The following is a 44,597-nucleotide window of genomic DNA, read 5'->3' as shown; positions in this document are numbered from 1 at the left end:
CGATGACCTTTGCGTGAGGGTATGATTAACCTCTTTGCTTCCCCCCACTTGGACGATGACCTTTGTCTGAGGGTACGATTATCCTCTTTGCTTACCCTCACTTGGACGATGATCTTTGCGTGAGGGTACGATTATCCTCTTTGCGTACCCTCACTCGGTCGCGAACCTTTGCCTGAGGGTACGATTATCCTCTTTGCGTACCCTCACTTGGACGATGACCTCTGCCAGAGGGTATGATTAACCTCTAATATTTTTTGTTCCCGAAACTACCTTCAATATCTTCACATTAAAATAAAATCCAGTACATCTCCTTATTTTTATGAAACAAAAAAAGCCCCATCCGGGACTTTTTTCTCTACTCCTACAATTTCACCGATTTCACATTATACACTGGTTCTTCAAACCAGTTGCTGGCGATTTGTTGGAAGATTTCTTTTTCCCCTGTTGTGAGGAACAGGTGGCCATTTTTTGACGTTTTTTTGTTCAGTAGTCCACTATAGAATAGCACGGTACTCACTTCACGGGCTGTCTCTGCGCCTGAATCAATTAGTTTGATTCCATTTCCCAAATAGTTCTGAATGGTTTTATGAAGTAATGGATAATGGGTACAACCAAGAATCAAGGTGTCGATTTCTTTCCCCCTTAAGACCTCTAGGGATTCGGCCACAATTTGTTCGGCATGGGGACCAGCGAATTCTCCTGCTTCGACGATTGGAACAAATCGTGGGCACGCGAGACTTTCGACATTGATTTGATTGTTGATTGATTTTAGAGCGTCAACATAGGCACCACTTTCGATCGTGTTGACAGTGCCGATAACTCCTACATAATTATTTTTTGTAACCTTTAGGGCGGTTCTTGCTCCTGGGTAAACGACACCGATTACTGGAATTGAAAGTTCAGCTTGAATTTCATCCAACACGAGCGCAGTCGCCGTATTGCATGCTATGACAAGCATTTTAATTTTATGTGACAATAAATAGTTCGTCAGCTCCCATGTAAACTGACGAACTTCGTCTATAGGTCTTGGTCCATATGGACACCTGGCATTATCACCTAAATATATAATTTCTTCATTTGGTAATTGTCTAATTATTTCCCGAGCAACGGTTAAACCGCCAACCCCTGAATCGATAACTCCGATTGGTCTGTTCAAAAGATTCGCCTCATTCTACTCGCATTTCTTGATGTAATTTTCTAAGACTCTTTTCGAGTTGGGTAACTTCTTCAGCAGAGAAGTTTTCCATGATTTCATGTAGGTAATCTTGTCTTTTCTTGATTACCTCTTCGATAATACGTTCACCTTCTTCAAGTAAATGAATTCGAACGACACGACGATCTTTTGGATCTTTTACGCGCATTACTAGCGAATTTTTTTCCATGCGATCTACAAGATCTGTCGTCGTGCTGCATGCTAAGTACATTTTATTTGATAATTCACCAATTGTCATGTCTCCAAGTTCAAGTAACCATTGAAGAGCTATAAATTGGGGTGTTGTAATTGTAAAGTTACTTAGGATTTCTCGGCCCTTTTGTTTAAGTAAGCCCGAGATAAAACGAAGTGATTTTTCGATATCTGCGATTACTTGGTAGTCTTTTGTTTCATTGCTCTCCTTAACAGTCATTACATCCTCTCCTAGTAAAATGTTAGTGGTAAAATCCAACCGATTTTTCTTCTATTACAGTTGCTTCATTGTATGCAAAATGTAAAGACGTATCGCTTAAGAAAAAAATCTATATTATTCTTATTTTCTACTTTTTTCGCGTAAAAAGCAAGTTGAAGTTATTTAGGAAATATGTAAAATGCACTAAATAAGTAACCGGCTACCTTACAAGAGTAAAGGGTAGCCGGTCATACTTAAAGTTCAAGTTCTCCCATACGAAGGAGCTCTACAACTGCTTGAGAACGCCCCTTTACTCCCAGCTTCTGCATCGCATTCGATATGTGGTTACGAACTGTTTTTTCGCTTATGAATAGTTCACTTGCGATATCTTTCGTTGTTTTGTCTTGAACTAGTAATTCAAAAACTTCTCTCTCTCTTTTTGTTAGTAGCGGTTTTGGTTGAAACTCTTTCTCCTTCAAGTATTGTAACCCTCCTTGCTAAGGTTCGAGCTGAACTACTGGATGGGTATATATTTAGTCACCATATAATATGAGAAGGAGAGTGTTGCTGTGACTGTTAAAAGGCCGATATGTAGACTTTTTTGCGTCTATTTTTAGATGTATTGGTATTTTTGATTAATTTGACTCATATATTATAGGTTAATTGGATTTAACATTTGTTTCATCTCTTCAGACCAAGGCTCTCCTTTTCCCGTTTGCTTTGACATTTGAACAAGCGTACTTCTGCCGACAAAACAAACGGCTCCTTCCTTATCTTTAGCCATATAATGGATATCCATTGAGGAATTGCCTAATTGATTTATTTTTACATAAAGTTTAAGCTGTTCTCCGAAATAGACTTGTTTCAAATAATCACATTGTTGGTTTGCAACTACCGGGATTGTGTCGCTGGATTTGTCAGTCCACCTTTGCATAAACCCTACATGGTTAAAATATTGAATTCTTGCTTCCTCAAAGTAAGCAAAGGGGACTGTGTTGTTTAAATGTCCAAACATATCTGTTTCGGAAAAGCGTACCTGAATTGGTTGAAAAAATTCAAATGTATTCTCCCAAGACTCAAATTCATCGATATACGTAATATGCTTCATTCCAATAGCTCCCTTACATAAGATTATTCAAATTGCAGTTAAGTGGTGCGTTATTCTAATGGGGAAATTTTATGCCTGATTAAGAGGTATACTTCTAAAAACTCTTCGTAAAAAAAGCACCCCTCCATATGACATGAGGGAGTGCTTTCAATATTTCTATTAGACTTGGTCACTACCAAACATATTTCTGAATGCTTGGATAGATGTATCTCTGTTTAGTGCTGCAATTGAAGTAGTGAGTGGAATACCTTTTGGACAAGACTGTACACAGTTTTGTGAGTTACCGCAGTTTGCAAGGCCTCCATCTCCCATAATTGTTTCTAAACGTTCAGCTTTATTCATTTCACCAGTTGGATGTGCGTTGAATAAACGTACTTGTGATAATGGTGCTGGACCAATGAAATCAGATTTGCTGTTAACATTTGGACATGCTTCAAGACAAACACCACATGTCATGCATTTTGATAATTCATATGCCCATTGACGCTTTTTCTCTGGCATACGAGGTCCAGGGCCCAAGTCGTATGTTCCATCGATTGGAATCCAAGCTTTTACTTTTTTCAATGAATCAAACATTCTACTACGGTCAATTTGTAGGTCACGAACGATAGGGAATGTCTTCATTGGTTCAAGTTTAATTGGTTGTTCAAGCTGGTCAATAAGTGCTGAACATGATTGGCGAGGTTTACCGTTGATAACCATTGAACATGCACCACAAACCTCTTCCAAACAGTTCATATCCCAAGTAATTGGAGCAACTTGATTTCCATTTATATCTACCGGATTACGACGGAATTCCATTAATGCAGAAATTACGTTCATATTTTTACGGTAAGGAACCTTGAATTTAATTACATATGGTTCAGAATCTGGAGTATCCTGACGAGTTACATGAAATTCAACTGTTTTTTCACTCATCTTACTTTGCCTCCTTATTCTTAGTATAGTCACGTTTACGAGGTGCGATTAATGAAGTATCTACGTCTTCATAATGGAATGCAGGCGCAGTATCCTTCCCAGTAAATTTAGCCATCGTAGTTTTTAAGAAGTCCTCATCATTACGATCAGGGAAATCAGGTTTATAGTGTGCTCCACGGCTCTCGTTACGGTTATATGCACCAATTGTAATTACACGTGCTAGTTGTAGCATATTTTGTAATTGACGAGTAAATGTAGCACCTTGGTTGCTCCATTTAGATGTGTCATTGATGTTGATGTTTTTGTAACGTTCCATAAGCTCTTGAATCTTTTCATCAGTCTTTAATAGCTTGTCATTGTAACGAACAACTGTTACGTTATCTGTCATCCACTCACCAAGTTCTTTGTGAAGGATGTATGCATTTTCAGTACCATCCATTGACATGATGTTATCCCATTTTTCTTGCTCTTGTTTTACATGGTTATCGAAAACAGTTGAAGAAATGGAATCTGTACCTTTTTTAAGTCCCTTGATGTAATTAACTGCGTTTGGACCAGCAACCATACCACCGTAAATAGCTGATAATAGGGAGTTAGCACCTAAGCGGTTTGCTCCGTGCTGTGAAAAATCACACTCTCCTGCAGCAAATAATCCAGGGATATTCGTTTGTTGATGATCATCAACCCATAATCCACCCATTGAGTAGTGAACTGCAGGGAAGATTTTCATTGGAACTTTACGTGGATCATCACCCATGAATTTTTCATAGATCTCAATAATTCCACCTAATTTAATATCAAGTTCTTTTGGATCTTTATGAGAAAGATCTAGATAAACCATGTTTTCACCATTGATACCTAGTTTCATATCTACACATACATGGAAAATTTCACGTGTTGCAATATCACGAGGAACTAAGTTTCCGTATGCAGGATATTTCTCTTCTAAGAAGTACCAAGGCTTTCCATCTTTATATGTCCATACTCGTCCACCTTCACCACGAGCGGATTCACTCATTAGACGAAGTTTGTCGTCTCCAGGAATTGCTGTTGGGTGGATTTGGATAAATTCACCGTTCGCATAATATGCACCTTGTTGGTACACGATTGATGCAGCAGATCCAGTGTTGATAACTGAGTTTGTAGTTTTACCAAAAATAATTCCAGGGCCTCCAGATGCCATAATAACAGCATCAGCAGGGAATGATTTAATTTCCATTGATTGAAGATTTTGCGCTACGACACCACGACAAATTCCTTCGTCATCTTGGATAATTCCTAAGAATTCCCAACCTTCGTATTTTGTAACTAATCCTGCTACTTCGTGACGTCGAACTTGCTCATCTAATGCATAAAGCAATTGTTGACCAGTTGTTGCACCAGCGAATGCAGTACGATGGTGTTGAGTTCCCCCGAAACGACGGAAATCAAGTAAACCTTCTGGTGTACGGTTAAACATAACACCCATACGGTCCATTAAGTGAATAATTCCAGGTGCTGCTTCACACATCGCCTTAACTGGCTTTTGGTTAGCTAAGAAGTCTCCACCATATACTGTATCATCAAAGTGGATCCACGGAGAATCCCCTTCACCTTTTGTATTAACTGCACCGTTTATCCCACCTTGTGCACAAACAGAGTGAGATCGTTTTACAGGTACGAGTGAAAATAAATCAACTTGTGTTCCTTCTTCAGCAGCCTTGATGGTAGCCATTAACCCAGCTAGTCCACCACCAACTACGATAACTTTTCCTTTACTCAAAGTTACTCACTCCCCAATAAAGAGATCGTTCAAATGTCATACTAGTGAACGGTCAAATTTTAAAAGATCAATTACGCATTGACATATTTGCGCCCGATTTTATCGAGCTTACTTGAAAATTTTCTTTGAAAAATTAAACGAATGCAAGGATTGTAGACACACCTACGTATGTTAACGCTATAAAAATAATCATTGTTACATATGTTGCAATTTTTTGAGAACGAGGAGTTACCGTTAATCCCCAACTTACTGCAAATGACCAAAGACCATTAGCAAAGTGGAAGATGGTAGAGATTATCCCAACTAGGTAGAATGTAATCATCCAAGGTGAACTCAAGATATTCTCCATCATATTAAAATTAACTTCCGCACCAAGAGCTGCGGCAATTCTTGTTTCCCATACATGCCATGCAACAAAAATTAGAGTAATTATACCGGACACACGTTGTAGTGCGAACATCCAGTTACGGAAAAAGCTATAATTGCTCACATTGTTTTTTGCTGTAAAGGCAATATAGAGACCGTAAATTGCATGAAATAATAATGGTAAATAAATAACAAAAATTTCTAAGAAAAGTTTAAACGGAAGACTTTCCATAAAGTGAGTAGCACCGTTATAAACCTCTTCTCCTCTTGTCGCAAAATTATTCACAACTAAATGCATCACTAAAAATAAACCTACAGGAATTACACCTAATAATGAATGAAGTCTGCGATTTAAAAATTCACGATTACCAGCCATACTTTAACCCCCCTTAGTAATTAAACGTGCCCACATGGCACTCCGTTATAATGTTTCATCCTGTATAATTATGTAAAAGGACGATATAAAAACTGACAACTGAAAACCTTTGCAGGAATCTACAAATTTATTTATTGTAGATAAATAGACAAATACTGCAACTGATTTTCTTTTATCAGTATAATGTAACAAATTCATTTTACTCCCATAAAGCAAGAGCGTCAAGGAAACAAGTCCACAATTTATTCATAAAAATAATAATAATTGTACACATATGATTGTAGTCATACGAAATAAAAATCAATTCTCCCTGACAAAAAGAAACAAAAAAATTCATGTTTTTCTTATACCCTCATGTTATATAATAAAGAATGGAGAAAGAGGGGAATGCAGTGAAGAACGTTAACATCAATGAACAAAATGTAAATACAAGTGAACAGTCTGTTCCCGTATTTGGGTACGAACTATTACGAGAAATTTTAATTCCTGATATTCTCGGGAAAGAAACGCCACAGATATTATATTGGGCTGGAAAAAATCTTGCCCGAAAATTCCCCTTACCTACGACGGAAGAAATCATTTCATTCTTTCACGATGCTGGATGGGGAGACCTTAAGGTAGAACGTTTGGATAAAAACTCCATTGAATTTCATTTGGAGGGTTCGATCGTAACTACTCGCTTTAAACGGAAAGATATTTGTACATTCCAGCTTGAATCTGGCTTTCTTGCCCAACAAATTCAACAACAGAAAAATCGAATCACCGAAAGCTTTGAACAACAAAAAAGAAGAGCACAAAAAATAATATTCACGGTAAAATGGGACCCAAAAGACATCACCGAAGAATAAAAGCCTGCACATTTCGTGCAGTTTTTTTATTAGGCTGTTTTCGCAAACTTTGTTGTTTTTATATCGTTGACTTCCGCTTCAGGTGGACGCTTTTCGCGGGCGTGGCTTGAGCCTCCTCAACGAAATGTGGAGGCGGCTTGCACAGAAACGAGAAAATTGGCCGACTAAAGCGCCACGTCCTGTGCGTCGGAGACTCCGACAAAGAGGCGTATTTTGCCTCTGAGGGAGGAGTTGAAATTTCTCAGTTTCTAGCCGCTGAAACTGGACACGTCGCTACCGCTCCTGCGGGGTCTCAAGTCTCACGCTTTTCCCGCTGGACATTGAATTTGCTTCTTTGAAATAACCCACGCACGAAGAAATTGTGAATACATTTTCAAGGAGTCCCCACCTTACGCTCTAATCAACTAGTTTTGCCTTTATTATCAGAAAGCAATAATCTTTTTTAGAAAAGAGCCTTCTATTTTAAAAAAAGGGTGTCCAAATTCCTTTGAACCACCCATTTAACTAAAATTATAGTTTTACTTTCGCTCTTTCTTCTTCAACAGCAGCTAAATTAAATGAGTCATGCAAAGATTCAACTGCTCGAACCATATTGCCTTGTTCAAGAACTGTAGATACTTTAATTTCAGATGTACTTACCATTTTCACTTCAATATTTTCATTTGCAAGCACTTGGAACATATCAGCGGCTACACCTGGGTTTGAAACCATTCCAGAACCTACAATTGAAACCTTTGCTAATCCATCCTCATGTTCGATACTTTCATATTTCAATAAATCCTTGTTATTTTCTAAAACAGCAAGTGTGTCACGTAAATCAGGTGTTTTTACAGAGAATGAAATATTTGTATGATTATGATCTGTCATATTTTGAATAATGATATCTACATTTAAACCATTTTTTGCTAGTGTGCCAAATATAGTTGATAGTGTATGCAATTCATTTGGTAAACCTGATACTGTTACCCTTGTAATTTGGTCTTCAAAAGCAATTCCCCTAACAACAAGATTCTTTTCCATTGAAACTTCCTCCTCAATAATGGTTCCATTTTCTAGCTCTAAGCTTGAACGAACTTCAAGCGGCAATTCGAAGTTTTTCGCAAATTCCACTGCACGTGGGTGAAGTACTCCAGCACCAAGATTTGCAAGCTCCAGCATTTCATCATAAGAAATGGAATGAAGTTTTCGTGCAGTTGGAACTACGCGAGGATCAGTTGTGTATACACCTGTTACATCTGTGTAGATGTCACATTTATCCGCCTTTAACGCCGCTGCAAGTGCGACAGCAGTTGTATCGGAACCTCCACGACCAAGAGTAGTAATGTCTCCTGAACTGCTGACTCCTTGGAATCCAGCAACGACAACGATTTTTCCTTCTTTTAAGCTTTTATATACTCTTGATACCTCAATGTTTTCAATTCGGGCATTGCTATGTATTGCCTCTGTTTCAATACCAGCCTGCCAGCCTGTATACGAAACGGATTCATACCCTTTTTCTTGTAAAGCCATAGATAATAATGCAATTGTTACTTGTTCACCTGTACTTAACAACATATCCATCTCGCGCTTACTTGGCGCGCTTGTAATTTCATTAGCTAAGCTTACTAGCTGATCGGTTGTCTTCCCCATTGCCGAAACAACAACGACAACTTGATTTCCCGCTTGCACCTCTTGAATAACTCGACTTGCAACATTTTTAATTCTATCTGGTGACCCAACAGAGGTGCCTCCAAACTTTTGAACGATGATCCCCATGCCCTCAACCCTCTCTTAGAATAATAAAAAACAGCAATGAGAGATTCTCATTGCTGTGATATACGTAAACGTACTACGTGTCACTTCGTGAGATAGCCCTCCAAGATTCATCCATCTTGACAATCCTATGTCTCTTAAACATAAGACCAGCATAAAAAAGTATGAGCCTTTTTACACTTCGGCGAACTTTCCTTTTTGCAATGATCATTAGGGCTCATACCCCTCCAATTGCATACTGATAAAGATCGCACCTCTATCTTCACTTCAACGTATTGAAGTGTAATATTATATTATTAAGCATTATATCAGACTATTTTTATAATAGCAACGACTATTCTTTTAATTTTTCGTAAATTGCTTCAGCTGTTGGTCTAGGAATATTAGCTTTTAGGATATCCTCAACACTTGCTTCTCTCAACTTCTTGATAGAACCAAAGTGCTTTAATAGTGCTTTTTTACGTTTTTCCCCAACTCCAGGAATATCGTCGAGCACAGATTGAAATGCGTTTTTTCCACGGATTTGACGATGGAAGGTAATCGCAAAACGGTGAACCTCATCTTGAATTCGTTGTAGAAGATAAAATTCCTGACTATTTCTAGGTAGTTCTACAATCTCAGGTGGGTCTCCAATTAAGAGCTCGGACGTTCTGTGTTTATCATCCTTTGCAAGTCCTGCTAGTGGAATTTCTAAACCTAATTCATTTTCAAGAATATCCCTTACTGCAGCAAGATGACCTTTACCTCCGTCAATAATGATTAAATCTGGCAATGGAAGGTTCTCTTTTAATGCACGGCTATATCTCCTCCGAACAACCTCCCTCATCGATTCATAATCATCCGGACCTTGAACTGACTTAATTTTGTACTTTCGATATTCTTTTTTGTCAGGTTTTCCATCAGTAAACACAATCATGGCAGAAACAGGATCTGTTCCTTGAATATTTGAATTATCAAATGCTTCGATTCGATGAGGTGTATAAATCCCTAACTTCTGTCCTAAATTTTCAACAGCCTTAATTGTACGTTCTTCATCTCGTTCAATTAAAGCGAATTTTTCCTTTAGCGCAATTTTTGCATTTTTAGTAGCTAGGTCAATTAATTGTTTTTTCTTCCCTCTACTAGGCTGTTGAACAGCTACTTCTAATAATTGCTCAACAATGTGACGGTCTATCGAACTAGGAAGCAACACTTCCTTTGGTTTAAAATGATTATCTTTTAAATAAAATTGACCAAGGTAGGTTAAGAAGTCTTGTTCAGGCTCGTTATAAAAAGGAAATAAAGAAACATCCCGCTCTATTAATTTTCCTTGACGGATAAAAAAGACTTGAACACACATCCACCCCTTATCATAGGAATAACCAAATACATCACGATCAATAAAGTCTGTCATTGTCATCTTTTGCTTTTCCATTGTCGTTTCAATATTTGAGATTTGGTCACGGTATTCTTTTGCTCTCTCAAAATCGAGTTCTTCAGAGGCCTTTAACATTTTTTCAGTCAACTCGCCTTTGATTTCTTTATATCCACCATTTAAAAAGCGGATAATATCGTCTACCATTTTTTTATTGGTTTCATCGGTAACATCATTGACACAAGGGGCTAGACATTGACCGATATGATAATATAAACAAACCTTATCTGGTAATGTTGAACATTTTCTTAAAGGATATATCCGGTCTAATAGTTTTTTTGTTTCAGTTGCTGCTTGTACATTAGGATATGGTCCAAAATATTTTCCCTTATCCTTTTTTACTTTTCGAGTAATCAATAAGCGTGGATGTTTTTCAGCAGTAATTTTGATAAAAGGATACGTCTTGTCATCCTTTAACATGATATTGTATTTTGGATCATATTTTTTAATAAGATTGATCTCAAGAAGAAGTGCTTCAATATTTGAAGAAGTTACAATATATTCAAAGTCCTCAATCTCATTGACAAGCCTTAAGGTTTTACCATCGTGTGACCCTGTAAAATAAGATCGAACACGGTTTTTCAACACTTTCGCTTTACCCACATATATTACAGTACCTTGCCTGTCTTTCATTAAGTAACAACCAGGCTGGTCTGGTAAAATCGATAATTTTTCCTTAAGATGATCGTGCATAGTAATCACTCCATCTACTATAAAATCAATTCGTCTAAGTAATCTTTTCTTTTATTTTGACGTATCTTATATTGTAACATTTTTACGAAGAAGTTGTACGAGTAAAAATAGGAAGTCACTTAGAAATGAGTTCAAACAAAAAAAACAGCCTATTAAGGCTGTTTAAAATTTGGATTAATAGTGGTTTGCAAGTCTGTCAGCAAGAGCTTCTTTTGGTTGGTAACCGACTACTTTATCTACAACTTCACCGTTTTTAATTACAAGTAAAGTTGGGATGCTCATTACGCCAAACTTCGCTGCAGTTTCTTGGTTTTCATCTACATCGAGTTTCACGATTTTCACTTTGTCACCAATCTCAGTGTCTAATTCTTCTAGTACTGGAGCAATCATTTTACATGGTCCGCACCAAGGTGCCCAGAAGTCTGCAAGTACTAATCCATCTTTTGTTTCTGAATCGAAATTTTGGTCTGTTACATTTGTAATAGCCATTTTAACCCCTCCTAATAAGTAACAACATTGAAATTCTACCAAGAGTATACCATCTGAGATGTCATTTTACGAATGTTTTGCTTCAAAAAAAACAGTTAACTAATTTAGAAATGATAAGATTAAACACTGTACTTCATACATAGTCATCTTCCCCAACTTTTTAAGCTGTTATGTATGTAAATTAATAGAGGTTATAGACATTAATTTTAAATGTAGCATATAAAAAAAGACGTCCAGAAGGACGTCTTTTTGCGTATTGCGGCGAGGACAGCACTCCACATAGTGCCTTGCCAAAAGGCGTGTCAACTCGACTTATGCAATTCAGCTCATCGCTTGATTAGTATACCATAAATTTTTCAAAGGTAAAATGGAAAAATCTCTATAAATTAATTTGACAACCTATTATGCATTTACTTTTAGTTTTTTGAACTCTTCAGTAAGCATTGGAACTACATCAAATAAGTCACCAACGATTCCATAGTCTGCAACCTTGAAGATGTTTGCTTCAGGGTCTTTGTTGATGGCTACGATTACTTTCGAGTTAGACATTCCTGCTAAGTGCTGGATTGCTCCTGAGATCCCACAAGCAATATATAGGTCTGGCGTAACAACCTTACCTGTTTGACCAATTTGTAGAGAGTAGTCACAATAATCAGCATCACATGCTCCACGCGATGCACCTACAGCACCACCAAGAACATTCGCTAATTCTTTTAATGGTTCAAAACCATCTGCACTCTTTACCCCACGGCCACCTGCAATTACAACTTTCGCTTCGGATAAATCTACACCTTCAGTTGCCTTACGCACAACTTCTTTTACAATTGTTCGTAAATCTTTAATTTCAACAGATAGTGATGAAACTTCACCAGTTCGTGATTCGTCTTTTTCAAGTGGTGTAATATTGTTAGGACGTACGGTTGCAAAGATTAAACCATCTGTCACAATTTTCTTTTCAAATGCTTTTCCTGAATAGATTGGACGAGTAAAGACAATATTTCCACCTGCAGCCTCAATTGCTGTTACGTCTGAGATTAGACCAGAATTCAATTTACTCGCAATTTTAGGTGAAAGGTCTTTACCTAATGATGTGTGACCAAAAACTAAAGCTTCTGGTGACTCAGCATCAATTGCTGCAAGAATGGCTTGCGAGAAGCCGTCTGGTGTATATGATGCTAATTTTGCATCTTCAACCGTTACAACTCGGTCTGCTCCGTAATGAATTAAATCATTTGTTAGCGCACCTACAGATTCACCAACTAACACGGCTACAACCTCGCCGCCTTCTGCTACAATTTTACCCGCTGCAATTGCTTCAAAAGATACGTTTCGTAAAGCACCATCACGTGTTTCTCCTAGAACTACTACTTTTCTTGACATTATGCGTAACCCCCTAGATTCGCCTTAGTAAAATTTTGAAATCGCATACAAGATTACCCGAAAACTTATACCACCTTAGCTTCGTTATGAAGGAGTGAAACTAACTCTTTTACCTGATCTTCTAAATCGCCTTCAAGTACACGTCCAGCCTCTTTTTTTGGTGGAAGATAGATTTCAATTGTTTTTGTTTTTGCTTGTACATCATCTTCTTCCAAATCTAGATCATCTAACTCAAGCTCATCAAGCGGCTTTTTCTTCGCTTTCATAATTCCAGGTAAAGATGGATAGCGTGGTTCATTCAACCCTTGTTGACATGTAACAAGTAATGGTAAAGTCGTTTCAATAACTTCAGAGTCACCCTCAACGTCTCTTACTACTGTTACTGTAGAACCATCGATATCAAGTTTTGTAATTGTCGTTACATAAGGAATATCTAGAATTTCTGCTACACGCGGGCCAACTTGACCTGAACCACCATCAATTGCAACATTTCCGCCTAAAATAATATCGGCTTCTTTATCTTTTAGGTATTCAGCCAAAATTTTTGCAGTTGTGAACTGGTCTCCTTCTTCTAGGTCATCTTCTGTATTAATCAAAACTGCTTTATCAGCACCCATTGCTAAAGCGGTGCGTAACTCTTTATCAGCTTCATCAGTTGTGGCAACTGTGACAACAGTTACTTCGCCACCATGCGCATCACGGAGTTGGATTGCTTCTTCAACCGCATATTCATCATAAGGGTTAATAATAAATTCAGCCCCATCTTCACTGATTTGTCCATTGCTTACTACAATTTTTTCTTCAGTATCAAATGTCCTTTTCAAAATAACAAAGATGTTCATGAGTTTCCCTCCTAAAGGTATTGTGCAATTTCTTGTAAACTATTAATTTTCTTCAAATCTAGTATTATTTCCCTTTAAATGTCGGCGAACGTTTTTCTATGAAGGCTGATATTCCTTCTTGTCCATCCTCTGAAATGAACATTTCTCCAAATAAAACCGCTTCTCTTTTGACAGTTTCTATATATTGTTCATTTTTCATTGAATTTAATAATTCAATGGTCGCTTGTATAGATAAAGGGCTTTTTTGAGCGATCTTCCTAGCAATTGTCATTGTTTCTTCGTGAAGATTTTCTTCCGGGAAAGCTTGATTTGCTAATCCGTACTGTACAGCCTCATCACCGCTAATTGGGTCACTTGTCCAAAGCATTTGAGCAGCTTTAGCAACACCAACATAGCGAGGCAAGCGTGCTGTCCCAGCAAATCCAGGGATTAGTCCAAGCTGTAGCTCAGGTAACCCGAGTTTTGCCTTATTGCTAACGAGGCGGAAATGGCAAGCCATTGCCAGTTCAAGACCGCCACCTAAGGCAGCACCGTGAATACTAGCTATAATAGGTTTTGGGAATCGTTCCATTCTTTCGAATAGAGATTGCCCTTGTCTTGCAAGATTTGAAAATTCTTCACCAGAGTTTATGGTTGTAAACTCTTTTATATCAGCCCCTGCAGAGAAAAAGCGACCTTCCCCATGGATTACTAAAACTCTTACATTATCATCCTTCTCAATGTCATCTAGTAAACTTGTAAGCTCTTTCAAAACAGCAGTTGATAATGCGTTCGCTGGAGGTCGATTAATGCTAATAGTAGCAATGTACTCAGCAATCTTTACTTTAAAAAACTCCATCTGCATCCCTCCTAATTAAGAATATGTATGTAACACACCTCAATCAAATGCGCCTCGGCGTATTTGAGCCCGATTTTTAGGTCCACAGGAAGTGGGTCATTAAGACGTTGCCACAGGATGTGGCGTTGTTCTTAGTCTTTAAACTTATTTTATTGCTCGAAAAGTTTCGTTTGAAAAATCGTGGCATCCGCCGGAGGCTTTAACTTTATTCAGCCAAGGTTTGACTCCTCAATTAGATTGTTTACCCTTTTACACTATGCTACCACTTAAAATGTTATGAGAAACCCGCTGAATAAAGTTAAAAATTACTAGATGTGTGTCAATCCACAACCATTTACTAATAGAGCATGGACTTCTTTTGCCAAGGATGGCAAGTCATATTTTTGTTCGTTCATGACCCAAGTGGTTGCAGTTTCATCGATTGAGCCGAATATCATCTGTCTTGCTAAACGGACATCCAGGGCTGGATTAAACTCACCATTTTCTTTCCCAAATTGAATGATGGAATCGATGGTTCCTAAATACCCTTTAAGTACCTCATTAATCCGGTGACGTAATTCTTTATTTGATTGTCTTAATTCAAGCTGAGTTACGGTTGCAAGATGATGATCAGCTGCTAAAAGTTCGAAATGTTTTTCTACCAATGTTAATAACTTCTCTGCCGCACTCGATTTTCCTGCTATTTCAGCTTCAATTTTTTCAATAAATTCGCCCATTTTTTCGTGGAATAAAGATACAAGAATATCTTCTTTGTTTTTAAAATATAGATATATTGTTCCGTCTGCCACGCCTGCTTGCTTAGCAATTCTTGAGACTTGAGATTGATGATACCCATTCTCCGCGATAACAACTACCGCTGCGTCTATGATTTGCTTATATTTTGGTTTTGTATTTTTCAAGTTCTTACGTCCTTTCAGAAAAATGAATGAATAGTCATTCATATTTCTATAATAAAACCTAATCAATATACTGTCAAGATTATCTTCTTAATTTCTCATTTGCTCTATTAAGGGAAAGAAAAAGAGCCACAGGCTCATATCATGGCTCCTCACTGATGTTAACGCTAATGATGTATTTAGAGCTGATCGATCCTACTTTGCTTAATTAATTTTTGTTAGTTTTTCCTTTTCCTCTTCAACTAATACCCTGCGCAAAACTTTGCCTACAATGGTCTTAGGTAATTCTTTTCTAAATTCATATACTCTTGGAACTTTATATGCTGCTAAATGTTTTCGACAATGTTTATCAAGCTCTTCCTCTGTGAGTTGTTGGCCATCTTTTAAGACGACATAAGCCTTAACCGTTTCCCCACGATACGGATCTGGAATCCCTGCGACGACAGCCTCTTGTACTTTTTCGTGTTCAAACAATACTTCCTCAATTTCTCTGGGATAAACATTAAATCCGCCAGCAATTATCATATCTTTTTTGCGGTCCACCACATAGAAATATCCATCTTCATCCATGTAGCCTAAGTCTCCTGTTAATAACCAACCATCACGTAATGTATTTTCAGTTTCTTCAGGCTTATTCCAATATCCTTTCATAACTTGAGGACCTTTTACGACGATTTCTCCAATTTCCCCTATATCTGCAGGTTCACCTGTTTCCATTGAAAGCACCGTAGCATCTGTATCCGGCCATGGTAATCCAATACTTCCATTCACGCGATGTCCCCAAATTAAATTAGCATGTGTTACAGGGGAAGCTTCCGATAAACCATATCCTTCTACAAGCTTTCCACCAGTCACTTTTTCAAATTGTTCTTGTACTTCAAGTGGCAAAGCCGCCGAACCACTTATACAAGACTCAATCGAAGATAAATCATATTTCATTAGGTCAGGATGATTCAACAGACCAATGTACATAGTTGGTGCACCTGGAAACAGGGTTGGCTTCTGTTTATGAATCGTTTTTAGTGTATCTCCTGCGTTGAATTTCGGCATAAGGATCATTTTTGCAGCCATCATAATAGATAAGTTTAATACGGTTGTCATTCCGTACACATGGAAAAATGGCAGAATGGCTAAAATGGATTCTTCTCCTTTATTACATTTATACATCCATTTTGAACACATTATCGTATTAGCAACTAAATTTCGATGTGTTAGCATTACTCCTTTTGGAAATCCTGTTGTTCCACCTGTATATTGTAACAAGGCAAGGTCTTCTACTGGGTCAATGTCAATATCGATTTCTTTAGCTTCAGATGTGTTTATGATTTCCCTTAGTAAATGATTTGTTCCTTCATGTTCCACTTTGACTACAATACCATATTGTTTCTTTTGGATAAAAGGATAAATCAAATTTTTTGGGAATGGGAGATAGTCTTTAATTTCGGTTACAATTACATGTTCAAGTTCTGTTAGCGCTTTCACTTTTGAGACACGTGGAAAAAGAATATCTAATGTAATAATCGCTTTTGAACCTGAATCCTTTAAATGATATTCTAGTTCTCTTTCTGTATACAATGGATTTGTTTGTACCACGATTGCACCTGAAAACAGGACACCATAATAAGCAATTACACCTTGTGGGCAGTTTGGCAACATAATGGCAACTCGTTCACCTTTTTTGATGCCTTGAGACACTAAATAGTTTGCAAGTTTTAAAGCTTCTTCATACACTTGTGAAAAAGTTAATTCTTTTCCTTGAAAATGAACAGCGATTTTTTGAGGAAATTCACTAGCAGTTCTTTTCAAATATGCTTGAATCGGGATGTTTTCATACTCGAGCTGATGCGGAATTTCCTCAGGATAATTTGCTAACCACGGCCTTTCTAACTCCATCTAATAACCTCCCTTTAAATCATTCTAAAGAATACGAAGACGTATCCAAAGACCAGTTTGAATTTTCAAACCATTTATATTCATTATATTATATAGAATATTCGGTGACAATTAGATTCATGAATTGTTGCGGAAGTTTATGTCGTTTTACGACAAATTACCAAATGACAAATAAAAAAGGCTGTTGGTTAATTCCCAACAGCTCATTATCTTATAACACTAAATAAAGGATCCCAACAATAACAAATACTCCACTTACAACTAACAGTATTTTAGCTAGCTTTTCCATATTAAAAACCACCATTTCCAATCCCTGCGCCGATTACATAAGAGAGTCCCACCGATATAATCATGGATATAAATCCTACTGCGCGATTATCTTGTTGTATTTCAACATCTATGTCGAATTTCGGGGTTAAGAATTCAAAAATAAAATAGCCAATTAGAAGAAGGAAGAATCCAAATACTCCCCAGCCAATCATGACAAATAATGTATCGTGGTTTTGGATGGAATAGCGGAATATATTTGCAATCCCGAAAATTTTCCCTCCGGTTGCCATTGCGACTGAGAGATTTCCTTTTTGGATTTCTTCCCAATTTTTGTATTTGGTGACCAATTCAAATATGGCCATAAACAGAACTAAACACAGAATAACAACACTGTAATTAGCAGCCGTTAACACAAATTCATTATCCCAAAATTGATCCATTATCTTCTCTCCCTGTTAGAGATTACATTTCTTTGCAAATTTATTTTAATTCTACTACTGTAACGCCTGTTCCACCTTCTCCGGCTTCCCCAAATCTTGTAGATTTTACGGAGCGGTGATTTTTCAAGTATTCTTGAACTCCTTGACGCAAAGCACCTGTTCCTTTTCCATGGATAATAGATACACGTGGATAACCTGCAAGTAAAGCATCATCGATGTATTTTTCCACTCGAACCAAAGCGTTTTCGTATCGTTCACCTCGTAAGTCTAATTCTAGACTTACGTGATAATCTCTACCCCTTACTGTCGCTAGTGGCTTAGTTTCTACTGGTTTCGGACTGCTAACAAACTCGAGGTCTTTTTCTTTAACCTTCATTTTTAAGATCCCAATTTGAACCTGCCATTCGTTATTACCTGCCTTATCGATTAAATGGCCCTTTTGGTTTAAGCTAATTACCTTTACTTCATCACCAGGTACGAAATTTCTTTTTGCTTTGGTTGAAACAGATTGTTTATTCGTCTTGTTCGAAAGTTGAGGTACTGCATTTTCCAAACGCTTTTTCGCATCTATCAATTGATGTTCCTTAACAAGGGTTTGTTGTTCAAGCTTCATTTTACGTAAATCTCGAATGACTTCTTCTGCTTCGCTCGTTGCACTTTTGATTGTTTCAGCTGCTTTTTGTTCCGCTTTTTCATATAGTTTGTTACGTTGTTCATTAAATTCAATGATTTGCTCTTGAAGTTGTTTATGAAGTTTCTCTGCCTGTCTTCGGATATCTTCAGCTTCCTCAAGCTCCTGTTCAGCATCCTTTTTACTTTTCTCCAAGGAGGCGATCATATTTTCGACCGTATTCGTTTCAGAACTAATATGATTTTTGGCAGTGTGAATAATGCTATCAGATAACCCCAATCGTTTTGAAATTTCAAATGCATTACTTCGTCCAGGAACTCCGATTAAAAGCTTATATGTTGGACTTAAGGTTTCGATATCAAATTCGACACTTGCATTGATTACTCCTTCTCTGTTGTATCCATACGCTTTTAACTCTGGGTAATGGGTTGTAGCAATAACTCTTGCACCTCTACTATACACTTCATCAAGAATTGAAATAGCAAGGGCAGCCCCTTCTTGAGGGTCAGTTCCTGCTCCTAGTTCATCGAAAAGAACTAAACTGTTTTCGTCAACTTGTTTTAAAATATCTACAATGTTAACCATGTGGGAAGAAAACGTACTTAAGCTTTGTTCAATAGATTGCTCATCACCTATATCAGCGTATACCGATTCAAATACAGCAATCTCTGACTCTTCTTGTGCCGGTATTTGTAGGCCCGCTTGAGCCATAATCGTTAATAACCCGATTGTTTTTAATGTGACTGTTTTTCCCCCTGTATTTGGACCAGTGATCACAATAGAAGTGTAGTCTTTGCCAAGCTCAATATCATTTGGCACTACTTCTTGTGGGTCAATTAGAGGATGACGACCTTTTTTAATAAACACATAGCCATTCCCGTTGATTTTCGGCTTTGTCCCCTTTACCTTTTTACTGTAGCTCGCTTTTGTGAACATAAAATCAAGTTCCCCAAGCGTGTCTACATTTTGATAGAGTGGCTCATATTCTTCTGCTACTGCATTTGAAAGTTCTAGTAAAATACGGTCAATTTCTTGTTTTTCTCTAACCCTAGCTTCCTGTAATACATTGTTAAGGTCAACTACTGATTGTGGTTCAATAAACAATGTAGCCCCTGAAGAGGATTGGTCATGAACGATTCCACCGTAAGTCCCACGGTATTCCTGTTTAACGGGAATTACGTAACGATCATTACGAATTGTAATGATTGCATCTGAAAGTGTTTTTTGAGCGGAAGAAGAACGAATAATATGTTCTAGCTTCTCCCTAATTCTCGCTTCACTGCTACGAAGTTGGGTGCGAATTCCACGCAATTTGTCACTCGCTCCATCCATGACAACTCCATTATCATCAATACAGTTTTTTATTTTTTGTTCTAGTTCAAATAAGGGGGTAATACGTTCAACTAATTCACCGAGGATTGCAACTTCGATCGCGTCCTCAATCATACCTTCAACAAACTTCTTCATTTGTCTACCAGCATAGATAGTGCCTGCAATGTCTAAGAGCTCCATTGTATTTAAGCCACCGCCAATGCTTGCGCGCTTAACCGCAGCTCGGATATCCGTTAATCCCCCAAGAGGAACATTTCCTTTTAACCGTAATACCTTAGATGCTTCATCGGTTTGCTCTTGTAGAAAAACAACCTCCTCTACATTCGTAGAAGGAATCATTTGATCAACTTTTTCTCTTCCTAATGAGGATGAGACGTGCTGTTTTAGCAGTTCTTTCACTTTACCAAATTCTAAAACCTTTAAAACTCGTGGCTGCATGCTGTTACTCCCTTCTTGCTACCCACTACTTTAATATGGATGTATCTCCCTACAGGAGGAGAATAAATAGAATTATAAATTTCTTTTTAAATAAGCCAATAGTTCATCCTTTTCCCAGGTGTTAATAACACTTTCTTTTTTGATCCAACCTTTTGTTGCAGCAGAAATGCCATAACCCATATCTTCTAACATGTCTATATTATGTGCATCTGTGTTAATCACTAGTTTGACACCTGCATCTTGTGCCTTTCTAATATAATCTGAAGAAAGGTCCAATCTATTCAAGTTCGCATTTAATTCCAAGGCTGTATTCGTTTCTTTGGCTAGCTCAATTAGCATATCAACGTCTACGTCATATCCTTTTCTGCGCCCAAGTATTCTTCCAGTAGGGTGTGCGATGATATCAACATGAAGGTTTTCTAATGCTGTTTTTAAGCGTTGCATGATTTTCTCCCTTGGTTGTGAAAAGCTTGAATGAATGGATGCAATTACAACATCTACTTCTCGAATAAGTTCATCATCATAATCTAGTCTACCATCAGGAAGGATGTCCATTTCAACACCTGTAAAAATCATAAAATCATCATATTTTTCATTTAATCGTTTTATTTCTTTGTGTTGTTCTATTAATCGCTCGGGGGTAAGCCCGTTTGCAACACGAAGATATTGTGAATGGTCTGTTATAGCCATATAGCGGTAGCCTTTTTTCCTGCATGCTTCGACCATTTCTTCAATCGTGAAAGCCCCGTCACTCCATGATGTGTGCATATGGAGGTCGCCTTTTATATCTTCAAGTCGTATGTGTTCAACTTTCTGTTGAAAGGCTTCTACCTCTGAGCCATCTTCTCTTAGCTCTGGCGGGATAAAGGTGAGTCCGAAATATTGATAAAACTCTTCTTCCGTATCAAAAGTTTTCATTTCACCTGTTTCACTATTTTCAACGCCATATTCACTTATTTTTTCACCACGGTCTTTTGCCAATTGCCGCATCCTCACATTATGATCTTTACTGCCTGTAAAATGATGAAGGGTAGTTGCAAATTCATGTGGTTTCACAAGACGAAAATCAACCGAAATATCATAACTATACGAAATTTGAACGGAAACCTTTGTATCTCCGCTTGCAATGACACCACTTATGCCATTAAGACTTAATAGTTGTTCCCGTACTTTTTCAGGTTCATTTGTTGCAATAATGAAATCAAGGTCCTTTATCGTTTCTCTCATTCTGCGCAGACTACCTGCTCGAGAGAAAGTTGAGATTCCATCCATCTTACTTAATTGTTCCTCGATTTCTTCAGCGAGCGCTAGCATGAGAGCAATTGGCAAGCGCTCTGGTCGTTTGCCATATTCCTCGATGGAAGCGAGTATTTTTTCTTCTGTTTTCTTACCAAAACCTGCAAGATTTTGAATTTTTTCGTTTAAGCATGCTTGTTTTAACATTTCCATATCTTCAATAGCCAGTTCTTGATAAAGCTTAGCTATTTTTTTGCCGCCAAGACCTGGCAGGTCTAACAAAGGGATGAGTCCTTCTGGCACTTTTTCTTTTAATTCAGTTAGTACGTTTGAGCTGCCAGTTTCTATGTACTCTGTAATCACAGCTGCGGTTCCTTTTCCTATACCAGGGAGTGTTGTGAAGTCTTCAATGGTAGATAAACTTCGATCATCATTTTCCAATGCAGCTGCTGCTTTACGAAAAGCTGAAATTTTAAATGGGTTGTCCCCTTTTAGCTCCATATATATTGCAATTGTCTCTAATAGACGGATTACATCTTTTTTATTAATAGTCACTGTTAGCACCTACCTATCATTCCATACGATTAACTATCCAAAATGATACAGATTTTTTGCGAAAAAGTCACTTAATGTATCAGCTTTTTCATTTTTGACAAAAAAAACTCCTCTAACTAAATAGAGGAGTCAGTTACTAATTACTTGTCAAATCCACATGTCCTTAATTTTTCCAGTGAAGAATGGTGTGTGTTGTACGATCATTTTCGCCATAAATGAATCATTGAGATTAGACTGAACCATTTCAACTGGTAGTAAAGCTCCGATATAAAGCACAATAAAAACAATGAGGTATACCTCAACAAATCCTAGTAGGCCGCCAGCCCACCCGTTAATTTGTTTTAAAATTGGTAGATTTGCAAGGAAATCTAACATCGATCCTATAATCTGCCATAGGAACTTTGTAACAAAGAAAATAATTGCAAAAGCAATAGCACGATAATAAGACGTTTCTAAATTTGTACTTTCAAATAAAAATTTCATTGTCTCGGCGTCGCCGAATGATGGATATGGAATCCATAATACTAATTTTGGCATAAGTTCATCATAATAGAGATATGCGACGATAAATGCAACAATAAAGCCAGTAAGATGAACGATTTGAAGGATAAACCCTCTTCTTAAACCAACTAAGAATCCCATTAAGAGGATAATAATCAAAACTAAATCGAACATATCACTTCAATCCTTTTCATTTTTTGCTTGTTCTAAGAGTTTTTCAAGGTTTTCATAGTCTTCTTTTAACTTTAGATGTTCATGAACAATATTAACTGCTGTTAATACTGCTAGTTTATTAATATCAAGTGTCGGGTTTTTTCCGCTAATTTCTCTCATTTTATCATCGACAATTGAGGCCACAAGGCGAATATGACTTGTGCTCTCAGACCCGATAATTGAGTATTGCTGTCCATATATATCTACAGTGGTTCTTGTTTTTTGTGGCTGTGACAAGTATTTGGCCTCCATTCTAGTCAATCCTACAGATAATAATACCATGAACGTGATATTTATGGAAAGAAATCTCAACAAACGTTATGATAGAACATGTAGAATTTTATCCAAAAATAGTAGGAGATGTTATTTTTGTCTAATACTGTATTAAAATGTACCCTCGAAACGATAGAAAAAATGAAGACGGATTATAAAAGTCAATTGCAAGATAAGGTCCCACAGGGAGGATTATTTGTCGCCAAACTCCCTAGCTGTACAATTACAGCTTATAAATCTGGGAAAGTATTGTTTCAAGGAAATAGTGCTTTAAGTGAAGCTGCAAAATGGGACAGCTCTGTTACGTCCAGTAAAACGACCACAACTAACAAACCAGTTCCAAAGAATAGTGGCTTGCCAGCAAATATCGGAACATTATCAATGGTTGGTTCGGATGAAGTTGGGACAGGTGACTACTTTGGACCGATGACAGTCGTTGCTGCATTTGTTTCCAATGATAAGTTCGAGCTATTGAAGGAACTTGGGGTTAAAGATTCAAAGGATTTAAACGACAAACAAATTTGTGAGATTGCCGAATCGATTATTCATGTCATCCCTTATAGTCTGTTAATTTTACATAATGAAAAATACAATGAACTTCAAGCTAAAGGGATGACTCAAGGAAAGATGAAGGCCTTATTACATAACCAAGCAATCGCACATGTCTTGAAAAAAATTGCACCCTCCACACCCGATGGTATTCTAATCGATCAGTTCGCTGTTCCAGACGTGTATTTTAGACATCTTTCTGGTCAAAAGGAAATAATTAAGGATAAGGTTTATTTCAGCACAAAGGCTGAGGGCGTACACCTATCAGTCGCTGCTGCTTCAATTATCGCTCGTTATGCATTCATAAAAGAATTTGATAAATTAAGTGAGAAGTGCGGTTTGGAGTTAAAAAAAGGGGCCGGTGCTCAGGTTGATGTTGTTGCAGCTAAGCTAATAAAAAAGCATGGTGTTGGTGCACTGCGCACGTATACCAAACTACATTTTGCAAACACAGGAAAAGCGAAGAAAATAGCTGGGATATAAGATAAGAAAGGAGGGCAACTTTGGTCGACAAGCATAAGATGCCCCCAACCTTCCGAAATATTAGGCTTAGATCATAGAACCGACGACGTCTGAAGCTAGACAAATTAAAAATGGAGTGGGATAAAATACCCACTCCATTTTTTTATGAACGCAATGTTGCATCAAATTTCTCTGCAACTGCCTTTAGTACTTTTTCATGTGCTTTTGTTACTTCTTCCTCTGTTAGAGTACGTTCTGGATCAAAGTATTTGATCGAGTATGCAACTGATTTTTTACCAGGCTCCATACGCTCTCCTTCATATAGGTCAAAGATCGTAACATCGCGGAGTAACTTTCCACCCGCTTCAATAATGACCTGCTTCATATCACCTGCAGCAACTGAATTGTCCACGACAAGTGCGATGTCACGAGTCATTGATGGGTATCTTGGAATTGGCTGGTAGAGTATTTCTTCTACATCTGCTTCCAAGACATCCTTTAATGATAATTCAACCACATAAGTCGGTGTTAAATCTAAGTCTTTTTGGACATTTGGATGAATTTGACCAATAAATCCGATTTCCTTATTGTCTAATAATACAGTAGCTGTACGACCAGGATGCATATCTTCCACTCTTGCTTGAAGGAATGATGTTCTATTTCCAAGACCTAACTTTTCAAATAGACCTTCTACAATACCTTTAACCACATAGAAGTCCACTGCTTTTTTCTCACCCTGCCATGTTGGTGATAACCACGAACCTGTAAGAGCTATCGCAAGATGTTCTCTCTCTTCAGGTAGTTCCTGGCCAGGTCTAGTAATGAATACCGCACCAGTTTCATAAGTAGCTACACTGTCAATCTGGCGAGCGAGGTTATGTGAAACAACTTCTAATAAATGAGGAAGAAGACTAAGTCTTAAAAGACTACGTTCCTCGCTCATTGGCATTGCTAAACGTATAGGTTCGCTTTTTTCAAGTGCGTATTTAGTAACTTTTTCAGCACTAGTAAGTGAATATGTGGTGCTTTGATATAAGCCTACACCTTCTAGATATCTTCTAACTAAACGACGCTTAGCTTGGTAATCCGTTAATCTGCCAGGATTTGATTCGCCAACTGGGAGTGTTGTTGGTAGCTCATCATAACCGAATAACCGCGCAACTTCTTCGATTAAATCCTCTTCAATCGTAATGTCAGGTCTGCGAGTTGGTGCAGTAACATGGAACGTATTGTTATCCACAGTAAATGGGAATTGTAGGTTTGTAAAAATCTCTTCTACTTTTTCTTTTGTTATCTCAGTTCCTAACACTTTATTAATTCTCTCTAGTGAAACCGATACTTCTACAGGTTGAATATCAAGAGTATCCACTGCTACAACACCATCAAGAACCACACCGCCAGCAAGCTCTGCCATTAGCTCAGCAGCACGGTCAGCTGCTTCACGAGTACGATTTGCATCAATTCCTTTTTCAAAGCGAGCACTTGCCTCACTGCGTAATCCGTGATCCTTAGAAGACTTACGGATTGTACTTCCTGTAAAATAAGCAGACTCTATTAATACTGTTGTTGTGTCATTTTTTACTTCAGAATTTGCTCCACCCATTACACCTGCAAGGGCAACTGGCACCGTTCCATTTGTAATAACAAGGTGTTCGTTCGTTAATGTACGCTCTACATCGTCTAATGTTGTAATCTTTTCTCCGTTATTTGCACGTCTTACAAGAATTTCATTAGAGCCTAGTCGATCATAATCAAAGGCATGTAAAGGTTGGCCATATTCTAATAAAATATAATTTGTAATATCAACTACATTATTGTGTGGTCGAATTCCTTCTGCCATCAGGCGTGCTTGAAGCCACAATGGTGATGGACCGATTTTAACGTTCTTTATAACTCGCGCCACATATAATGGATTATCTTCCTTTGCATCAACAGCAATTGAAATATAATCCTCCGCTTTTTCCTCTGAGGTTATTACTTTTGGTTGTGGAAGTTTAACTTCTCTGCCTAGAATAGCTGCAACTTCATAAGCAACCCCCAACATGCTCATAGCATCAGAACGATTAGGTGTTAGTCCTAACTCAAGAACTTTGTCATCAAGATTTAGTTGGGCAATCGCGTCCGCTCCTGGCTCAACATCATGTGGAAATACAAAGATACCTTCTGAATATTCTTTTGAAACAAGTTTTGATTCAATGCCAAGCTCTTGTAGGGAACAAATCATACCATTTGATTCTTCACCTCGAAGCTTCGCCTTTTTGATTTTGAAGTTACCTGGAAGTACAGCTCCTACCTTTGCCACGACCACCTTTTGGCCTTTTGCAACATTTGGTGCACCACAAATAATTTGAACAGGTTCACCTTCACCTAAATCGACTTGACATTTATTTAATTTATCAGCATTGGGATGTTGCTCACATTCTAATACATGACCGACAACAATTCCGCTAATGCCTTCCCCTAAATGATCGACACCTTCAACTTCAATTCCACTTCTAGTGATTTTCTCTGCTAATTCTTCAGCAGTTACACCTGATAAATCAACGTATTCTTGTAACCATTTATATGAAACAAACATGTTTTTTCCCTCCTTAAGCCCGATTAAATTGTTTGATGAAACGATTATCATTTGTGTATAAATGACGAATATCATCAATTCCGTATTTTAACATTGCAATACGCTCTGGGCCCATTCCGAACGCGAAGCCTGTATATTTCTTTGAATCAAATCCAGACATTTCAAGTACATTTGGATGAACCATACCAGCACCTAAAATTTCAATCCAGCCTGTTTTCTTACAAACATTACAGCCATCTCCACCACATTTAAAGCATGAGATGTCCATCTCTACTGAAGGCTCAGTGAATGGGAAGAAGCTTGGACGTAGACGGATTTCACGATCTTCACCAAACATTTTCTTTGCAAACGTATTTAAAGTACCTTTAAGGTCACTCATACGAATGTTTTCATCCACAACCAATCCTTCAATTTGAGTGAATTGATGGGAATGTGTCGCATCATCGTTGTCTCGGCGGTATACTTTACCAGGACAGATGATTTTTACAGGTCCTTTTCCTTTATGCTTTTCCATTGTTCTTGCTTGAACAGGAGACGTTTGGGTACGAAGTAAAATATCCTCAGTGATGTAAAATGAATCCTGCATGTCCCTTGCTGGGTGGTCCTTCGGTAAATTTAAGGCCTCAAAATTGTAATAATCTTTCTCGACTTCTGGCCCCTCAGCGATTGAATAACCCATACCAAGGAAAAGATCTTCAATTTCTTCAATTACCTTAGTAAGTGGATGAGGTCCACCTACCTTAATCGGTCTTCCAGGTAAGGTCACATCGATTGTTTCAGAAGCAAGTCTTTTTTCAACTTCTTCTTTTTCAAGTAACTCCTGCTTTGCAGTTAATTTTTCAGTAATTTGCTCTCTTACTTCATTCACAAGCGCACCCATTTTAGGACGCTCTTCGGCAGAAAGCTTGCCCATCCCTCTTAGTACTTCAGTGATAGGTCCTTTTTTTCCTAAATACGCAACACGAATATCGTTTAATTCTTTAAGATTCGTTGAAGCTTCGACTTTTGCCAGAGCTTCTTCTTTCAGCTCAAGTAATCTTTCTTGCATTCATAATTCCTCCTTTTTTCTTAGAAAAGCACAAGGCGCCCCAATTCCAGCTAAAAGTATACACGTCCTGTGCATAGCACTGGAATCCTAGCCATCCTGGCATGGGCTTGTGACCTCGAGCCGATGGCGCCTGGAGCTAGACATCAAGACAAAATAAAAAACCTCAATCCCAAAAAAGGGACGAGGTTTAGATTCGTGGTACCACCCTTGTTAACAATTATCAAATACTAATTGTTCACTTCGTTTCGATAACGGCAAATGCCGGTACACCTTTACGTTTTGAATGACAAAACGGTCCCAGTGCCAACTCAAGAGGTGAATTCACTTTCTTCTTCTATAAAAATGCTTGCAGTCTCGGCATTTTCTCCCTAGATAGTGAGTGGAAAGTTACTGGTCTCTATCACTGTTTTTACGATATAAGGATGTTTAAAAAGTCACCAAATGATAAGCATCGACTTTTTAAAACACAGATTTTATGTAAGCATATAAATTATATTATACGTATCTTTGTTGTACAAATCAAACCCATTTTAATTCTTTTTTCGTATAAATGGGAGATAGAGAATAAAAAACATAAACAATGCGACTATTTCCAAGGATAAAATATACCAAGGGTACGGACCCAAAAAATCGATTAGGCTTGGATTTATTGGCTTTCGTGCGAGAAACATATAATTTCCACCTGTTGCTTTGTTAATAAAAAAGACAACTATTGCAATAACATTTAAAGCAGCAAATGCCTTCCAAATAGATGTGAAAGCCGGCCTACAATTCTCATACCAAATCATGTACAAGCTCGCTAGTATGATGGCGATATGTGCTAGAAAAAAATGAAAATAGCGATAATGTGGAAAATCATAAGCAAGCTCTGGTGTAAGCATTGCTTGTAGAGCACCACCAATGCCTAGGAAATACGTAATTTCAAATAAAAAAAACTTTCGTGTTAACAACATGATGATACTTAAAAACAATGAGATTGAGCATAGCTGAAATGGCAATGAATCTACTGGATCCCATACTCCCGTTTTCAAATACCATATGTAAAGAGATAGTTCGCTTGCTAATAAAAAGAAAGCTAAGGAATAACGGATTGCTGATTTTCTCTTTGTGAGTGTTGCTCGAAAAATAAATAAAACTATCCCTGAAGCAAACAATAAGCCTAACATCACAACATGTGAAAGAGCTAACCACCGAAACGGGTCTCCGATAACGGAACTTCCGAAAAAGTCGTTTATTATACTCCCCCCTCTTTATCGTAAATGATACAGTAAAATCCCTGCTGCTACTGCAACGTTTAATGATTCACTTCTACCGAAGATTGGGATATAAAGGTTTTGATCTGTTTTATCTAGTAATTCTGGCTCGACTCCATTTCCTTCATTTCCAACAATCAATGCAAATGACTCTCCAACAGACGCTTGTTTATAATCAACTGCATCTTTTAAAGATGTTCCATATACTTTAATCCCATTTTGTTTAAGTTTTAAGATAGTGTCGTGAAGATTTTCTTTTATAATAGGTATATGAAATATGGAGCCTTGTGTAGAACGAATGACCTTTGAGTTATAGACATCAACGCTTCCTTCACCAATAATGACTGCATCAATTCCTGCTGCATCTGCCGTTCGAATCATCGTCCCTAGATTACCGGGATCCTGTACAGCATCTATTAATAAGAGCCTAGAGATCTTTCCACCTTCTTTTACCGAGTATTGCTCACAAACTGCAGCAACTCCTTGAGAAGTATCAGTATCACTTATTTCCTGCATGATTTTTTCCGTCACAATCGTGATTGATAAATCATCTACAATCCACTCTGATGGGATGTCTGTTGTTTCACTTATAATCAATTCTTGGATGACTACATCACTTTTTAATGCCTCTTCTACTAAATGAAATCCTTCTATCATAAAAGTTCTTGATTTGTCACGTTCCTTTTTTGTATGTAGTTTTTTCCATTGTTTTATTTGAGGATTTTTATTTGATTCGATTCGTTTCAACTTGTCAATTGCTCCTTTTTGCTAATTCTTTTTCCATTATATCCTAACAAAGATACATAATAAAACGGTATAACGTAAATCATAGTAAAGAAAAAGTTACATATGAAAGGTGTGCATGTGAATGAACTTAAACTTAAGACATGCTGTAAAGCACAATGTCACAGGAAATTCTCAGGCTGAATTAGAAGATACAATAGTAGATGCTATCCAAAGTGGCGAAGAAAAAATGCTTCCTGGTTTAGGTGTTTTGTTTGAAGTCATTTGGCAAAATGCAAGCCAAGAGGATAAGCAAGAAATGCTTGCAACATTAGAGCAAGGATTAAAGCAGTAGTTAGAAAAAGCCGATGATAAACTCATCGGCTTTACTTGTTCTTATTCAAATTTAATTTTGTTGACAGTCTCTTGATCAAGACGTTTGATTACTTCTGCAATTAACTTAACAGCATTTTCATAATCATCACGGTGAAGAATTCCTGCGTGTGAATGAATGTAACGGGTTGCGATTGTAATCGCTAATGATGGAACGCCTTCTAATGTAATGTGGATTGCTCCAGCATCTGTTCCACCACCTGCAATCGCATCAAATTGGTATGGAATACTTAGCTCATCAGCCACTCCAACAACAAAATCACGCAATCCCTTGTGAGAAACCATAGAAGCATCGTATAAAATGATTTGTGGACCTTCTCCCATTTTACTCATTGCTTCTTTTTCAGAAATCCCAGGAGTATCGCCTGCAATACCTACATCAACTGCAATCGCAATATCAGGTTTAATCATCGTTGCAGCTGTTTTTGCACCACGAAGACCGACTTCTTCTTGTACACAACCAACACCATAAACAACGTTAGGATGTTCTTCATTCTTCAGATATTTTAGAACGTCAATTGCAATTGCACAGCCGATTCGGTTATCCCAAGCTTTTGCTAGTAGCATTTTTTCATTATTCATAACTGTGAATTCAAAATATGGCACCACCTGATCACCAGGTTTCACACCAAATTCAAGAGCTTGTTCACGACTTGATGCACCAATATCAATAAACATATCTTTAATTTCTACAGGCTTTTTACGTGCTTCAGCAGATAATATATGTGGTGGTTTTGAGCCAATAACGCCCGTAATATCACCTTTACTCGTGACAACGGTTACACGTTGTGCAAGCATAACCTGTGACCACCAGCCTCCAACGGTTTGGAAACGCAAAAATCCTTTATCATCTATTTGTGTTACCATGAAACCTACTTCATCTAAATGTCCTGCAATCATTACTTTTGGACCCTCTGCATTACCCGCCTTTTTTGCAATAATGCTTCCAATCCCATCGTACGAAATTTCATCAGAATATGGTGTTATGTATTTTTTCATGATTTCACGCGGCTCTCGTTCATTACCAGGAATTCCTTTTGCATCGGTAAGATCTTTAAGCATCGTTAATGTTTCATCAAGCTTTGTCATTAATAAATCACCTAACTTTCCTAAGTTTGATCACCATTTCATTATACAGAAAATGGTGGCAATTGAGCAATCAGGGACTTTTTATTTCGTCCCACTAGACCCAAAACCACCTTCACCTCTTTCAGAAGTTGTTACTTCCTCCACTTGTTGTAAATTAACCTGAGCGACCTGGGCAATGACCATCTGCGCAATACGCATTTGTTTTTCTACCACAAAGTCCTTTTTGCCATGATTAATTAATATAACAGCGACTTCCCCACGGTACCCTTCATCAATTGTTCCAGGGCTATTTAAAACAGTAACCGAATGTTTTAGTGCTAGTCCGCTTCTTGGTCTTACTTGGGCTTCGGTTCCTGGAGGCAGCTCAATTTTGATTCCCGTTTTAATTAATTCAGCCTCTCCAGGTTTAATTACTTTTTCTTCAGCAGAAAATAAATCCAATCCTGCATCACCTGGGTTTGCTTGTAACGGGAGCCTTGCATCCTCGTTTAACAGCATTACTTTTAAGTTATATGTCATAAGTAGTCCTCCTCAATAAAAAACAAACTAAAAAAATTATAGCAAATTAATCAAAACTTGAAACCTTTTAACTGTTTCAATCGTATATGTTGGCAGATTGAGAATGGAGGGAGTCCTCTTATGTTTGTCCTACTTATTCGTTTTGTACTATTACTTCTTATTATTTTCTTATTATATCGGATTTTTAAGTATGTCCTTAACCCAAAGAGGAAACTTGAACTTGCTCAAGAAAAACGAGAATTCTACTGGCTTGACGATCTTGCAAATGTTCATAAAAACTTTTTATTAACATATAAGGGAGTTTTATTTGAGGGAGAAAAATATTTAGGAACAACGAAGAAATCGTTTGAAGTTGTCTCGATTTTTGTCTGGGCCAAAGACGACAATCTAAAGGGATTAAATTATACAGATTTTCAATACATTGAACGTAGGATTAGTGAAGTATACCCGCATGCTAAAATTGATTGGAAAAGTCCGATAAAAGAACTTATTAAAGAAAACAGTCGTGAGCGTTAACTCACGACTGTTTTTCATTGATAAGATCTACCTGTTTTAGGTTTGAAAAATTCATGCCATTTGATAATGACTTGTTTTTCTCTAAGTAAATAGAACAATAGAGTTAGTGCAAGGAGAATAGCAAGAATAACTGTCGTGGAGAATTCACGGATAAATTGTCCGAAAACGGTGTAAAGAAGAGCTACTGGGATATTTGTATAGAAGGAGCCTTTGGCATATTCTCGGAAATTTCGAGTCACATCTTTGATGCACAATGATAAAAGATGAAAATTAATAAAAGGAATAAGACGTAAGATTGCAATTTGCCCAATCGTAAATTTCACTCGTTCACCCAACCATTTTTGCTTAAGATTAGTAATTTTTTGCGACAATCTAGGAACTTGACTATATAAAAAATAGAAAAGAATGCTAAGCATGGTTAAACCTAGGATGGAATAGATCGTTCCAAATACGGATCCAAATAATATTCCCCCGACAATACATATTACAGGTACTGGAATGAAAAAGAAGGGACGAATAAGATGTATCCCAATAAATATAATGGGGGCAAGCAGTCCAGTGGATTCAATAAAAACAAACAGAAGTGTCATTGTTTCATCCAAATACACAACTCACCTCTCTTTCGTTAGGTTACTTCGGTGCTATTTAAGCATATACAAACGTACAAGTTGTTATGACAGGTTAACTAAAATATATGTATAAAGGGCTATCGTAACAATTGAAAGAATGGGAAGCATGATGACAAATTGCTTATGCTTTGTTTTATGGCGAAATTGTCTCATCCCAAAGGTTGCCCCTAGTGCACCACCTACAATGGCGACAACCCAAATATGCTTTTCAGAAATGCGCCATTTGTTATTTCTAGCTCTATTTTTATCAATATACATAAGTAAGAATCCATATATATTTAGAATTACATAGATGAAAAAGAGATAGCTCATTATTATTCCTCCGTTATTGACTAAAACAAAAAAGGTTACTCTCATTTTACAATGGGAGTAACCTTTTTACCTAGACTTATTTGTAGTCTAGCTTCAGCAACTAGAAATTCAGGAAACTTCAACTCCTCCGGCAAAGGCAAATTACGCCTCGTAGTCGCAGTATCCAGTTTCCTCATTTCTGGTCAAGTCGCTTCCGCTTTTTTATTTTAAGTTGTTTTTAGCTACAGTTGCTAATTCTGCAAATGCTTTTTCATCGCTAACAGCTAGGTCAGCAAGCATTTTGCGGTTTACTTCGATACCAGCTACTTTTAACCCGTGCATTAAACGGCTGTAAGAAAGTCCGTTCATACGAGCAGCTGCGTTGATACGAGTAATCCATAGCTTACGGAAGTCGCGTTTCTTTTGACGACGGTCACGGTAAGCATACATTAATGATTTCATTACTTGTTGGTTTGCAACTTTATATAAAGTGTGTTTTGAACCGAAATAACCTTTAGCTAATTTTAATACCTTTTTACGACGTTTGCGTGTAACTGTTCCGCCTTTTACTCTTGGCATTTTGTTTCCCTCCTAAGATCAATAACCGATTATTTAATGTTGTCTAACATGTGGCGAATACGTTTGAAATCGCCTTTGCTAACTAATGTAGCTTTACGAAGCTTACGCTTTTGCTTTTGAGATTTATTTCCGAATAAGTGGCTTGTGTATGCATGTGAACGTTTAAGTTTACCAGATCCTGTTTTCTTAAAACGCTTTGCAGTACCACGGTGTGTTTTCATTTTTGGCATAGGGAGTTCCTCCTCAATTCATTACTTTTCGATTTTAGGTGCTAGTACTAAAAACATGCTTCTTCCATCCATTTTTGGGTGGGATTCAATCGTAGCTACTTCAGCACAAGCTTTAGAAAAACGATCTAAAACACGTTGACCGATTTCTTTATGTGTAATCGCACGACCTTTAAAGCGAATAGACGCTTTAACTTTGTCGCCCTTTTCAAGGAATTTAATTGCGTTACGAAGCTTTGTATTAAAATCATGCTCATCAATTGTCGGACTAAGTCTAACTTCCTTAATATTGATAACCTTTTGGTTTTTACGAGCTTCTTTTTCTTTCTTCTGTTGCTCAAAACGGAATTTACCGTAGTCCATTATACGACATACAGGTGGTTTCGCGTTAGGTGCAACCAATACAAGATCAAGATTTGCTCTTGCAGCAATTTCTAATGCTTCATTTTTGGATTTAATTCCAAGCTGATCACCGTTTTGACCAATCAAACGAACTTCGCGGGCACGAATGCCTTCGTTTACCATCATGTCTTTGCTAATAATTAGCCACCTCCAAGGTTTTTTAAAGAATGCCTCGTTTGAAATCTTGCGCATTTTACAGATTTGAGACAAACAAAAAAGTGTGAATGTATACACACCCACACTATTACAATTCATTTACACATTAATGATTAATGAACGTAAGACCTACCAACTGCAATTTGCGTCAATCAGGTGAGAAGCGGGTGCCTCTACTTTCTCAAACAAGTATTCAATTACCTACAAAAGTATAACATCTATGATGATAACTGTCAAACGGTGCAACTAGAATAGTGCAACGAAATTCATTCTAGCATGCACCTTTATGTTTGACAAGCTTTTTTTATTTTTTTACTTCCTGTAGGATCGCTGAAAGGAAAGCATCAAAGGACATAGTCTCAGATTTCTGCTCACCGTATTTACGGACATTTACCGCTTTTTCTCCCATTTCATTGTCACCTACAACAAGCATAAATGGAATTTTTTGCATTTGTGCTTCACGGATTTTATAGCCTATCTTTTCATCACGGTCGTCAATTTCGACACGTAATCCTTCTGCCTGAAGTTTCTCTTGAACACTCTTCGCATAGTCAAGATGTACATCAGGAGAAACTGGAATGACTTGAACTTGAACAGGGGCTAACCAAGTTGGAAATGCCCCTTTATACTCTTCAATCAAGTAAGCAACAAAGCGTTCCATTGTTGATACAACACCACGGTGAATAACAACTGGACGATGTTGTTTTCCATCTTCACCAATATAAGTTAAATCAAAACGTTCTGGTAATAAGAAGTCAAGTTGAACAGTTGAAAGTGTTTCATCTTTTCCAAGTGCTGTACGAACCTGAACATCAAGTTTAGGACCATAGAATGCTGCTTCACCTTCTGCCTCGAAGTAATCCAGACCAAGGTCATCCATCGCTGCCTTTAACATAGATTGAGCTTTCTCCCACATTGCGTCATCATCGAAATATTTTTCAGTGTCAGCAGGATCGCGGTAAGAAAGTCGGAAGCTAAAGTCTTGAATATCAAAGTCTTTATAAACCTCTAAAATAAGATTTACAACGCGTTTGAATTCTTCCTGAATTTGGTCAGGTCGAACGAAGATATGTGCATCATTAAGAGTCATTCCTCTAACACGTTGAAGACCCGATAATGCGCCACTCATTTCGTAGCGGTGCATTGTTCCTAATTCTGCAATTCGAATTGGAAGCTTGCGATAGCTATGAATACCATTTTTATATATCATCATGTGATGTGGACAGTTCATTGGACGTAACACAAGCTCTTCATTATCCATTTCCATTATTGGGAACATGTCTTCTTGATAATGATCCCAGTGACCAGAAGTTTTATATAAATCAACGTTTGCAAGTACTGGTGTATACACATGGTCATAGCCTAGTCTTACTTCTTTATCTACAATATAGCGTTCGATAACGCGGCGTATCGTCGCGCCTTTTGGAAGCCATAATGGCAATCCTTGACCTACTTTTTGTGAATTTGTAAACAGGCTTAGTTCCTTACCTAATTTACGATGGTCACGTTCTTTAGCCTCTTCTAGTAAACGAAGGTATTCGTCAAGTTCAGCTTTTTTAAAGAATGCAGTTCCGTAAATACGTTGTAGCATTTTATTGTCACTATCTCCACGCCAGTACGCACCAGCAATGCTTAATAGCTTAAATTCTTTAATTTTTCCTGTTGAAGGAACATGGACACCACGGCAAAGGTCAAAAAATTCACCTTGTTCGTAAATTGATAAAGGTTCTCCCTCCGGAATATCTTGAATTAATTCAATTTTAAGCTCATCGCCGATTTCCTCGTATCTTCTTAATGCCTCATCACGCGAAACCTCGACACGATGGATTTCAAGATTTTCATTTATGATCTTTTTCATTTCTTTTTCGATTTCAGGCAGATCTTCAGGTGTTAATGATTTTTCCATATCAATGTCATAGTAAAAACCATTTTCAATAACTGGCCCTACACCAAGCTTAACATCCTTGTATAGGCGTTTAATTGCTTGAGCCATAAGGTGAGCTGTACTGTGTCGCATGATTTCTAATGCTGCATCAGTATCTTGGGTAATGATTGCTATTTCACCATCTTCATGAATTTCAGTTCGTAAATCAATCTCTTTTCCATTAAACTTACCAGCGATTGACTTTTTCTTTAGGCCTGGGCTGATTGATCCTGCAATATCTTCTGTTGTTGTTCCTTTAGGAAACTCCTTCACTGCTCCGTCTGGGAATGTAATTTTTACTACATCTGACATCAGTTTTCAACTCCTTTTAAATTAAAAGCACAAGGCGCGCATCCTTAGGCTACAAGTATAAGATTAGCGCCGACAGAAGGTGCCTTTTTCCTTCTGAAGCGATTTGCTTAGACCCGAGAGCCGATGGCGCCTTGGGCTAGATATAAAAATGTGAAAATAAAAAATACCCGTCCCCAAAAAAAGGGACGAGTATATGTATCGTGGTTCCACCCTTGTTTCCACTCGAGAAAAATCGAATGGCTCAAGAAACAAATAACGGTTATCCCGTCAGTAATTACAACTTTGATAAACAAAGGTTCACTACTGAAGTTTAGAGGTGGTAAAAGTATCATTCGTGTTAGGAAGCTTCCAGCCTTGGCCTCCCTCTCTGAAAACCGTAATTATACAATCGTGTCCTCATCATAACTTTTAAATTATAGACTACTCATTCATGAGTATTTGTAATATGTAGGTATTATAGTCTTATTTAAAAGTTAAATCAAGGGCAGTTCGTATATTTCATATTTTTTTTGCTTTCTGCCGTGTGTTTTCAAAGGACTTCTTCGTGTAAATTGTGACATTCTCTAAAAAAATATTGTGGATGGTCTGTACCATTCCATTATCAATCTGGTCCGTATAAATTGAAATTGACTTCGGAGCAATTGATACTAATGGTGCCAATACTGCAGAATCAATGTACAAGGGCTGGTGTAGGATTAGTTTTCGATCAATATATTTAAACAATTCATCTCGCTTAATTTCAGTAAACTCATGATTATAAAAATAAAATTGCTCATCATGTAAAATATGTAATTGTTCAAGCTTTGGTTCTCGCTTCTCTCTAAATTCCCTCAGTCCTTGAATAAATGTTTGATACTCCTGCTCAAGCTTGTATTCATCAATAGCAGATTCGATTATTTGCAATAATGCCTCATTATACGACCGCATGCGAAACTTTAAAAATGATTCAAACGAGAAAGAAATAGGAATTTCCATAAAATCGTGAAGCGCTTCCTCTATCAGTTGTTCCCGCGGCACGACATCTTGAACCCCTGGGATATCAGGGTTATTCCCATCCATCAATCCTTTGGCAATTTCTAATATTTGCTTCTTCTCTTCATAATCGGTAAAGTAAAATAAATTTTCAATGTAATCAAGAATCCAATTGTCCTCTTTGTTATGAATGATAAACTCGGCCATTACCGGAATGACCACAACCTGAACTGCATATTGTATTTTCTCTGAAATGAAAACAGACACGACATTCTCCTCATCATTGACAACTTCTATGTAATCTATAGAAAGAGCTTTTGCCTTTGCAACTAAGCCCTTATACATTTTTTGTGCATCTGTTATTTCTTGGAAATGCATTTCAATCAAGCTAGTCCCCCCATTTCACCAATACCATTACCCTGTTACATGTATATGGTGAATCGGACAACTTTAGAATAAAAAAATTGGCTTTCTCTTTTTCGAGAAAGCCAATTCGATTAGTATCGTCTGTTTTTTCCTTTAAGTTCAACTGGTTTTGCTAAATATTTGATTCGTTCCATGATTCGAGCAGCTTTGACCTTTTCCTCTTCACCACGTTGCGTATATGATAAATGGTGTTCAAGACCTTTAAAATCGAAATTTGATGTAAAGAAGGTCGGTAAGTTTTCAAGCATACGGTATTGCAGGATACTACCAAGAATATCGTCACGCATCCAACTAGACATCGATTCTGCACCAATATCATCTAGCATTAAAACTGGTACTTTTTTAACTGCATCAATTTTTGAATTGATTGATTGGTCCTGTAAGGAACCTTTTAACTCCCTCATAAATTCTGGTACATACACAAGCATCGAAGAGACCTTTTTCTGAGCTAGTCCATTTGCAAGGGCTCCTAAGAAGTAAGTTTTCCCAATTCCAAACGAACCGTGTAAATATAATCCCTGCATCCGTTTGCCAGGTTCATAGTGGTCGAGAAATTCCTGAATTAAAAGAATTGCATCTGACCGTCCTTCATCAAATTCTAGAGATTCGAGGGATGCATCAAGGATATCTTTTGGAACATACATACTCTTAATTAAAGATTTATATTTAATCTGTTCATCGTGCATTACCTTTTTCGGACATCTTTCATAGCTTAATTCAATTGAGTTACCTTTAAGTTCAAGATGAGGATGAAAGCCCTGTAGCATATTTTTACACGAATGAAGGCTTTCACATTTATTACATTCCTTGCTTTGATTGATATATTCGTAAAGCTTAACAAGACTTCTATTAATCGTATCATTAGTAATTTGATCCTGATGTGCGTTTATAAAGTCTCTTACCTCAGAATGGTTTAATACCTCATGTTTAATTTGTTCATATCGCTGCTGAAAGCCAGCATGATTTGAAAGTTTTTTCAAAGAATCCTGAATCGGTTTCATATCCTCACCCCCATCTTATTGGTTATTCTTTTTTAATCTTTCTTCAAACAGACGTTTCTTCTCTTCAAAGGAAGGACTTGATGCATTTTCCTTTGCTTTTTCCTTTTTTGGAGTTTCTTCTTTTGTACCTTCATCCTCTTGTTTTAACCAGTCAGGTAATAACTCTTTGCGAATCGGTTGTCTTTTATATTTATTTGTCTTTTTATCTGCAGTCCAATTATGCTTTTTGGCCGTCTCCATTGCATCCTTAACTGTCTTTATATTTAATCTTGCCCAGTTACTTGCAATGGTTTCGATATAAGACTTTGTTAATCTCATATCCGATTTTAACATGACATAATATAACAGTACATTCACAACACCTGGAAGTAAGTTTTGACGGAACATCACATCTTCTATAATTTTCAATTCAGAAACAGAAGGCTGTGACCCTCCAGATACATCGATTAAAAACTCTTTTGGTGAGATTCTTTCCAGTTTCTGAATTAATTCTTCTTCCTTTGTTTGAGGAACTTTGTTTACCATTGTTTGATTTGGTAATGGTTGAACCCTTTCTGTTAAATTAGGTAATTCATTACCAGTTTCAAATTGATACCAGTCTCTTGAAGCCTTTCTTAATTTTTCGATATCAATTTTTTCGTTTGGATCAAAAGCACTCATAACAATCCCCTGCATCTCAACCGGATCGATTCCATAAAGAAAAGAAAGCTTAGTGATTGCTTCTCTTACTCTAGGTGTAATGGCATTTCTCGGAATCATTACATCTGAAAGACCTGCAAAAAACAAATCGAAATTAAAGATTTCGTTTTCGATTACAAGCTTTTTCTCATGACTACGATCCATGTATTCTGTATTGTCATCACGTTCAAGATTGCTTTTCATTTCATCACTAATCGATGAAATCATTTTCGAGACTTGAGCAGAGGCAAATACCTCATTAAATGCTTTCGTAATCGGTTTATATGAATCTAAATCAGGTTCATGATCTGAAAAGAACTGCTTGAGTTTAAAAAATTTACCTTTTCCTAATCTGTTATACAAATAAACATTAAGAACACCATCTGTAAAAAAAGCTCTAGGTGAGAGTGGTGCCTGCAACTCATAGATAAAACTCCTAGAATGCTCATCGGATTTTACAAATGTTTTTAATAAGCCGATACCTTCAAGCTTTAATCGTTCTTGATAAATATCCTGTAGATTCGTTTGTAACAGTGCCATTAACGTATAATGGGTACTTTCCTCTCCCCATAGTCGGTTTTGCTCCAACTCACTCCACAAAGTCATATATAGACTGAAGGCTTTCATTCCAATAAGAGGTTGGTAAAGCAAAGATACAATTTTCCGGTCATAATCATGCAAAAGGTCAGCAGAATGCACAATATAACGATCAACTGGTACTAATTCCTTCCAATGCTCCATTTCATCAAAGCCTTCCATTTTTATAGGATGTCAAAAAAGTCGGCCGAAAAGGACACATCGAATTTCTGCGTAAACTGCTCCAAGTACATTGTGAATAACCTGGTTATGTGCTTGCGTCTACTAGATTATTCACGATGACAATTCCTCAGCGCAAGGCTGCAAGGGAGTTAACTCAAGCAGTTACTCGCGCCGGTACTCGGGAGCTCGCGACGCCTTGAAATTACGACGCACAGGACGTGCTAGTGTCGACAAAACATGAGGCCGTAGCGTTTTTGTCGACGTGGTCCTTTTTAACCTCATTTTTGAACACGCATTTATAGTTCAAAAAAGAGCTTAACACGTATCTTAAGCCCTTTAGCGTTCTCTTTTTATTAATTCCTTTAATTCATCGATAAAAACATTTATATCTTTAAATTGGCGGTAAACTGATGCAAAACGAACATACGCAACTTCATCTACCTTTGCCAAATGGTTCATTACATATTCACCAATAATATCGCTATTGACCTCTGCAATCCCTTGACTACGTAGTTCCTTTTCAACGTCATGAGTGATATCCTCTAATTGTTTCAAGGAAACTGGACGTTTTTCACACGCTTTAATTAGCCCCCGCAGCATCTTTTCCCTGCTGAACTCCTCGCGGGTACCTTCTTTTTTAACCACAATCAAAGGAATTTCTTCCACTTTTTCAAATGTCGTAAACCGATACTGGCATTTTTCACATTCTCGTCTTCTACGGATTGAACGACTATCATCAACTGGGCGTGAATCCAAGACTCTCGTTCCATTATGTTGACAAGTAGGGCATCTCATTCCTAACAACTCCCTTCTTAGGAGATCTCTATAGGATGTTCAAAAATTCGGTCAAAAATGACACATCAAATTTCTGCGTTGGCTTGCTTCTGCGTTCCTCACGTATTAACTGCATACGCTCCGGTACTCAAAGCTGCACCGCCTTGAAATTCTTGGTCCTTTTCACCCTCTTTTTTGAACACACACTCTATGTATTCATATTATAAGAAAGATTTTCATTGGACAAGGGGTTCTCATCATAAATCCGACTTATGAATCTTTTTTACCTATAAGAGGAAGTTCTTTATCTAAGCGTTGATATAAATTCATAATGACTTTTTTACTGTAGCCAAAGTCTATAGGTAATAAAAGTGTTTCGGTTGTAACCGCGAAGTCAATCGCTGTTTCAAACGGTCTTACAGAGACAACAGTTGCAACCACAAAGGCTTTTCTTCCTTTTTTTATTGAAATGCTTATTTCCCCTCGTTCTTCTGATACAGAGTTAATATGGTAACCATCTAAATGATTAATAACCTTTTTTACAGCATCAATCGCCTTTTTATTTGTTGTTTTATAATAATGACTTCTTAACTGCTCGTCCGAATGTTTGTCTCTCGTCTCGCTGTGATTAGAAAAAAACGTTTGCAATCCCATTAGTTCCACTCCCTATTTTTATCTATATAAATGAAAATTACTGTTCTAAATGTAAAAAAGAGGTGTAATTTATACACCTCTTTCTATTTTAGTTGATTCTTATTTATTTTTAAAGTACTTTTACTTGTGCTGGCTTTACTTGTACTGGTCCCATACCACGTGGAAGTTCAATATTCTCGCGTGTTTGTGCACCAAGTGCCTCAGCAATATAGTCTGCAGCAATATTCGGATCTAAATCTCCACATGTGTACACATCTATACTTGCGTATCCATGTTCAGGAAAACTGTGAATCGTTAGATGTGATTCAGAGATGATAACAACACCACTAACTCCCTGTGGAGCAAATTTGTGAAAAGCTACTTCACGAATTTCTGCACCTGACTTTAGTGCCGCTTGAACAAAAGTTTCTTCAATACCTTGCATGTCGTTTAATTTTTCAAAATCGCAACCCCATAATTCAGAGATTACATGACGTCCCATAGTTTCCATAATTTAATTGTTCCCCCTCTTACCATAATTTCGATGAGTTCTTCGCGTAAAGCATGAGCATAACTACCACGGGGGAAAGTTAGTCCAGAGAGGTCCTAACCCTTTAAGTAGCTACAAAAGCATAAGCTTTTAAGAAGTTCACGAAAACTAGTATACTAAGTTTATATACATTTAGCAATACGTTTTATTAAACTAAATAATAAAACCTTCCCACAATTGGGAAGGTTTTTGATTTAACCGACTTTTGCTTCAGTTTTTTGGATAATTTTTTCGCCAACAAATTTGACTAAATCTACGACTCTACAAGAATATCCCCATTCATTATCGTACCAAGCTAATACCTTTACCTTACGCTCACCTATGACCATTGTAGATAACCCATCGACAATAGACGAATGTGGATTTGTATTAAAGTCAATGGAAACTAATGGTTCAGTCGTAAAATCCAAGATCCCTTTTAATGCCCCAACGGATGCAGTTATAAAAGCCTCATTAATTTCTTCAATCGTTACATCTCGTTCAACATCTACAACTAAATCAACTAAAGAAACATTAGGAGTTGGTACACGTAATGCCATTCCATGTAATTTTCCTTTTAGTTCTGGCAATACAAGTGATAATGCTTTTGCCGCTCCAGTCGATGTCGGAATAATAGATTGTGCACAAGCTCTTGCTCTTCTTAAATCTTTATGTGGATTATCGATATTTTTTTGGTCATTTGTATAAGCATGAACTGTTGTCATTAAACCGTTCACAATTCCAAACTGCTCGTTTAAAACTTTTGCAACTGGTGCTAAGCAATTTGTTGTACAAGAAGCGTTTGAAATGATTGCATGATTTTCATGATCATATTTGTCTTCATTTACACCCATTACAATTGTAACATCCTCATCCTTACCAGGTGCAGTTAAGATGACTTTTCTGGCACCAGCCTGTAAATGAAGGCTCGCTTTTTCCTTTGAATTAAATTTTCCTGTTGCCTCAATCACAATATCTATATTTAATCTTTTCCAAGGAAGCTCTAAAGGATCACGGGAGCTAAGAAGCTGAATACGCTTACCATTCACCAATAATGAGTCGTCCTGTGGAATGATTTCCGCATCGAACTTACCATGGTTTGTATCATATTTTATTAGATGTGCTAGTGTGTCCGCAGGGTAGCTTGCATTGATAGCGATTATTTCTAAAGTATCATCCATAATTGCTTTTCTAAATACCATTCTTCCAATACGGCCAAATCCATTGATTGCGATTCTTGGCTTCATCAAAACCCCTCCACGATATATGTTATACTTTTTGTTGTTATTTTCTACGATTAGTATAACACATTAAAATAGATATGTAACACTTTAATTCATTTTTTTATAAAATTGGTCATTTATACGTCCTTTAGGCTATTTCATATGGTTATTTGACCTAGGTAAATAAGGTATCTTGTATAAAGATATAGACTCCAAATTGAGTACAAACAAACTCATTCTGTAAACAGAATAATAATAATAAAACTCATCTTAAAATATTAGTCTGGATAGTCTTCGGACAAGAGAAGGTCAAAACAGCATGGGTGCATCGGGGGCGGATAGATGCACAGGGGAGGTGCTAAGTCAGTGGGGCTTTGTTCGAAGTGGAGGTATCTTCGGACACAGGAGTGCAATATATGCGTGAATGGGTCTGAAGTTGAGAGATCTTCGGACAATGGATGGATAAATTTGCGCACTGGTGTCGGAGGTTGAGGCTGCTTCAGACAATTGGTTGCTAAATTTGCGTTGCTGTGGCCGAAGTTATGCTATCTTCGGACAATGATTAGCTATATCTGCGAGGACGTGTCCGAAGTTCTGCTAGCTTCGGACAATGGATGGCTAAATATGCGCGGCTGTGGCCGAAGTTATGCTATCTTCGGACAATGATTAGCTAAATCTCCTTAGTCGTGTCCGAAGTTGAGGTAACTTCAGACAAAAAATGGCTAAATTAAGCGACTTTGTCCGAAGTTGTGCTAGCTTCAGACAAAGATCAACTAAATATGCGCAGACGTGTCCGAAGTTCAACTAGCTTCAGACAAAGATTAACTAAATATGCGCAGACGTGTCCGAAGTTGTGCTTTCTTCGGACAATGAACAGCTAAATC

Annotated in this window: 43 protein-coding genes, 1 riboswitch and 3 other annotated features; of the genes, 4 read left to right on the top strand and 39 right to left on the bottom strand. The window is 37.4% G+C overall.

Features of this window, described 5'->3' with window-relative positions:
• Positions 1-361: 361 nt before the first annotated feature.
• From racE to AC6CHV_RS25160, 7 genes are all read right to left on the bottom strand, one after another.
• Entirely contained in the window at positions 362-1,156 is a 795-nt protein-coding gene (gene racE, locus AC6CHV_RS25190; RefSeq protein WP_341330694.1) for a glutamate racemase, read from the bottom strand.
• Between the two features lie 10 nt (positions 1,157-1,166).
• Positions 1,167-1,625: a MarR family transcriptional regulator gene (locus AC6CHV_RS25185; protein WP_121447663.1), complete on the bottom strand. Its 459-nt coding sequence runs from the start codon at positions 1,623-1,625 to the stop codon at positions 1,167-1,169.
• Positions 1,626-1,858: 233 nt separating this feature from the next.
• The gene (gerE, locus tag AC6CHV_RS25180; RefSeq protein ID WP_010678342.1) at positions 1,859-2,083 is read right to left on the bottom strand and encodes a spore germination transcription factor GerE; all 225 of its coding nucleotides are present in this window, start codon (positions 2,081-2,083) and stop codon (positions 1,859-1,861) included.
• A 173-nt stretch (positions 2,084-2,256) separates the two neighbouring features.
• The gene (locus AC6CHV_RS25175; protein ID WP_341330693.1) at positions 2,257-2,712 is read right to left on the bottom strand and encodes an acyl-CoA thioesterase; all 456 of its coding nucleotides are present in this window, start codon (positions 2,710-2,712) and stop codon (positions 2,257-2,259) included.
• 159 nt (positions 2,713-2,871) lie between these two features.
• Positions 2,872-3,630, bottom strand: a complete 759-nt coding sequence (sdhB, locus tag AC6CHV_RS25170; protein WP_341330692.1) for a succinate dehydrogenase iron-sulfur subunit — start codon at positions 3,628-3,630, stop codon at positions 2,872-2,874.
• 1 nt (position 3,631) lies between these two features.
• On the bottom strand, positions 3,632-5,392 hold the full coding sequence (sdhA, locus tag AC6CHV_RS25165) for a succinate dehydrogenase flavoprotein subunit (RefSeq protein ID WP_341330691.1): 1,761 nt from the start codon (positions 5,390-5,392) through the stop codon (positions 3,632-3,634).
• A 133-nt stretch (positions 5,393-5,525) separates the two neighbouring features.
• Positions 5,526-6,134 (bottom strand): succinate dehydrogenase cytochrome b558 subunit, encoded by a 609-nt coding sequence (locus tag AC6CHV_RS25160; RefSeq protein ID WP_341330690.1) that lies wholly within the window; start codon positions 6,132-6,134, stop codon positions 5,526-5,528.
• A gap of 392 nt (positions 6,135-6,526) precedes the next feature.
• On the opposite strand from AC6CHV_RS25160, the gene AC6CHV_RS25155 reads away from it, so the two are divergent.
• Positions 6,527-6,982 carry a YslB family protein gene (locus AC6CHV_RS25155; RefSeq protein WP_341330689.1) on the top strand — a complete coding sequence of 152 codons (456 nt, stop codon included), beginning with the start codon at positions 6,527-6,529 and terminating at the stop codon, positions 6,980-6,982.
• Positions 6,983-7,492: 510 nt separating this feature from the next.
• On the opposite strand, the gene AC6CHV_RS25150 is transcribed toward AC6CHV_RS25155, so the two are convergent.
• The 13 genes from AC6CHV_RS25150 to zapA form a co-directional block, all read right to left on the bottom strand.
• Entirely contained in the window at positions 7,493-8,737 is a 1,245-nt protein-coding gene (locus AC6CHV_RS25150; protein WP_341330688.1) for an aspartate kinase, read from the bottom strand.
• Positions 8,738-8,822: 85 nt separating this feature from the next.
• A riboswitch (Lysine riboswitch) is annotated at positions 8,823-9,001 on the bottom strand.
• A gap of 67 nt (positions 9,002-9,068) precedes the next feature.
• Positions 9,069-10,841: an excinuclease ABC subunit UvrC gene (uvrC, locus tag AC6CHV_RS25145; protein ID WP_341330687.1), complete on the bottom strand. Its 1,773-nt coding sequence runs from the start codon at positions 10,839-10,841 to the stop codon at positions 9,069-9,071.
• Positions 10,842-11,015: 174 nt separating this feature from the next.
• The gene (gene trxA / locus AC6CHV_RS25140) at positions 11,016-11,330 is read right to left on the bottom strand and encodes a thioredoxin (protein ID WP_121447655.1); all 315 of its coding nucleotides are present in this window, start codon (positions 11,328-11,330) and stop codon (positions 11,016-11,018) included.
• Between the two features lie 402 nt (positions 11,331-11,732).
• Positions 11,733-12,710: an electron transfer flavoprotein subunit alpha/FixB family protein gene (locus tag AC6CHV_RS25135; RefSeq protein WP_341330686.1), complete on the bottom strand. Its 978-nt coding sequence runs from the start codon at positions 12,708-12,710 to the stop codon at positions 11,733-11,735.
• Between the two features lie 65 nt (positions 12,711-12,775).
• Positions 12,776-13,552, bottom strand: a complete 777-nt coding sequence (locus AC6CHV_RS25130; protein ID WP_341330685.1) for an electron transfer flavoprotein subunit beta/FixA family protein — start codon at positions 13,550-13,552, stop codon at positions 12,776-12,778.
• A 64-nt stretch (positions 13,553-13,616) separates the two neighbouring features.
• Positions 13,617-14,390: an enoyl-CoA hydratase gene (locus AC6CHV_RS25125; RefSeq protein ID WP_440272283.1), complete on the bottom strand. Its 774-nt coding sequence runs from the start codon at positions 14,388-14,390 to the stop codon at positions 13,617-13,619.
• A gap of 308 nt (positions 14,391-14,698) precedes the next feature.
• Complete coding sequence (gene fadR, locus AC6CHV_RS25120; RefSeq protein ID WP_121447651.1) at positions 14,699-15,289, bottom strand: fatty acid metabolism transcriptional regulator FadR; 591 nt, start codon at positions 15,287-15,289, stop codon at positions 14,699-14,701.
• Positions 15,290-15,490: 201 nt separating this feature from the next.
• On the bottom strand, positions 15,491-17,179 hold the full coding sequence (locus AC6CHV_RS25115) for a long-chain-fatty-acid--CoA ligase (protein ID WP_498079885.1): 1,689 nt from the start codon (positions 17,177-17,179) through the stop codon (positions 15,491-15,493).
• Positions 17,180-17,469: 290 nt separating this feature from the next.
• Positions 17,470-17,889, bottom strand: coding sequence for a DUF350 domain-containing protein (locus tag AC6CHV_RS25110; protein WP_341330682.1), 420 nt, complete (start codon positions 17,887-17,889; stop codon positions 17,470-17,472).
• 40 nt (positions 17,890-17,929) lie between these two features.
• Positions 17,930-20,290 carry an endonuclease MutS2 gene (locus AC6CHV_RS25105; RefSeq protein WP_341330681.1) on the bottom strand — a complete coding sequence of 787 codons (2,361 nt, stop codon included), beginning with the start codon at positions 20,288-20,290 and terminating at the stop codon, positions 17,930-17,932.
• A 72-nt stretch (positions 20,291-20,362) separates the two neighbouring features.
• The gene (gene polX / locus AC6CHV_RS25100; RefSeq protein ID WP_341330680.1) at positions 20,363-22,081 is read right to left on the bottom strand and encodes a DNA polymerase/3'-5' exonuclease PolX; all 1,719 of its coding nucleotides are present in this window, start codon (positions 22,079-22,081) and stop codon (positions 20,363-20,365) included.
• A 147-nt stretch (positions 22,082-22,228) separates the two neighbouring features.
• A complete protein-coding gene (locus AC6CHV_RS25095; RefSeq protein WP_121447646.1) occupies positions 22,229-22,756 on the bottom strand; it encodes a CvpA family protein in 528 nt (175 codons plus the stop codon).
• 6 nt (positions 22,757-22,762) lie between these two features.
• A complete protein-coding gene (gene zapA / locus AC6CHV_RS25090) occupies positions 22,763-23,032 on the bottom strand; it encodes a cell division protein ZapA (protein ID WP_121447645.1) in 270 nt (89 codons plus the stop codon).
• A gap of 132 nt (positions 23,033-23,164) precedes the next feature.
• Between zapA and rnhC the strand changes: the two genes are divergently transcribed.
• Positions 23,165-24,100 (top strand): ribonuclease HIII, encoded by a 936-nt coding sequence (gene rnhC / locus AC6CHV_RS25085; RefSeq protein ID WP_341330679.1) that lies wholly within the window; start codon positions 23,165-23,167, stop codon positions 24,098-24,100.
• Between the two features lie 142 nt (positions 24,101-24,242).
• Here the strand turns inward: rnhC and pheT are convergent, their stop codons facing one another.
• The 4 genes from pheT to AC6CHV_RS25065 form a co-directional block, all read right to left on the bottom strand.
• Complete coding sequence (gene pheT / locus AC6CHV_RS25080) at positions 24,243-26,657, bottom strand: phenylalanine--tRNA ligase subunit beta (protein ID WP_498079884.1); 2,415 nt, start codon at positions 26,655-26,657, stop codon at positions 24,243-24,245.
• Positions 26,658-26,670: 13 nt separating this feature from the next.
• A complete protein-coding gene (gene pheS, locus AC6CHV_RS25075; RefSeq protein ID WP_121447642.1) occupies positions 26,671-27,705 on the bottom strand; it encodes a phenylalanine--tRNA ligase subunit alpha in 1,035 nt (344 codons plus the stop codon).
• Positions 27,706-27,878: 173 nt separating this feature from the next.
• Positions 27,879-28,118 (bottom strand) — a binding site (T-box leader).
• Between the two features lie 117 nt (positions 28,119-28,235).
• A complete protein-coding gene (locus AC6CHV_RS25070; protein ID WP_341333510.1) occupies positions 28,236-28,913 on the bottom strand; it encodes a YwaF family protein in 678 nt (225 codons plus the stop codon).
• A gap of 42 nt (positions 28,914-28,955) precedes the next feature.
• On the bottom strand, positions 28,956-29,705 hold the full coding sequence (locus tag AC6CHV_RS25065) for a TrmH family RNA methyltransferase (protein ID WP_440274890.1): 750 nt from the start codon (positions 29,703-29,705) through the stop codon (positions 28,956-28,958).
• 121 nt (positions 29,706-29,826) lie between these two features.
• Between AC6CHV_RS25065 and sspI the strand changes: the two genes are divergently transcribed.
• Positions 29,827-30,036, top strand: a complete 210-nt coding sequence (sspI, locus tag AC6CHV_RS25060; RefSeq protein ID WP_121447639.1) for a small acid-soluble spore protein SspI — start codon at positions 29,827-29,829, stop codon at positions 30,034-30,036.
• Between the two features lie 41 nt (positions 30,037-30,077).
• Here sspI and AC6CHV_RS25055 read toward each other — a convergent pair whose 3' ends face one another.
• Positions 30,078-31,163 (bottom strand): M20/M25/M40 family metallo-hydrolase, encoded by a 1,086-nt coding sequence (locus AC6CHV_RS25055; protein ID WP_121447638.1) that lies wholly within the window; start codon positions 31,161-31,163, stop codon positions 30,078-30,080.
• A gap of 81 nt (positions 31,164-31,244) precedes the next feature.
• A complete protein-coding gene (gene dut / locus AC6CHV_RS25050) occupies positions 31,245-31,682 on the bottom strand; it encodes a dUTP diphosphatase (protein WP_341330676.1) in 438 nt (145 codons plus the stop codon).
• A 120-nt stretch (positions 31,683-31,802) separates the two neighbouring features.
• Between dut and AC6CHV_RS25045 the strand changes: the two genes are divergently transcribed.
• Complete coding sequence (locus AC6CHV_RS25045; protein ID WP_121447636.1) at positions 31,803-32,198, top strand: sigma-w pathway protein ysdB; 396 nt, start codon at positions 31,803-31,805, stop codon at positions 32,196-32,198.
• A 14-nt stretch (positions 32,199-32,212) separates the two neighbouring features.
• On the opposite strand, the gene AC6CHV_RS25040 is transcribed toward AC6CHV_RS25045, so the two are convergent.
• The 13 genes from AC6CHV_RS25040 to AC6CHV_RS24980 all read right to left on the bottom strand — a co-directional run bounded on the left by AC6CHV_RS25040 (position 32,213) and on the right by AC6CHV_RS24980 (position 43,737).
• A complete protein-coding gene (locus AC6CHV_RS25040; RefSeq protein ID WP_341330675.1) occupies positions 32,213-32,806 on the bottom strand; it encodes a TVP38/TMEM64 family protein in 594 nt (197 codons plus the stop codon).
• Between the two features lie 63 nt (positions 32,807-32,869).
• Positions 32,870-33,139 carry a DUF1294 domain-containing protein gene (locus AC6CHV_RS25035; protein WP_341330674.1) on the bottom strand — a complete coding sequence of 90 codons (270 nt, stop codon included), beginning with the start codon at positions 33,137-33,139 and terminating at the stop codon, positions 32,870-32,872.
• A 201-nt stretch (positions 33,140-33,340) separates the two neighbouring features.
• Positions 33,341-33,697, bottom strand: a complete 357-nt coding sequence (gene rplT / locus AC6CHV_RS25030; protein ID WP_010678372.1) for a 50S ribosomal protein L20 — start codon at positions 33,695-33,697, stop codon at positions 33,341-33,343.
• Between the two features lie 29 nt (positions 33,698-33,726).
• A complete protein-coding gene (gene rpmI, locus AC6CHV_RS25025; protein WP_057999468.1) occupies positions 33,727-33,927 on the bottom strand; it encodes a 50S ribosomal protein L35 in 201 nt (66 codons plus the stop codon).
• Between the two features lie 21 nt (positions 33,928-33,948).
• Entirely contained in the window at positions 33,949-34,467 is a 519-nt protein-coding gene (gene infC, locus AC6CHV_RS25020; protein WP_121447745.1) for a translation initiation factor IF-3, read from the bottom strand.
• Positions 34,468-34,532: 65 nt separating this feature from the next.
• Positions 34,533-34,667 (bottom strand) — a sequence feature (ribosomal protein L20 leader region).
• A 119-nt stretch (positions 34,668-34,786) separates the two neighbouring features.
• On the bottom strand, positions 34,787-36,718 hold the full coding sequence (gene thrS / locus AC6CHV_RS25015; protein ID WP_341330673.1) for a threonine--tRNA ligase: 1,932 nt from the start codon (positions 36,716-36,718) through the stop codon (positions 34,787-34,789).
• Between the two features lie 178 nt (positions 36,719-36,896).
• Positions 36,897-37,130: a binding site (T-box leader), on the bottom strand.
• Positions 37,131-37,216: 86 nt separating this feature from the next.
• A complete protein-coding gene (gene ytxC / locus AC6CHV_RS25010; RefSeq protein WP_341333509.1) occupies positions 37,217-38,068 on the bottom strand; it encodes a putative sporulation protein YtxC in 852 nt (283 codons plus the stop codon).
• Positions 38,069-38,187: 119 nt separating this feature from the next.
• The gene (dnaI, locus tag AC6CHV_RS25005) at positions 38,188-39,117 is read right to left on the bottom strand and encodes a primosomal protein DnaI (protein WP_341330672.1); all 930 of its coding nucleotides are present in this window, start codon (positions 39,115-39,117) and stop codon (positions 38,188-38,190) included.
• A 15-nt stretch (positions 39,118-39,132) separates the two neighbouring features.
• Entirely contained in the window at positions 39,133-40,536 is a 1,404-nt protein-coding gene (locus tag AC6CHV_RS25000; protein WP_341330671.1) for a replication initiation and membrane attachment family protein, read from the bottom strand.
• Between the two features lie 354 nt (positions 40,537-40,890).
• Positions 40,891-41,349, bottom strand: coding sequence for a transcriptional regulator NrdR (gene nrdR, locus AC6CHV_RS24995; RefSeq protein ID WP_121447629.1), 459 nt, complete (start codon positions 41,347-41,349; stop codon positions 40,891-40,893).
• 249 nt (positions 41,350-41,598) lie between these two features.
• Positions 41,599-41,982 carry a cytosolic protein gene (locus tag AC6CHV_RS24990; RefSeq protein ID WP_341330670.1) on the bottom strand — a complete coding sequence of 128 codons (384 nt, stop codon included), beginning with the start codon at positions 41,980-41,982 and terminating at the stop codon, positions 41,599-41,601.
• A 109-nt stretch (positions 41,983-42,091) separates the two neighbouring features.
• Positions 42,092-42,472 carry an adenosylmethionine decarboxylase gene (speD, locus tag AC6CHV_RS24985; RefSeq protein ID WP_010678381.1) on the bottom strand — a complete coding sequence of 127 codons (381 nt, stop codon included), beginning with the start codon at positions 42,470-42,472 and terminating at the stop codon, positions 42,092-42,094.
• A gap of 233 nt (positions 42,473-42,705) precedes the next feature.
• The gene (locus tag AC6CHV_RS24980; RefSeq protein WP_341330669.1) at positions 42,706-43,737 is read right to left on the bottom strand and encodes a glyceraldehyde-3-phosphate dehydrogenase; all 1,032 of its coding nucleotides are present in this window, start codon (positions 43,735-43,737) and stop codon (positions 42,706-42,708) included.
• Positions 43,738-44,597: the final 860 nt, after the last annotated feature.

Source organism: Ferdinandcohnia sp. GQ5 (genome assembly GCF_059759275.1).
The sequence above is the reverse complement of the archived record's forward strand: the minus strand, read 5'-3'. Positions and strand labels throughout refer to the sequence as shown.

What these genes read in the sequence shown, in the direction of transcription:
- sspI (WP_121447639.1), top strand. Translation starts at nt 29,827, where the DNA reads ATGAACTTAAACTTAAGACATGCTGTAAAGCACAATGTCACAGGAAAT.
- dnaI (WP_341330672.1), bottom strand. Translation starts at nt 39,117, where the DNA reads ATGAAACCGATTCAGGATTCTTTGAAAAAACTTTCAAATCATGCTGGC.
- AC6CHV_RS25150 (WP_341330688.1), bottom strand. Translation starts at nt 8,737, where the DNA reads ATGGGGATCATCGTTCAAAAGTTTGGAGGCACCTCTGTTGGGTCACCA.
- AC6CHV_RS25000 (WP_341330671.1), bottom strand. Translation starts at nt 40,536, where the DNA reads ATGGAGCATTGGAAGGAATTAGTACCAGTTGATCGTTATATTGTGCAT.
- AC6CHV_RS25055 (WP_121447638.1), bottom strand. Translation starts at nt 31,163, where the DNA reads ATGACAAAGCTTGATGAAACATTAACGATGCTTAAAGATCTTACCGAT.
- dut (WP_341330676.1), bottom strand. Translation starts at nt 31,682, where the DNA reads ATGACATATAACTTAAAAGTAATGCTGTTAAACGAGGATGCAAGGCTC.
- AC6CHV_RS25095 (WP_121447646.1), bottom strand. Translation starts at nt 22,756, where the DNA reads ATGTTCGATTTAGTTTTGATTATTATCCTCTTAATGGGATTCTTAGTT.
- AC6CHV_RS24980 (WP_341330669.1), bottom strand. Translation starts at nt 43,737, where the DNA reads ATGAAGCCAAGAATCGCAATCAATGGATTTGGCCGTATTGGAAGAATG.
- AC6CHV_RS24990 (WP_341330670.1), bottom strand. Translation starts at nt 41,982, where the DNA reads ATGGGATTGCAAACGTTTTTTTCTAATCACAGCGAGACGAGAGACAAA.
- AC6CHV_RS25130 (WP_341330685.1), bottom strand. Translation starts at nt 13,552, where the DNA reads ATGAACATCTTTGTTATTTTGAAAAGGACATTTGATACTGAAGAAAAA.
- AC6CHV_RS25035 (WP_341330674.1), bottom strand. Translation starts at nt 33,139, where the DNA reads ATGAGCTATCTCTTTTTCATCTATGTAATTCTAAATATATATGGATTC.
- AC6CHV_RS25125 (WP_440272283.1), bottom strand. Translation starts at nt 14,390, where the DNA reads ATGGAGTTTTTTAAAGTAAAGATTGCTGAGTACATTGCTACTATTAGC.
- nrdR (WP_121447629.1), bottom strand. Translation starts at nt 41,349, where the DNA reads ATGAGATGCCCTACTTGTCAACATAATGGAACGAGAGTCTTGGATTCA.
- trxA (WP_121447655.1), bottom strand. Translation starts at nt 11,330, where the DNA reads ATGGCTATTACAAATGTAACAGACCAAAATTTCGATTCAGAAACAAAA.
- AC6CHV_RS25115 (WP_498079885.1), bottom strand. Translation starts at nt 17,179, where the DNA reads ATGGAGTTAGAAAGGCCGTGGTTAGCAAATTATCCTGAGGAAATTCCG.
- rpmI (WP_057999468.1), bottom strand. Translation starts at nt 33,927, where the DNA reads ATGCCAAAAATGAAAACACACCGTGGTACTGCAAAGCGTTTTAAGAAA.
- pheT (WP_498079884.1), bottom strand. Translation starts at nt 26,657, where the DNA reads ATGTTTGTTTCATATAAATGGTTACAAGAATACGTTGATTTATCAGGT.
- AC6CHV_RS25175 (WP_341330693.1), bottom strand. Translation starts at nt 2,712, where the DNA reads ATGAAGCATATTACGTATATCGATGAATTTGAGTCTTGGGAGAATACA.
- sdhB (WP_341330692.1), bottom strand. Translation starts at nt 3,630, where the DNA reads ATGAGTGAAAAAACAGTTGAATTTCATGTAACTCGTCAGGATACTCCA.
- AC6CHV_RS25110 (WP_341330682.1), bottom strand. Translation starts at nt 17,889, where the DNA reads ATGGATCAATTTTGGGATAATGAATTTGTGTTAACGGCTGCTAATTAC.
- uvrC (WP_341330687.1), bottom strand. Translation starts at nt 10,841, where the DNA reads ATGCACGATCATCTTAAGGAAAAATTATCGATTTTACCAGACCAGCCT.
- speD (WP_010678381.1), bottom strand. Translation starts at nt 42,472, where the DNA reads ATGGAAACTATGGGACGTCATGTAATCTCTGAATTATGGGGTTGCGAT.
- AC6CHV_RS25135 (WP_341330686.1), bottom strand. Translation starts at nt 12,710, where the DNA reads ATGTCAAGAAAAGTAGTAGTTCTAGGAGAAACACGTGATGGTGCTTTA.
- AC6CHV_RS25045 (WP_121447636.1), top strand. Translation starts at nt 31,803, where the DNA reads ATGTTTGTCCTACTTATTCGTTTTGTACTATTACTTCTTATTATTTTC.
- AC6CHV_RS25185 (WP_121447663.1), bottom strand. Translation starts at nt 1,625, where the DNA reads ATGACTGTTAAGGAGAGCAATGAAACAAAAGACTACCAAGTAATCGCA.
- rplT (WP_010678372.1), bottom strand. Translation starts at nt 33,697, where the DNA reads ATGCCAAGAGTAAAAGGCGGAACAGTTACACGCAAACGTCGTAAAAAG.
- pheS (WP_121447642.1), bottom strand. Translation starts at nt 27,705, where the DNA reads ATGCAAGAAAGATTACTTGAGCTGAAAGAAGAAGCTCTGGCAAAAGTC.
- ytxC (WP_341333509.1), bottom strand. Translation starts at nt 38,068, where the DNA reads ATGCATTTCCAAGAAATAACAGATGCACAAAAAATGTATAAGGGCTTA.
- AC6CHV_RS25105 (WP_341330681.1), bottom strand. Translation starts at nt 20,290, where the DNA reads ATGCAGCCACGAGTTTTAAAGGTTTTAGAATTTGGTAAAGTGAAAGAA.
- thrS (WP_341330673.1), bottom strand. Translation starts at nt 36,718, where the DNA reads ATGTCAGATGTAGTAAAAATTACATTCCCAGACGGAGCAGTGAAGGAG.
- AC6CHV_RS25160 (WP_341330690.1), bottom strand. Translation starts at nt 6,134, where the DNA reads ATGGCTGGTAATCGTGAATTTTTAAATCGCAGACTTCATTCATTATTA.